The sequence below is a fragment of the Serratia sp. CY37869 genome, assembly GCF_052168895.1.
In the GTDB taxonomy this organism is placed as follows: Bacteria; Pseudomonadota; Gammaproteobacteria; order Enterobacterales; family Enterobacteriaceae; genus Serratia; species Serratia ureilytica.
Window position 1 is genome coordinate 227,939 of the sequence record NZ_JBJNLU010000005.1, and the last position, 56,666, is coordinate 284,604.

Here is a 56,666-nt window from a genome sequence, read left to right on the forward strand (position 1 = left end):
GCTTCCAGCTCCGGCGTCGCGCCGATGGCGATGCGCTGAGGCTGCAAGGCTTCCGGAACCTGACGCACCAGATCGATGTGCAACAGGCCATTTTCAAATTTGGCCTCGGACACCTGCAGGTGTTCCGCCAGAGTGAAGGTCAGCTGGAACTCTTTGCACACCAGCCCCTGATGCAGGTACTCGACCTGTTTTTCCGGCGGCGTGGGTTTACCGCTGACGGTCAGCCGCGGCCCTTCCACTTCGATATTCAGTTCGCTCTGCCGGAAACCGGCCAGCGCCAGAGAAATGCGGTAGTGATTGTCATCGCTTTTCTCGATGTTATACGGCGGGAACCCCTGGGGTTCCTGGCCCCCCATGGAACTGGCCAGTTTATCAAAACCAATCCATTGACGCAGAAGCGGGGATAGATCGTAATTACGCATAGGAACAACTCCTTTCATTAAGCGAGATGTGTTTATTCAGCCCCCTGACGGCAGGCGGATTATTACTGCATATTTGCCGACAGCGTTCCTGCCGGCGAAAACGGAATTATTTAATTTCGATACGGCGCGGTTTTAATGTTTCCGGCACGATGCGCTGCATATCGATATACAGCAGACCGTTTTCCAGTTTGGCGCCTTTAATTTGAATATGTTCGGCCAGCTGGAATTTACGCTCGAAATTACGCTCAGCGATGCCCTGATATAAATAGGTTTTTTCTGCCGGTTCGTTATTGTGCGCACCGCGCACGATCAGCAGATTATCTTGCGTGGTGATCTCCAGCTCCTGCTCGGCAAACCCGGCTACCGCAATGGCGATGCGATAATGATTTTCGTCCACCAGCTCGACATTATAAGGGGGATAACCGCCGTTGCCCTGGCTCTGGCCGGCCTCCAGCGCGTTGAACAGGCGATCGAAACCAATGGCGGAACGGTATAGCGGAGAAAGATCGAAATTACGCATAAAACAGCCTCCTAAGGCACTTCAGCGAGGTTGAAATAAATACGCCTTCCATTCTGGACAGGCTAATTAAGCCAGAATTCCCTTACGGCAAATTCTCAATCCGGCTCTGATGATAAAATGGGGGTTGATTTCATCAATTCAACGGGCGAGGATCAAAAAAAGCGCTTTTCGGTTAGGTGAAAGTTTTTTTACCACTTACACTAAAGTGAGAGAGCCGCCACAGAGCGGGATTTTGCTTCTTTTAAAGCAGCAACAGGATGTTATAAATCAGCTTAATTTAGGGGCACAGCAACCCTGCAGGATGGATTAATGACGACGATGAAAGCGATAGCGACGGGCTGCATGTTGTTGGCGACCAGCGGTTGCTCCAGCGTGATGAGCCATACCGGCCCGAATCAGGGTTACTATCCCGGCACCCGCGCCAGCGTGGACATGCTGAAGGACGACAACACCAGCTGGGCGATGATGCCGCTGGTGGCGCTGGATCTGCCGTTCTCCGCAGTGATGGATACCGTGCTGCTGCCTTACGACTATCTGCGTTCAGGCAATGACGCCACCGCAGACTCGCCAAAAGCGCGCATCCTGCGCAGCGAGCAGCAGAATCTGGCGGCAACCGGCAACCCCGGCGAGGGCAACGACAGCACCGCCACACACTAATCTCGCACGCAGCGGGCCATCAGGCCCGCCTTACGCCTCAACCACAAAGATCTGGTTGAATCCGGCAATCTCGCGCATAAATGCCACTTTCTTGCCATCCGGCGAAAACACCACGGCATCCCCCGACGGCGGCTGCACGCTGCGCTGCGTTAAACGCTGCAGGCGGCCGCTGGCGACCTCACACAGCATCACGCTGTTGTCACACACCAGGGCTATCGTCCCGCCCTGCGGGTGCCAGCTGAACGCCGACTGGATGTCATGCTCGCCGCGGCTGACCTGGCGCGGCTCACCGCCGTTCGGCGACACCGTCCACAGTTGCACCACGCCGCCGTCATCCTTCATCAGAAAAGCTATCTGGCTGCCGTCCGGCGAGCTGCGCAGCCAATGGCGCGGCGCACCGACCACGCCCGGAAAACGGCGTTCACCGGTAAAGGTCACCCGCCGCTGCCTGACGCCAAGCGGCGGCGCCGGCAGCTCGCTTTCCGTCCCCTGCAGCGGCACCGTGCCGGCCCTGGCGTAGTCGGCGTCGTTCTCCGGCAGATCGACGATAAACACCTCCGGCAGTTTCTCGCCGGCGGCGGACAGCGTATCGCCGATGAACGCCAGCGCCCAACGTTGCCGACTGCCGTCGGCCTTACGGTAGCCTTCGCGGCCAATCCAGCCTTCTTCGTAGGCGCGATTGATCTGATCGCTGCCCGGCTGCGGCTGCGGCACGGTCTCGCTAACCAGCACGCAATAGTGGCTGCCGTCATATTCACGGGGATGCTGTTTCGGCGGATTGACCCCGTGCAGCGGCACGGCCACGCCGACGTTGCGCAGATCGCGCGCCGGATCGCATTCATGCATCACGTGATCGTTGTAGGTAAAGCTGAGGCGGCTGCCGTCCGGGCTGAAAACGTGCACATGGCTGCCGCCGCGCAGCGCGCCGGGCGTGTAGGGCGCCGTGATATCCAGCGCGTCGAGGGTAATGGCCAACTCGCGATCCGGTTCGCTGACGATCACCCCGCGACGGTGATGAAAATCATACTGCCAGGCGCTGTCCGGGTGTTCCGGGCCGTGGATGAAGACGTAACGCGCCGGCGCATCGGGGCTGACCGTGACCACGCCGACGTGTGCGCCGTGCTGGGCGCGATAAACCACTTCCACCGCGCCGCTGGCGACGTTAACCCGCTCGATGCTCAGGCCGGTGAAAGAGGCGCCGCGCGGGCGCACGTCATAAGCCAGCCATTGGCTGTCCGGCGTCCAGACGTTGATATTGGTTAACTGATGCCCGCGTGGGTCGAAAGTCAGTTGTTTTTCCCGATGGCTCATGGCGGCTCTCCTGCGCATGCTGGCACTGAACGGCCATCTTACCGGATCGGCAGCCGCGTTTCATATGGCCGGCGAGGACGAGCCGGGGGCTTTCCCGCGTCGAAATTTCCATGAGACTTATCCGTTAAGCCTATCGACGACGCCGGCAGGAAATAAACGCCCGGCTAGCCGGCCCCATTCCTGATGGGGAAACTCAACGACGCCAAAACGGTATAAGTAAAGGAAGCGAGCATTATTTTATTGATTACCCTTTTCCTCATTAAATACGCCCGCAGCGACACCTTACTTAACGCAAATAAATAAAAAATTGTGCCGCTAAACGCCCGGTAATGTTTATTTTCACCGCATACGCGATGCGTACCCCCGGCCATTTCCGCTTTCTGGCCGGGTTGCCCGACGGGGTTTACAATCCATACAAAAAAGTACAAACTGGATTTTAAGTCTAAAAAATCCGGAGCCGGTATGAACCCCCTTTTCGATGCCATTGTTTCTGCCCATCAGCAACTGCGCCCTCAGGTGCGAGTCACGCCATTGGAGCGCAGCGTGCTGCTTTCTCAGCAATTGGGTTGCGAGCTGTATTTGAAATGCGATCACCTGCAGCACACCGGTTCCTTTAAATTTCGCGGCGCCAGCAACAAGCTGCGGCTGCTGGATAACGCGCAACGCCGGCGCGGCGTGATCGCCGCCTCTACCGGCAACCACGGTCAGGCCGTCGCTTTGGCGGGGCAACTGATGGGCGTTGGCGTCACGGTTTATGCGCCGGAGACGGCGGCGAGCATCAAGCTCGACACCATTCGCGCGTTGGGCGGCACCGTGGAATTGGTGCCGGGCGATGCGCTGAACGCCGAACTGGCGGGGGAACAGGCCGCACGCGAACAGGGGAAAACCTATATCTCGCCGTATAACGACGAGCAGGTGATCGCCGGCCAGGGCACCTGCGGCATGGAGCTGGTTGAACAGCTCACCGATCTGGACGCCGTGTTCGTGGCGGTCGGCGGCGGGGGTTATATCGCCGGCATCGGCACCGTTCTGCGGCAACTGTCGCCGAACACGCAGCTTATCGCCTGCTGGCCGGAAAACGCCACCAGCCTGTACAGCGCGCTGGAAGCGGGCCATATCTTCCCGGTGGAAGAGCAAGAAACCCTGTCCGACGGCACCGCCGGCGGCGTCGAGCCGGGCGCCGTGACCTTTCCGCTGTGCCAACAGCTGATCGACCGCAAAGTGCTGGTCAGCGAGGCGGAGATTAAACACGCGATGCGCCGGATAGCCGCCAGCGATCGCTGGATTATCGAAGGCGCGGCCGGCGTGGCGCTGGCGGCGGCGATCAAACTGGCGCCGGAATACCAGGGTAAAAAGGTGGCGGTGGTGCTGTGCGGCAAGAACATCGTGCTGGAGAAATACCTCAAGGCCATCGCCGATGCACATCCTTAATCGGCAGCAAATCCTCGCCGCGTTCGATGCCGAGACCATAACGCCGCTGCTGAAGCAGGGTTTTATCGCCTACTCGCAACAGCGGGTGCAACAGCCGCCGGTGCAGCATTTCCTGTTCGAGCGGGCCGACGGCGACTGCTGCATCAAGTCCGCCTGGTTGGAAGGCGACGAACTGTTCGTGGTCAAGATCTCTACCGGTTTCTATCGCAATGCCGAACACGGCCTGCCGAGCAATCAGGGGCTGATGATGGCGTTCTCCGCCCAAACCGGCGAGCCGCAGGCGCTGCTGCAAGATGAAGGTTGGCTGACCGCGCTGCGCACCGCCCTGGCCGGCCGCATCGTCGCCGAGCTGTGCGCGCCGCCGCATATTCAGGCGATCGGCATTGTCGGCACGGGCCTGCAGGCGCGGCTGCAGCTGCAATGCCTGAAACCGGTGACCGATTGCCGCGAGGTGTGGGTGTGGGGGCGAGACGAACAGGCGCTGGCGGCGTATCGGCGCGATACCGAAGCCGAGGGTTTTCGGGTGCGGGTTACGCAGAATGCGGCGGAACTGGCGGCGCACTGTCAGCTGATCGTGACCACCACGCCCAGCCGCGAACCGATATTGCAGGCGGCGGATATTCGGCCCGGTACGCACATCACCGCCGTGGGCGCCGACACGCCCGGCAAGCAGGAACTGGCGACCGAGCTGGTGGCCCGCGCAGACGCGCTGCTGGTCGATGCGCTGACGCAGTGTGCGGACTATGGCGAGATCGCGACGGCTTATCGGCAAAATAGGCTGATTTCAACGCCGATCGTCGAAATTGGCGCCGTCTTGGCGCAGGGAGGGCGGGTACGACGCGAGCCGCAGCACATCACCATCGCCGATCTCACCGGCTTGGCGATTCAGGATCTGCAGATCGCCAAAGGGGTGTTGGCGAAAGTATAAAGGGGCGCCGCAGCGCCCCGCGTTATCAGGCGTTGAGCACGAACTTCTCGATAGCGCGCGCCACGCCGTCTTCGGTATTGGCGCTGGTGACAAACTGCGCCACCGCTTTCAGCTCGGGAATGGCATTGCCCATCGCCACGCCGACGCCGGCATATTCGATCATCGCCGTATCATTGGCCTGATCCCCCAGCGTCATGATGTTCTCCCGCGCCACGCCGAGATGCTCGGCCAGCATTCTCACCCCGGCGCCTTTATCGACGTTTTTGTGCAGGATCTCGAGGAAATAAGGCGCGCTTTTCAGGATGGTGTAACGCGCGCGCGTTTCCGCCGGGATGCGCGCGATGGCGCGGTCCAGCAGCTCCGGCTCGTCGATCATCATCACTTTCGGGAAACGCATCTGGCGATCCATCTCTTCCACGCTGCGGTATTTCAGCGGAATACCGGTCATTTCCGCCTCGTGTATGGTGTACTTGCCGATGTCCTTGTTCGGGGTATACAGGGTATCGAAATCAAACGCCTGGAAGTGAACGCCGAACTCGCGCGCCATCTGCTCGAAATGCAGATAATCCTCAAAGCCCAGCGTTTCTTGCAGAATGCAGGCGCCGTCGACCGCACGCAGCACCAGCGCGCCGTTATAGGTGATACAGAAATCGCCGGGGCCCTGAATGTCCAACTGGCGCAGATAATCCTGCACGCCGACATAAGGCCGCCCGGTGGCCAGCACCACGTGTACCCCTTTGCGCCGCGCCGCCGCGATAGCCTGCTTTACCGCCGGCGTGATTTGGTGCTGCGGATCCAGCAACGTGCCGTCCATGTCGATCGCAATCAGTTCAATAGCCATTCAACGCTTCTCCCAGTGGTTTTTATTCATGCTAACGCGTTTCAGCCTCGGCTGTCAGCGCCAAAAAAGGCCAAAAAAAAATCCGCGCGGGTCGCCCGGCGCGGATTTTCACAGCCATTAACGCATCAGATATCGATGTTCGCCGCTTTCAGGGCGTTTTCTTCGATAAAGGCGCGACGCGGTTCAACCGCATCGCCCATCAGCGTGGTGAACAGCTGATCGGCAGCGATGGCGTCCTTGACGGTCACGCGCAGCATGCGGCGGCTTTCCGGATCCATGGTGGTTTCCCACAGCTGCTCCGGGTTCATCTCGCCCAGACCTTTATAACGCTGCACCGACAGGCCGCGGCGCGACTCTTTCACCAGCCACTCCAGCGCCTGTTCGAAGCTGTCTACCGGCTGACGGCGTTCGCCGCGCTCAATGAACGCGCCCTCTTCGATCAGCCCGCGCAGCTGCTCGCCCAGCTGGCAGATCTTGCGGTATTCACCGCCGTGGATGAAATCGAAGTCCAGCTTATAGTCGGTATCCACGCCGTGGGTACGGATGCGCAACGCCGGCTCGAACATCTGGCGCTCGCGGTTCTCGAAGATCACGAAGTCATAGCTGCTGCCGTGCTGCTCTTTGTCGTTCAGCGCCTGCACCAGCGACGCGATCCAGGTTTTCACCTTGGCTTCATCGCTGAGATCGCCTTCGTTCAGCGTCGGCTGGTAGATCAGGCTGTTCAGCAGCGCGCGCGGGTAGCGGCGCTCCATGCGGCCAATCAGCTTCTGCACGCCGTAGTGCTCGGCCACCAGTTTCTCCAACTGCTCGCCGCCGAGCGCCGGTGCGCTGGCATTGGTGTGCAGCGTAGCGCCATCCATCGCGATGGCGATCTGATACTGATCCATCGCCTCGTCATCTTTGATGTACTGCTCCTGCTTGCCTTTCTTCACCTTGTACAGCGGCGGCTGTGCGATGAACACGTGGCCACGCTCGATGATTTCCGGCATCTGGCGGTAGAAGAAGGTCAACAGCAGCGTACGGATGTGCGAACCGTCGACGTCGGCATCGGTCATGATGATGATGCTGTGGTAACGCAGCTTGTCCGGGCTGTACTCGTCGCGGCCGATGCCGCAACCCAGCGCGGTGATCAGCGTCGCCACTTCCTGCGAAGAGAGCATTTTGTCGAAACGCGCTTTCTCGACGTTGAGGATTTTCCCCTTCAGCGGCAAGATAGCCTGATTCTTGCGGTTGCGCCCCTGCTTGGCAGAGCCGCCCGCGGAGTCCCCTTCCACCAGGTACAGTTCGGACAGCGCCGGATCGCGTTCCTGGCAGTCCGCCAGTTTGCCCGGCAGGCCGGCCAGATCCAGCGCGCCTTTGCGGCGGGTCATCTCACGCGCTTTACGCGCCGCTTCGCGCGCGCGCGCCGCGTCGATGATTTTGCCGACCACGATTTTCGCGTCGCCCGGATTCTCCATCAGGTAATCCACCAGCTTCTCGTTCATCAGCGTTTCAACCGCGGTTTTCACCTCGGAAGAGACCAGCTTGTCCTTGGTCTGAGAAGAGAACTTCGGATCCGGCACCTTCACCGACACCACGGCGATCAGGCCTTCACGCGCGTCATCGCCGGTGGCGCTGACCTTGGCCTTCTTGCTGTAGCCTTCCTTCTCCATGTAGCTGTTCAGCGTACGGGTCATCGCGGTACGGAAACCGACCAGGTGCGTGCCGCCGTCGCGCTGCGGAATGTTGTTGGTGAAGCAGTAGATGTTTTCCTGGAAACCGTCGTTCCACTGCAGCGCCACTTCCACGCCGATGTCGTCTTTCACGGTGGAGAAGTAGAACACGTTCGGGTGAATCGGGGTTTTGTTCTTGTTCAGGTACTCGACAAACGCCTTGATGCCGCCTTCGTAATGGAAGTGGTCTTCACGGTCGGTGCGCTTGTCCTTCAGGCGAATAGACACGCCGGAGTTGAGGAAGGACAGCTCGCGCAGACGCTTGGCCAGAATGTCGTACTCGAATTCGGTCACATTGGTGAAGGTCTGGTGACTCGGCCAGAAGCGCACCATGGTGCCGGTCTGCTCGGTTTCGCCCACCACGTTCAGCGGCGCCTGCGGCTCGCCGTGGCTGTAAGTTTGTTCGTGCACTTTGCCTTCGCGGCGGATCACCAGCTCCAGTTTCTCCGACAGGGCGTTAACCACCGAGACGCCCACGCCGTGCAGGCCGCCGGAAACTTTATAGGAGTTGTCGTCGAATTTACCGCCGGCGTGCAGCACGGTCATGATGACCTCTGCGGCTGAAACCCCTTCTTCCGGGTGAATGCCGGTCGGAATGCCGCGGCCGTCATCCTGCACCGATACCGAGTTGTCGGCATGGATGGTGACCTGAATGTCACTACAGTGGCCCGCGAGCGCTTCGTCGATAGCGTTGTCCACAACCTCGAATACCATGTGGTGCAGACCGGTGCCGTCATCGGTATCGCCGATATACATGCCCGGGCGCTTGCGCACCGCATCCAGCCCTTTTAATACCTTGATACTTGAGGAGTCATAAGAATTCGACATCAACGTTTCTCGCTCATTTTAGTCCTGTGGTTGAACCTCTATTTTACCCTGTTCCACGCGGAACATCTTGCCCTTTTCACCGGCCATGTCGGTCACTTGTTCAGCGCTGACCGCGCTGACAAAAACCTGGGCCTGGGTGGCTTTCAGGCGATCGGCCAGCAACCGGCGACGGCCGGTGTCCAGCTCGGAGGCAAAATCATCAATCAGATACAGGCAACGCCGCCCGCTCTGCCGGGTGAGAAACTCACCCTGCGCCAAGCGCAACGCGCACATCAGCAGCTTAAGCTGACCGCGCGATAACAAATCCTCTACCGGCGTGCCGTCGGCACGAATGCGAAAGTCCGCTTTATGCGGCCCCACCGCGGTATAGGTCAACGCCCTGTCGCGCTCAAACTGGCGCTCCAGCAGCTCGCCGTAGTCGCTCTCTTTGTCCCAGCCGCGCTGGAAGGAGAAGCTCAGGGCGAATTCAGGCAGAAACTGCGCGCAGGTCGCGGTGATATCCGCGGCGATCGCGTCGCTGTATTCCGCCCGCCATTCACTGATGCGCTCCGCGAGCGGGATCAGTTCCTGATCCCAGGCGCGGATCTGCGCATAGCGACTCACCTGGCGCAGCGCGGCATTGCGCTGCTTCAGTAACCGTTTCAGGTTGCTCCAGGCGGTGAAAAAACCGGGTTCGTTATGAAAACAGCCCCAGTCCAGGAAAGCGCGCCGGAATTTCGGCCCGCCGTTCAGCAGGGTAAAACCTTCGGGGGTGATCAGCTGCATGGGCAGCAGCTGCGCCAGCTCGGCCACCTTGTGGCCGTCGCTGCCATCGATGCGTACTTTGCTGTCACCCTGACGGCTCTTGCTCAATCCTACCGATAGCTCGCGCTCCGCGCCTTCGATGCGGCCATGCAGCACGAACTCCGGTTGGTCGTGGCGGATCACCCGACCGGCCTGCAGACTGCGAAAGGCGCGGCCATGGCCGAGCGTATACACCGCCTCCAGCACGCTGGTCTTGCCGCTGCCGTTAGCGCCGACCAGGAAGTTGAATCCCGGCGCCAGCGCCAAATCCGCCGCCTCGATATTGCGGAAATCTTTAATCAATAAACGCGTCAGAGCCATGCAATCTCTTTACCGATGACGGTGCTGTAATTCAAGGTAACGAGACTACAACCGCATTGGCATGACAACGTAGGCCGCCGCCTGGCTGGCGCCGTCTTCGATCTGCACGCTGGAGACCGAGTCGGTCAACAGCAGGCGCACGTCTTCACACTTGAGCGCGTTCAACACGTCCAGCACGTAGCTGACGTTGAAGCCGATCTCCATCTCCGCGCCGTCGTAGCTGACGTCGAGGATCTCTTCCGCCTCTTCCTGTTCCGGGTTGTTGGCGGTGATCTTCAGCTGATTCTGGCTGACGTACAGCCGCACGCCGCGGAATTTCTCGTTCGAAAGAATGGCCGCGCGGGCGAACGCCTGCTTGAGCAGATCGCAGCCGGCTTCCAGCGTTTTGTCCGGGTTCTTCGGCAAGACGCGGCGATAGTCCGGGAAACGGCCGTCAACCAGCTTGGACGTGAAGATGAAATCGCCGACGTGGGCGCGAATGTTGTTGCTGCCGATCTGCAGCTGCAGCAGCGAATCGCCGCCGTCCAGCAAGCGCACCAGCTCCATCACCCCTTTACGCGGCACGATCACCGAATGCGACGGCAGCTGCTGGCCGATCGGCATCGAGCACACCGCCAGGCGGTGGCCGTCGGTCGCGACGGTGCGCAACTCTTCGCCCTCGGTTTCAAACAGCATGCCGTTCAGGTAGTAACGCACGTCCTGATGGGCCATCGAGAACTGGGTGGCTTCGATCAGGCGCTTCAGCGTCGCCTGCGGCAAGGTGAATTCCACCTCGCTCTGCCAGTCGTCCAGGTTCGGGAAGTCCGCCGCGGGCAGCGTGGACAGCGAGAAACGGCTGCGGCCGGATCGCACCAGCATGCGCTCGCTCTCCAGCGTGACGGCGATCTCCGCCCCTTCCGGCAGGCCACGGCAGATATCAAAGAATTTGCGCGCGGGCACGGTGGTCGCGCCCGGCTCATGCGGCTGGGACAGGGCGACGCGCGCCACCATCTCCATCTCCAGATCGGTGCCGGTCAGCAGCAGGGAGCCTTCCGTCACCTGCAACAGCAGGTTGCCCAGGATCGGCAAGGTCGGGCGGCCGCCCAGCGGGCTGCTCACCTGTTGCAGCGGTTTTAGCAGATGCTCACGTTCAACGATAAATTTCATAGCGCTATGAAGATAATGTTCTGATTAAATTGGAGAAATCTTCTTTGATGTCGTGACTTTCCTCACGCAGCTGCTCGATCTTCCGGCAGGCGTGCAACACCGTGGTATGGTCGCGGCCACCAAACGCATCGCCGATTTCCGGCAGGCTGTGGTTGGTGAGTTCCTTCGCCAGCGCCATCGCCATCTGGCGCGGGCGGGCAACGGATCGCGAACGCCGCTTGGACAGCAAATCCGCGACTTTAATCTTGTAATACTCCGCCACCGTCTTTTGGATATTGTCGATGGTGACCAGCTTTTCCTGCAGCGCCAACAGATCGCGCAGCGCTTCGCGCACGAAATCGATGGTGATGGCCCGGCCGGTAAAGTTGGCGTTGGCGATCACGCGGTTCAGCGCCCCTTCGAGCTCACGCACGTTGGAACGCAGGCGCTTGGCGATGAAGAACGCCACTTCGCCCGGCAGGCGAATGTCGTTTTCGTCGGCCTTTTTCATCAGGATCGCCACGCGGGTTTCCAGCTCCGGCGGCTCGATCGCCACCGTCAGCCCCCAGCCGAAGCGGGACTTCAGACGATCTTCCACCCCATTGATCTCTTTAGGGTAGCGATCCGAAGTCAGGATGATCTGCTGATTGCCTTCCAACAGGGCGTTAAAGGTATGGAAGAACTCTTCCTGCGAACGCTCCTTGTTGGCGAAGAATTGGATGTCATCGATCAGCAACGCGTCGACCGAACGGTAGTAGCGCTTAAACTCTTCGATGGCATTGTTCTGCAACGCTTTGACCATGTCTTGTACGAAGCGTTCCGAGTGCATGTAGACCACTTTGGCGTTGGCCTTGCGCGCCATGATGCCGTTGCCGACCGCGTGCAGCAGGTGAGTTTTACCCAGGCCGGTGCCGCCATACAGGAACAAAGGGTTGTAGGCGCCGCCCGGATTGTCCGCCACCTGGCGAGCCGCCGCGCGCGCCAGCTGGTTTGACTTACCCTCGACGAAGTTGTCGAAGGTGTGTTTGGGGTTGACGTTGGAGCGGTAAGAGAGCTCGGGCTGCGCCGCCGCGTTGTCCCAGCTCGGGCGCGAAGGCGCGGCCGTGCGCGCCGCCGGGGCCGCAGGGGCGCTGCTGACGCTGGCGGTCACGGTCTGGCTGATCACCTGCGTGATCGGCTTGCTGCCGACTTCAAAACGCAGCAAAGGCGCATCCGTGCCGCAGAAATCATTCAGCAGACCATTGATATTGTTTAAGTACTTATCGCGAACCCAATCCAGCACAAAACGGTTAGGCGCGTACAGCGCCAGGGTGTTGTCACTCAGTTCCGCCTGCAATGGGCGAATCCACATACTAAATTCTGTGGCAGGTAACTCATCCTGCAATCGGGCAAGACACTGCTGCCAAAGCGAAAGTGACACGGCGGACTCCACTCGAACAAGATCAATAAAGAAAAGAAACGGGCAACTTTTTTATAACTCATGATTTTTGACACATACCCGGCATCGGCTGTTTGCCTGTGGGGGATGCGAACCGCCTTTCACGGTTTGTGTCCCTCACGATCCCGGCATGAGGGATCGCGATCGGAATGACGGATCATAGCGCAATCCGCGCAAGAGATCCTCCCCTTCCTCACAGATTAGATCCATTTTATCCACAGGCCGCGGCCTGCGGCGATCTTTTCGCCGCCGGCGCCGCATGACCACGCAGATCCCGGCCTCTGCGCCGCGTTTTTTACATTGTCAACCGGTTATACCCTGTTATCCACGTCGGATCCTGGGATCGCGCGCAAAGGATCTCACGGGGATCCTTGCGATTTCACCCCGAGTCCGTATAATCTTCGCCCTACGTGTGATACCTGGTTCCTTATGGTGCGTCATTAGCCAGACAGGATTCTGCGGTGACCACGGGCCAAGACCGGATTTTGTGCCGTTATTGGCAGACAACCAGGTAGGCTGGCGCGATGCGAATTGACTCAGGACTGTACAATTATTACAATCCCGCTTCTTTATGTATTGCGATTGAGGCGTCGGTCATCTTCACGCCGAGTAGCCAAACGCGTTTACTGATCAGTAATTATTTTAAGTTTAGGTAGAAATCGCTATGAAACGCACTTTCCAACCGTCCGTATTGAAGCGCAACCGTAGCCACGGTTTCCGTGCTCGTATGGCCACCAAAAATGGTCGTCAAGTTCTGGCCCGCCGTCGTGCGAAAGGCCGTGCTCGTCTGACTGTTTCTAAGTAATAAAGCTAACCCGCTGAGTGGTTAAGCTCGCTTTTCCCAGGGAGTTACGTTTGTTAACTCCCACTCATTTCACTTTCGTCTTCCAGCAGCCACAACGGGCTGGCACGCCGCAAATCACCATCCTCGGCCGCCTGAACCAGCTGGGGCATCCCCGCATCGGTCTTACCGTCGCCAAAAAACACGTCAAACGCGCGCACGAGCGTAATCGGATCAAACGCCTAACCCGCGAAAGCTTCCGCCTGCGCCAGCACGAATTACCGGCGATGGATTTTGTCGTGGTGGCCAAAAAGGGGATAGCGGATTTGGATAACCGCGCGCTGACGGAAGCTTTGGATAAATTATGGCGTCGCCACTGTCGCCAGGCTCCCGCATCCTGATCGGGCTGGTGCGGGCCTACCAGCTCGTCATCAGTCCGCTGCTAGGGCCTCGTTGTCGCTTCCAGCCGACATGCTCTCATTACGCAATTGAGGCATTAAGCAGGTTTGGCATGATAAAAGGCAGTTGGTTAGCATTGAAACGCGTATTAAAATGCCACCCTTTGAACCCAGGTGGCGATGATCCGGTGCCGCCAAAAACCGACGATAACAGAGAACACTAACGATGGATTCGCAACGCAATCTTCTCCTCATCGCTCTGCTGTTCGTGTCTTTCATGATCTGGCAGGCATGGCAAACGGACAACGCTCCGCAGCCGGCCGCACAGACCACGCAACAGACTTCGAACGCAGTAGCCGGTGATGCCGCCAGCCAGGCCGTGCCAGCCAGTGGTCAGGGTAAGCTGATTACCGTGAACACCGACGTGCTGTCACTGACCATCAACACCCGTGGTGGCGATATCGAGCAGGCTAAACTGTTGGCCTACCCGGAAACTCTGGGTTCATCGACTCCGTTCCAACTGCTGGAAACCACTCCGTCGTTCGTCTATCAGGCGCAAAGCGGCCTGACCGGTAAAAACGGTCCGGACAACCCGGCCAACGGCGAACGCCCGCTGTACCAAGCGGCGCAGGACAGCTACACCCTGCCGGAAGGCCAGGACGAGCTGCGCATCCCGCTGACCTACACCGATAAAGACGGCGCGGTCTACACCAAGACCTTCGTGCTCAAACGCAACCACTATGCGGTCGGCGTGGATTACAGCATCGACAACAAAGGCGCGGCGCCGCTGGAGCTGACCCTGTTCGGCCAGCTGAAGCAGACCACCGAATTGCCTAAGCACCGCGATACCGGCAGCAGCAACTTCGCGTTGCACACCTTCCGCGGCGCGGCATACTCGTCCAGCGAGGACAAGTACCAGAAATACGCGTTCGACAAAGACGAAAACCTGAGCGTCACCACCAAAGACGGTTGGGTCGCCATGCTGCAGCAGTACTTCGCCACCGCGTGGGTACCGGCGACCAAGGGTGACAACACCTTCTACACCGCCAAACCGGGTGACAACCTGTCCACCATCGGCTTCAAATCTACCCCGGTCGTGGTGCAGCCGGGCGCTCAGCAGCAGCTGAACGCGACCCTGTGGGTCGGCCCGGAGCTGCAGGACCAGATGGCCCAGCTGGCGCCGCACCTGGACCTGACCGTGGATTACGGTTGGCTGTGGTTCATCTCCCAGCCGCTGTTCAAACTGCTGAAGTTCATCCACGGCTTTATCGGCAACTGGGGCTTCTCCATCATCATCATCACCTTCATCGTGCGCGGCATCATGTACCCGCTGACCAAGGCGCAGTACACCTCGATGGCGAAAATGCGCATGCTGCAGCCGAAGCTGCAGGCGATGCGCGAACGCATCGGCGATGACAAGCAGCGCATGAGCCAAGAGATGATGGCGCTGTACAAGGCGGAGAAAGTGAACCCGCTCGGCGGCTGCCTGCCGCTGATCATTCAGATGCCGATCTTCCTGGCGCTGTACTACATGCTGATGGGTTCGGTCGAGCTGCGCCACGCGCCGTTCGCCCTGTGGATCCATGACCTGTCGGCGCAAGACCCGTACTACATCCTGCCAATCCTGATGGGCGTGACGATGTTCTTCATCCAGAAGATGTCGCCGACCACCGTGACTGACCCGATGCAGCAGAAAATCATGACCTTCATGCCGGTGATCTTCACAGTGTTCTTCCTGTGGTTCCCGTCCGGTCTGGTGCTGTACTACATCGTCAGCAACCTGGTGACCATCCTGCAGCAGCAGCTGATTTACCGTGGTCTGGAAAAACGCGGTCTGCACAGCCGCGACAAGAAAAAAAGCTAAGCGTATTGTAGGGGTTCGGCGCACCGACCCTTGCAGTCACCCCAAAGGCGGTCATTAGACCGCCTTTTTGCATCTTAATCGTCAGAGAGAACCGTTATGAGCACCACCGATACCATCGTAGCCCAAGCCACCCCGCCGGGACGCGGCGGCGTCGGCATTCTGCGCATTTCCGGAAGCAAGGCCAAAGACGTCGCCCAGGCGTTGCTCGGCAAGCTGCCGAAGCCGCGCTACGCTGACTATCTGCCGTTCCGCGACGCCACGGGCGCTACCCTCGATCAGGGCATCGCGCTGTGGTTCCCGGGGCCGAACTCCTTTACCGGCGAAGACGTGCTGGAACTGCAGGGCCACGGCGGGCCGGTGATCCTCGATCTGCTGCTCAAGCGCGTGCTGGCGCTGCCCGACGTGCGCATCGCGCGGCCGGGCGAGTTCTCCGAGCGCGCGTTTCTCAACGACAAACTCGATCTGGCGCAGGCCGAAGCGATTGCCGATCTGATCGACGCCAGCTCCGAGCAGGCGGCGCGTTCGGCGATGAACTCGCTGCAGGGCGCGTTCTCCACCCGCATCCACCAGCTCGTGGAAGCGCTCACTCACCTGCGAATCTATGTGGAAGCGGCGATCGACTTCCCGGACGAGGAAATCGACTTCCTGTCCGACGGTAAAATCGAGGCGCAGCTCAACGACGTGATGGCGGATCTGGACAACGTGCGCGGTGAAGCGCGCCAGGGCAGCCTGCTGCGCGAAGGGATGAAGGTGGTGATCGCCGGGCGCCCCAATGCCGGCAAATCGAGCCTGCTCAATGCGCTGGCAGGACGCGAGGCGGCGATCGTCACCGATATCGCCGGCACCACCCGCGACGTTCTGCGCGAACACATCCATATCGACGGCATGCCGCTGCACATCATCGACACCGCCGGCCTGCGCGACGCCAGCGACGAAGTGGAACGCATCGGCATCGAACGTGCATGGAACGAGATCGAACAGGCCGACAGGGTGCTGTTTATGGTTGACGGCACCACCACCGCCGCCACCGAGCCGGCGGAGATCTGGCCGGAGTTTATGGCGCGCCTGCCTGGCACGCTACCTATCACCGTGGTGCGCAACAAAGCCGACATCACCGGTGAAACGCTGGGTCTGACGGAAGTGAATAACCACTCACTTATTCGCCTGTCGGCCCGCACCGGCGAAGGCGTCGATGTGCTGCGCGATCATCTTAAACAGAGCATGGGCTTCACCAGCAACATGGAAGGCGGCTTCCTGGCGCGCCGCCGCCACCTGCAGGCGCTGGAACTGGCGGCGCAGCACCTGGTGCAGGGCAAAGAACAGTTAGTGAGCGCTTACGCGGGGGAGCTGCTGGCCGAGGAACTGCGCCAGGCGCAGCTGGCCCTGAGCGAAATCACCGGCGAATTCACCTCCGACGATCTGCTGGGCCGCATCTTCTCCAGCTTCTGTATCGGCAAGTAACACCGCCAGACGCCTTCACGGCCGGGACAAGCCCTTGTTCCGGCCGTTTTTCTTTTCCGCTCTCGCTCTGCGCGCCGGCTCACAGAGCCGCCGCAGCGTCCCGCGCTATACTGGTCAGTCAGGAATCTCTCTCAGGAACGAGTCAACATGGCATTGACCCTCAGGGTACTGCTGGAAAACCGCCGCGCCGCCGGCGCCAACCCGCTATTGCAGGCCAAGGCCGGGTTAAGCCTGCTGATTGAGGATGATACGACCTCCATACTGTTCGATACCGGCCCCGACGACAGCTTTCTGCGCAATGCGGCGCTGATGGGTGTCGATCTCTCCCGTATCACCGCGACGGTGCTCTCCCACGGCCACTATGACCACTGCGGCGGCGTCGCCTGGCTGCCAGACAACAGCCGTATCATCTGCCACCCGCAGGTCGGCGATGAGCGCTATGCGGCGCTGAAGGTGCTGGGCCACACTCGGAAAATAAAAAAGCTCTCTTTGGATATCGACTACTCGCGCCACCGCATGCAATACAGCCGAGAGCCGCTGGCGATCGGCGATCGCTTTATGTGGTCAGGCGAAATCGCGGTGCCCGCACCCCGCGCCTACGGGGTGATCGCCGGGGAGAACGCAGCGGTAGATTACGTTATTGACGAAGGGGTGCTGATTTACAAATCGGATCGCGGTCTGGTGATCGTGACCGGCTGCGGGCACCGCGGGATCGTCAATATCGTGCGCCATTGCCAGCAAATCACCGGAATCGACAGGATCCACGCCTTGATCGGCGGTTTTCATCTGCGCTGCGCTTCCCCGCGCACGCTCTGGCGCGTCCGCCGTTTTTTGCGCCAGCATCAGCCGGAAAAGATTATGGGCTGCCACTGTACCGGCGCCTGGGGCCGGCTATGGCTGCCGGAAGGGATCGCGCCGGCCACCGGCGATAGGCTGGTGCTGGATTAAGCGTGCAGCTTTACACCAACAACGTTGCGATTACCGCGATCCCGCAGCCCAGCACGACGACGCCGATCCCCTTTTGCCTGCCGTCGCCCCGTAGCAAAAAATACAGTGATGGAATGAAAAAGACGGTCATCACGATAACGGGTATCGACCAGCCCGAGATGATCTTGATAATGCTCGGGTTGATCGCGCCAATAAACGTACAGACAACGATATTCCCTGCGATGATTCTCTTTTTGCCCGCCACGCCGAAGGACGTAATGCCATCGATCACGCCGGTCAACGTGCCGATATAGGCGCCGCCGGTCAGTAAACACAGCAACAGGGCAGCGCCTAACCACGCCGTGGCGTTGCCGGTCAAACCGGCGGTATAAAACAGCGCATCTACATTGCGGCTGTTAATGATTGAGATGTCATCCAGCGTCAGCAAACGGCTGATGGCGATAACGATCATGACGATAAACGCCATGATCAGTACCTTGCCAAACAGAATACTGCGCGCCTGCGGTCGTAAGGCGCTTTTCGCAAAGCGCTGGATGCACGGGGTAAAGTTAAATGTAAAAAGAAAAATCGGCAGCAGCAGCCACGTCTGCAATGAAATGCCAGGCGGTGCCTGCACCGCCTGCTGCCCCACCGCAGGTTGTAACAGGAAAAACACCGCCAGGATCGCCACCAGTACGAAAGAAACCAGTGCCATTCTGGAAATCAGGTGCTCGATTCGCTGACTAAACGCCAACCATGCCACCGACAGCGCGGCACTCAGCAACAGCGAAATGCCGCCCCTGACCCAGAATCCGTTGTGGAAAAAAGACGCGACGACGTTGACCAAGGTGATGAAATTTATCAGCACGATAATAATCATCGACAAAATAAACAGCACACAGACGATTGCCGCTGCCCGCTCGCCGATAAATGTCGATGATGCCGCCAGGAAATCTTTCTCCGGGTGCGAAATGATGAATTTGAAAAAAAGATAGTGCGCCATCATCGATACCGACATGGCGATAACGATAAACAGCATGAACACTTTCATTCCCAGCACGCCCGGCCCCACCGCCTGTGGCAAAAAGAAAATCCCGGCGCCGAATGCCGTGGAGAAGAAAGTGACAGGCCAATACAGGTGTGAGATTTTCATGATGATGCTCGACCATCATGGCTATGCGTGACGCATAGCCAGCTGGCACAAAAATGTCATTCGAAACAGGATTTGCCGAAGAAGACCAGTAAAGAAGGCAAAGCGAAGTTATCGTAAAAAGTCGCGGCCGCACGATAGCCGTTAAGCACGTTGACGCGTGAACACAGCGGAAAAACGCCAATATGCGACGTGTAATTATCAAAGATTTTATTGGAGGAAATGCGATACCGAATAGCCCTGAACGTCGCAGCATTTCCCGCCGCGCAGGTCGGTTTATTTTCCTTGATGATATCGAACGCGTGTTCACCCACCGTCATCTTCACATTTCCGTCTTGGCGCTGAAAATACGCCTCTTTATCCATACGGTTTTTAATGTGGCGTTTAAAGCGATCCGCCATGTTTTTCTCACTGACATAAAATGCATTGATATCAATGCCATGACGTTGATTCGACGCCAGAATGTAGGCGTTTATTTTTTCCGGAATAATGTACGGCGATGTCGCCATCTTCCTGAATTCGTTAGCGCCGTCTATCTCGCTGCCATCACTTTTTTCCATATAGAAATCATTTATTTCCATCAAGAAGTCAGGCTGAACACTGAGCCGTCTGATGGATTCGGCAATGTAGTCGATGCAGAAGCGCGCGGACTTTTCCACTTCACTGCTGACAGAAAAACGATCGTCCAAATTAACCACGGTATGCCCACCGGAAATCACCACCTTATCCGTCAAAAAAGACGATGCCAGCGCGATGAGGTCTTCAACGTTGTTATTTGAAACCTCATTGTTGATAACCTCAGCGATCCCATTCTGATCGGCTTTGTAGACAATAAAGCGATCTTCACCCTTCCAACCTTTTTTGCAGTTACATTTATATTCTTTAAAAACAACACGTTCAGCTGTCTTATAAAAATCGGCGCTTTGCAGCGGCATTAATTCGAGATCTGGCATACCCTTCTTCCCTATTCGTAGCCAATGACGCCAACTTTTTATAACAATAGCTAATGTAAATTTAGTGACCTGACTCTGATAATTAATAAACACCCACAATAAATAGGGTTTTTGTGGGTTTGCTCACATTTTCAAGTTCAGGTTATTTTAACCATTTTTATTATGTGGTTTTATATTTCCAACAAACGAATGCGGAGAGGTGGGCGAGTGGTTTAAGCCAGATTTAAGAAACTAACCGTTTCTTAAATCCACACGAGTCATCGTGTCGTAGGTTCGAATCCTGCTCTCTCCGCCAACTTTTTCTTATCAGGCGATATTTTATGGGTTCATTGGACGCCGTCGATTCGAAAGCGGCTGGCTTCGGAACTGATTAATTTTATGCACGACCCCGTTACGCAACGCGATTTGAGGTCTGAATAACCTTCGCCTTGCATGCCCCCATCCCCTCCTGCACAGCGCAAAAGCCAACAAATCGGATAATCCGCATAGTGTTTTTTGATGATAAATCCTCAACTTAGTCTTAATCTAACACCCCTGCGTTCTTAGCGACCCTCTGTCATGGAGTGAACAATGGCGTGTCATTTTGCCCGATGGACCCCGGCCTCCGCTGTCCTGGATACCCAGAGACTCTCCGACGAAGTGATAGCCGCCACCCGCACCTTTTCCGTTAAGCGCCGCACGCGTTACCTGCAAGGGCGCATTCTGCTCGCCGAAATGATGTTTTACCTGTACGGCCTGCCGACGCTTCCCCCTATAGCCACCACCCCGACCGGCCGCCCCTGCTTCGCCGATCATCAGCTGCCCGATTTTAGCCTCGCCTACGCCAGCAACACCGTGGGCGTGCTGCTCAGCGACGAAGGCAAAGTCGGACTGGATATCGAAGTGATGCGGGCGCGCGGCACCCGGCAAAGCGCGCTGCAACACGCGCATCAGACGCCGGCGGAAAGTGCCTGGATCGGCGCGCAGGACGATCGGCTGGAGGCGGAAACTCAGCTGTGGAGCATCCGGCAAAGCGTGCTGAAAATTTCCGGCCTGGGCAACAGCGGCCAGTCTACGCTGCGTCTGCATCCGTTCTCCGGGCACCTGCGCTCCAGCGCCACGCCGGACGTTCAGGTGATGAGCGACGCCGATGAATACCTGAGCTGGGCCTGCGCCGGCAGCCCCGGGCTGGATCGCCTGCTGTGCTGGCGCTACGAAGAGCGCCGCGGCCTGCACAAAGACGGGGAAATCTCGCCCCGCAGCCCGGCGGCGTCCTCGCGATTCGTCAAACTGACGGGCCTGAAGACGCCCGGTTAACGTGGCGCAAGGCGGATAAAGCCGTTTTTACCGCACGAATTTCTGCCGTAATTTGTAAAAACAGCTAAATGTTGAGCAATCGCCTATTCTCGACCCGAGCTTTAGCCTACTATTCGCCCATGTTGTCCGCTGAATCTGCTCATTCGAAAGGGAGAATCATCATGTCAGACCAAGCCTTAAAAATCGTCACTCTGCTCGGCAGCCTGCGCAAAGGCTCCTACAACGCCATGGTGGCCCGCGCTCTGCCAGGCCTGGCTCCGCAGGGCGTCACCATTGAAGCGCTGCCTTCCATCCGCGATATCCCGCTGTACGACGCCGACATGCAACAGGGTGAGGGTTTCCCTGCCGCGGTCGAAGCGATAGCAGAGCAGATCCGCCAGGCCGACGGCGTGATCATCGTCACCCCCGAATACAACTATTCCGTGCCCGGCGGGTTGAAAAACGCCATCGATTGGTTGTCTCGCTTGCCGAATCAACCGCTGGCCGGCAAGCCGGTGGCCATTCAAACCAGCTCGATGGGGCCCATCGGCGGCGCGCGCTGCCAGTACCACCTGCGCCAGATCCTGGTGTTCCTGGATGCGATGGTGATGAACAAGCCCGAGTTTATGGGCGGCGTGATCCAGAACAAGGTCGATGAACAGGCCGGTGAACTGAGCGATCAGGGAACGCTGGATTTCCTGACCGGCCAGCTGTCCGCGTTCAGCGATTTCATTCGCCGCGTGGAATGACGGTCTCGCGGCGCCCGCAGGGTGCCGCAACAGGACATGAAGTCCGCCAATTTATTGAAATTAAAGCCATAGCATCATGTATTTTTTCATTTTAGCGTTATTTTTCGTTTCCATCACCAGTCCCGCTTTCGCCGCAGACATGCGTTATCCCGCCGGTGAAGAGCCGCTGGAGCTGCCTGCGCACAGTGCGCTTAACGCCCAACTGTCGCGATCCGCGCAAAACCAGGAAGATAAAAAGCTGGGCGCCATGTCGCTGTACCTGACGCTGATGCGCGAAGACGGCCGCAACGTCTGGGCCCCCTACCAGTTGGCGGTATCGTCGGCGGAGAAAGGGCAAACCGAGCTGGCGGAGCGCTATCTGCAGCTGAGCGCCGATCGCGGCCTGTGGTACTACTACAATCTGCTGGAGGACGACGCCTTCAACAGCATCCAGCATTCCGCCACCTACCAATCCATTCTGGCCGCCACCAAAGCGCGCTATCTGCAGCACGCCCGCCGCTATGAAGGCAAAGCCAGCTACGCGATACCGGACGGCGAAGCGCCGCCCGAAGGTTGGCCAACGGTGATCTTCCTGCATACCTACGGCAAGGCCGCCGCCATCAGCCCCGAGGAACGGCTGCTGTTCGGCGAAATGGGCGTGGCCTATATCGAGATCAACGGCACGCAGATGTTGTCGGAAAACAGCTTCCGCTGGTCGAATTACAGCGACGAAAGCACCCAGGCCGCCCTTCAGCGTACGGTGCAACAGCTGGCTCCACAGTTAAAGCTGAACCCCCAGCGGATTTATCTCAGCGCTCGCGGCCAGGGTGCGCTGCACGCCGCCAATCTGATCGCGAAGTACCCGCAGTTTTACGCCGGCGCGCTATTGATCGCCCCCAACGGCGAGATCAAGCCGGCCCAGCAGTCGCTGGCGGCGAAAAAGAAAATCGTGATGGCGTATTACGATCGGCAGAACTTCAGCGAGCAGGCGCTGGCATTGCACTTCGCCAATCTGTTCGGAGAGGATAATCAGGTGCAGACGCTGCACTTCGCCCAAGGGGAGGATGCCGCCGGCAGTTGGCAGGCGCGCTTCAGGCGGCCATTGCAATGGGTGCTGGATCGGGCGCCGGATGCGACGCCGGGAGTCTAAGGTTTCAGGGCCGACGGACGTCGGCCCTTTGGCTGTCAATGGCCGTCGACGAAGACGATCTTCAGCACGAACAGCAGCGCCACGACCACCACGCACGGGCTGATTTCACGCCAGCGGCCGGTGCCGAGCTTCATCACGCAGTAGGAGATAAAGCCGAGCGCAATGCCTTCGGTGATCGAGAAGCTGAACGGCATCATCACCGCGGTGACAAACGCCGGTACCGCTTCGGTCAGATCGTCCCATTTCACCCGCGCCAGGCTGGAGGTCATCAGCACGCCGACGTAGATCAGCGCGCCGGCGGCGGCATACGCCGGCACCATACCCGCCAGCGGCGACAGGAAGATCACCAGCAGGAACAGCAGGCCGGTGACCACCGCCGTCAAACCGGTGCGGCCGCCCACGGCGACGCCGGATGAGCTTTCAATGTAAGCGGTTACGGAAGAAGTGCCCGCCAGCGAACCGGCCACCGAGCTGATGCTGTCAACATACAGCGCCTGCTTCATGCGCGGGAACTTGCCCTGGTTGTCGGTCAAACCGGCTTTATCGGTGACGCCGATCAGGGTGCCGGAGGAGTCGAACAGGTTCACCAGCATAAACGAGAAGATGACCCCGGCCAGCCCGATGTTCAGCGCGCCGGCCACGTCGACCTGGCCCACTACCGAGGTGATGCTCGGCGGCAAGGAGAACAGGCCGCCGTATTTCACGTCGCCCAGCATCCAGCCGATCAGGGTAGTGACCACGATCGATACCAGCACCGCCGCGTGGAAGTTGCGCGAAGAGAGCACGGCAATGATGAAGAAGCCGAGTGCCCCCAGCAGCACATTGTGCGAGGTCAGGCTGCCGATGGCCACCAGCGTGTCCGGGTTGGCCACCACGATGCCGGCGTTTTTCAGCCCCATCATGCCGATGAACAAACCGATGCCGCTGGTGATGCCGACCCGCAGGCTGACCGGAATGTTGGCGATCATCCAGTAGCGAATGCGGAAAATGGTCAGCAGCAGCAGGCCGACCGCGCCCCAGAAGATGGCGCCCATGCCCACCTGCCAGGAGATGCCCATCGCGCCGACCACCACGAAGGCGAAGAAGGCGTTCAGGCCCATCGCCGGCGCCAACGCCACCGGCAGGTTCGCCAGCAGGCCCATAAAGATGCTGCCGAAGGCGGCGATCAAACAGGTGGTGACAAATACCGCCTGGGTATCCATGCCCGCCGCGCCCAAAATTTGCGGGTTAACGAACACGATATACACCATGGTGAGGAAAGTGGTGATACCGGCAATCGTTTCCGTACGCGCCGTCGTGCCATGTTGCTTGAGTTTAAACACGCGCCCAAGCAAGCCTTGCTCAGCGTCAAGGCCAGATACTGGTTTGGTCATTATCAGAATTCCGAAAATGGGAATGGACAGTCGCCGGCTATCCTATAACAAAAAATGGGGCTTTTGACGCCGGTCACAGGTTTTTTTCGCCGTCTTTACGGCTAAACGCGTCAACGGCTTGTATTTACAGGCATTCATTCTCCATCACAGCCCGCCGCGTTGCCGTTTGCCGACACGGCCGATAAAATGGCCTATCGCATCTCTTACCCTACCCGCTAAAAAAACAGGAACCCGCATGTCTTCGACCTTTATCGATAAGCTCGCGTTGATCGCGCTGAAAGATGACAAAGTGGCGCTGGTGCGCTCGCACAACAAGACGCTGTTTTATGTACCGGGCGGAAAGCGCGAAGCGGGTGAAACCGATGAGCAGGCGCTGTGCCGCGAAATCGACGAAGAGCTGACCGTTGCGCTGCAGCCGCAATCCATCGCGTTTTACGGCGAGTTCACCGGCCCGGCGGACGGCAAGCAGGACGGCACTCAGGTGCGCATTCGTTGCTACCAGGCCGACTTTACCGGGCAGTTGCAGCCGGCCGCCGAAATCGCCGAGCTGAAGTGGTGCGACAGCCGCGATCTGCCGCAGTGTTCACACGTCGCCGCGCTGATTTTGCACGATCTCAAGGCGCGTAGCCTGATCAAGTGATCGCTGAGCGGCCTCAGCGGCGTTAACCCGAAGGAACCTGTCCCGCATGAATCAGATTGACTGCATTTTGTTCGACTGCGACGGCACGCTGGTGGACAGCGAAGTGCTGTGCAGCAAAGCCTATGTCCATATGTTCGCCCGCTACGGCATTCATCTGTCGCTGGAAGAGGTATTCAAGAAATACAAAGGGGTGAAGCTGTACGAGATCATCGATCGGGTCAACGCCGAGCAGGGCACGGACCTGGTAAAAGAGACGCTGGAGCCGCTGTATCGGCAGGAAGTGGCGCGGCTGTTCGACAGCGAACTGCAACAGATTGCCGGCGCCCGCGAGCTGCTGGCGCAGGTGACGGTGCCAGTCTGCACCGTCTCCAACGGGCCGGTCAGCAAGATGCAGCACTCGCTCGGCCTGACCGGCATGCTGCCTTATTTTGATGACCGGTTGTTCAGCGGCTATGACATTCAGCGCTGGAAGCCGGATCCGGCGATCGTGTTTCACGCCGCCGAACAGATGCAGGTGCCGGTGACGCGCTGCATCCTGGTGGACGATTCGCCCGCCGGCGCGCAGGCCGGCATCAATGCCGGCATCCCGGTCTTTTACTTCTGCGCCGATCCGCATAACCCGCCGATCGACCACCCGCTGGTGACGACGTTTGACGACCTGGCGCAATTGCCCGCGCTGTGGCGCGAACGCGGCTGGCGGCTGACGGCCGATTAACTGGCCGGCAACGGCGGCTTGTTGCGCCACCAGCGCCAGGAGCGCTTCAGGCCGCGGGTTTGCGCGCCGAAGCGGCGGTTGACCGCGTTGGCCAGCAGATCGAGCGCCAGGCAGAACACGAAATAGACCAGCGCCACGAACAGGAATACTTCCATCGGGTAGACCATGCTGCGGTTGTTGACCTGGGTCGCCAGGAAGGTCAGTTCGCCAACGCCGACGATATAAGCCAACGAGGTGTCTTTGATCAGAGAAATCCACTGGTTTATGAACGACGGCACCATCATGCGCAGCGCCTGCGGCAGCACGATCATGCGCAGCGTCTGCCAGCGGGTCAGCCCCAGAGAAAGCCCGGCCTGCCACTGGCCAGGGCCGATCGCGGCGATGCCGGCTTTCACCGCATGGGCCAGATAGGCCGAGGCGATCAGCGCCAGCGCGCACACGACGGTGGTGATTTCCGGGATCTCGACGCCAAACACCATCGGCAACAGGAAATAGGTCCAGAAGATCAGCATGATGACCGGAATGGCGCGGAAAAAGCCCAACACCGCCGCCAGCAGCCCGGCGGCGATGCCGCGCGACATCGCCAGCGCCACGCCGAGCAGGGTGCCGAGCACCGCCGAGGCGACCCCGGCCATCAGACTGATCGCCAACGTCAGCGCCGCGCCGCCCAGCGGCCCATCCGGCCAGGTGCCCCACAGCAGGTAGCCCAGGTTGTCGTGAATCACGCTGAAATCCATCTCAATGCCCTCCCAGCGGTTTACGCTGTTGTCGCCACATGCCCCAGCCTTCCAGCAGCGCGATGATGGCGATATACAGTACCGTCGCCACGCCGAACGCCTGGAAAGTGCGCAGGGTTTCGGTTTCGACCTGACGCGAGGCGTAAGAGAGTTCGGCCACGCCGATCGCCATGGTCAACGACGAGTTCTTGATCACGTTCATGTATTGGCCCAGCAGCGGCGGCAGCGCGATTTTCAGCGCCTGCGGCAGCACCACATAGCGCATCGCCTGCCAGCCGGTCAGCCCCAGCGCCTGAGCGGCATATTTCTGCCCGCCGGCGACGCCGCGAATGCCGGAGCGGATCTCTTCGGCGATAAAGGCGGTGGAGTACAGCGTCAGGCCGAAGAAACCGGCGAGAAACTCGAACGACGGCCACTCAAGCGGGCCAACCTGATGGGCGCTGTTCAGCCACTGCATGGCGGCGGACGGCAGGATCTGCCCGGCGGCGAAGTACCAGAAGAACAGCTGCACCAGCAGCGGCGTATTGCGAAACAGCGAACTGTACCCCATCGCCAGCCAGCGCAACGGCCGCAGGCTGCTGTCGCGCATCGCCGCCAGCACAAAGCCCAGCAGCGTAGCCGCCAGCCCCGCACAGGCGGAAAGCCACAGCGTCAGCAGAAAACCGTGCCACAGCCAGCTCAGGTATTGCGGCGCCAGCAGCCAGTCCAGGTTCATGTTCAATCCTTGTCTTGCAGAATGCATCAGGGGCGCAGCAAGCTGCGCCCCTCCGTGCCTATCTCACCGCAAGCGGTTAAGTCAGGCTTTTGGTTGCTGATCCAAAGGCGCGATTTTGAAATCGCCGCGCGGTTGAGCGGATTTGGTTTCCGGCCCGAACCAGCGATCGTAAATCTTAACCGCTTCGCCGTCTTTTTCCAGCTTGATCAGCGTCTCGTTCACCGCGGCGGTCAGGCGATCTTCACCCTTGGGAATGCCCACGCCCTGATACTCTTTGGTCAGGCTGAACGGCGAAATTTCAAACTCCGCCTTTTGCGCCGCCGGCAGGTTGCCGAGCAGGCCGACCAGCTTGGCGTCGTCCTGAGTGATCGCCTGCACGTTGCCGTTACGCAGCGCCACAAACGCCAGCGGGGTATCATCGTAGGAGATCACTTTCGCCGTTGGGAAACGCTCGCGCAGGGTGATTTCCTGCACCGTGCCCTTATCCGCGCCGATGCGCAGCTTCTTGATGTCTTCCGGCGTTTTCAACACGCCTTTGCGGGCGATGAATTTCTGGCCAGTGGCGAAGTACGGCACGCTGAAGTTCACTTCCTTGGCGCGCTCGTCGGTAATGGTGAAGTTGGCGGCAATCAGGTCAACCTTCTTCGACACCAGCAGCGGAATGCGGTTGGCCGGGTTGGTGGCGCGCAGCTCCACTTTCACCCCCAGCGCTTTGCCGATCGCGTCGGCGACATCCACATCGTAGCCCACCAGCTTCTTGCTCTGCGGATCGATGTAGCCGAACGGTGGGTTGCTGTCGAACACCGCGATGCGCACCACGCCGGCTTGCTTGATATCGTCAAGTTTGTCCGCGTGCGCGGCGCCGGCGGCGAAACCGGTCAGACTGGCTAACAACGTTAAGGCCAAAGCGCGATGTTTCATAGAAAGCTCCTAAGTGGTTGATGTCCTGCTGGCGGATAAGCTAGCAAGCGCCACATAGGTCAGGAAATAATATAAAAAGCTATATTTATAACATTTTTATCTTTACGCGCTTAAGATGGAATAAAGGCGCGGGAAACCGCGCCTTGGAAGGATATTACCCGGAAAGGGTTAGTCGTCTTTTTCGTCTTTACCGCCCGGAGACAGCAGCTTTTCCAGGGCGTCGCCGCCCAAATGACGGAAATCCTGTCCTTTGACGAAATAGAAGATAAATTCGCAGATGTTCTGGCAACGATCGCCGATACGCTCGATAGAACGGGCGCAGAACAGCGCGGTCAGCACGCTCGGAATGGTGCGCGAATCTTCCATCATGTAAGTCATCAGCTGACGTACGATGCCTTCGTATTCCTGGTCGACCTTTTTATCTTCACGGTAAATACGGATCGCTTCGTCCAGATCCATGCGCGCGAACGCGTCCAGCACGTCGTGCAGCATCTGCACGGTGTGGCGCCCCAGCGACTCCAGGCTGACCAGCAGCGGCTGGTGCTGGTGCGAGAACTTCTCCAGCGCGGTGCGGCAGATCTTGTCCGCCACGTCGCCGATGCGTTCCAGCTCGGAAATGGTTTTGATGATCGCCATCACCAGACGCAGATCGCTGGCGGTCGGCTGGCGCTTGGCGATAATGCGCACGCAGGCTTCGTCGATCGCCACTTCCATCATGTTGACCTTGGCGTCGCCTTCGATCACGCGCTTGGCCAGCTCGCCATCCTGATTGTGCATCGCGGTGATGGCGTCGGTCAGCTGCTGCTCCACCAGCCCGCCCATGGTCAGCACCTGGGTGCGGATATGCTCGAGCTCTGCGTTGAACTGGCCGGAAATGTGTTTGTTTAAATTCAGGTTATCCATGATGCTTCCTATCAACCATAACGGCCAGTGATGTAGTCTTCAGTCTGCTTTTTCTGCGGCGCAGTGAACAGGTTATCAGTATCACTGAACTCGATCAGCTCGCCCAGATACATAAATGCGGTAGAGTCGGAACAGCGCGCCGCCTGCTGCATGTTGTGCGTCACGATCACCACGGTGTAATCAGCCTTCAGCTCGCTGATCAGCTCTTCAATCTTGCCGGTGGAGATCGGATCCAGCGCTGAGCAAGGCTCATCCAGCAACAACACTTCCGGACGAATGGCGATGCCGCGGGCGATGCACAGACGCTGCTGCTGGCCGCCGGAGAGGCTGTAGCCGCTCTGGTGCAGCTTGTCCTTGGTTTCGTTCCACAGCGCCGCTTTGGTCAGCGCCCACTGCACGCGCTCGTCCATATCGGCGCGCGACAGCTTTTCAAACAGGCGAACGCCGAAGGCGATGTTGTCGTAAATCGACATCGGGAACGGCGTCGGCTTTTGGAACACCATGCCGACCTTGGCGCGCAGCAGCGCGATATCCGAGTTGTCGGTCAGGATGTTCTGGCCGTCCAGCAGGATGCCGCCTTCCGCACGCTGTTCCGGGTACAGCTGGTACATCTTGTTGAAGGTGCGCAGCAGGGTGGACTTGCCACAGCCGGATGGGCCGATAAACGCGGTGACCTTGTTCTTGGCGATATCCAGCGTGATGTTCTTCAGCGCATGGAATTTGCCGTAGTAGAAGTTCAGATCGCGTACCTGAATTTTGCTGCTGGAAGCGTCAGTAACCATACTCATCAAGACTTCTCTCTTTTCATCAGCGCCGCCAAAGCGGCGCTCAAAATTTTATGAATGCTTTTTCTTGGCGAAAATCACGCGCGCCAGGATATTCAGTAACAGTACGCACAGGGTGATCAACAGCACCCCGGCCCAGGCCAGCTGTTGCCATTCGGCGAACGGGCTCATGGCGAATTTGAAGATGGTCACCGGCAGGTTGGCTATCGGCTGCATCAGGTCGGTGCTCCAGAACTGGTTCGACAGCGAGGTGAACAGCAGCGGCGCCGTTTCCCCCGCAATGCGCGCAATCGCCAGCAGCACGCCGGTGATGATGCCGGACACCGACGCCTTCAGCGTGATGGCGGAAATCATGCGCCATTTCGGCGTGCCCAGCGCATAAGCGGCCTCGCGCAGCGTATCCGGCACCAGTTTCAGCATGTTCTCGGTGGTGCGAATGACGATCGGCACCTGCAGCAGCGCCAGCGCCACGATGCCGGCCCAACCGGAGAAGTGTTCCATCTTCGCCACCACAATGGTGTAAACGAACAGGCCCACCACGATCGACGGTGCGGACAACAGAATATCGTTGATAAAGCGGATCACTTCCGCCAACCAGGATTTACGTCCGTATTCCGCCAGATAAATACCGGCCATGATGCCCAGCGGCGTGCCGAAGATGGTCGCCCACAGGATCAACAGCCCGCTGCCGGCGATGGCGTTGGCCAAGCCGCCGCCCGCGGTGTTCGGCGGCGGGGTCATCTCGGTGAACAGCGCCAGCGACATACCGTCGAAGCCTTTGGTCACGGTGGCGATAAGGATCCAGATCAGCCAGAACAGCCCGAACGCCATGGTCGCCATCGACAGGAACAGCGCGAGGCGGTTTTTCTGGCGGCGCCAGGCCTGCATTTTGCGGCGGCTTTCCGCCAGAACGACTGCGTTTTGCATATCCATCGTCGCCATGTTAACGCCCCTCATTCTTGGCCAGACGCATGATCATCAGTTTCGACAGCGCCAGCACGATAAAGGTGATAACAAACAGAATCAGGCCCAGCTCCATCAGTGCGGCGGTGTGCACGCCGGACTCGGCTTCGGCGAATTCGTTGGCCAGCGCCGAGGTGATGCTGTTGCCCGGCATGTACAGCGAAGCGCTGTCGAGCTGGTAGGTGTTGCCGATGATAAAGGTTACCGCCATGGTCTCCCCCAGCGCTCGGCCCAGACCCAGCATCACGCCGCCGATGACGCCGTTTTTGGTGAACGGCAGCACGATGCGCCAGATGACTTCCCAGGTGGTGCAGCCGATGCCGTAGGCCGACTCTTTCATCATTACCGGCGTCTGCTCGAACACGTCGCGCATCACCGCGGCGATGTAAGGAATGATCATGATAGCCAGGATCACCCCGGCGGCCAGAATGCCGATGCCGAAGGCCGGGCCGGAGAACAGCTCGCCGACGATAGGAATGCCCGACAGCACGTCGCCCACCGGCGTCTGGAAATATTCGGCGAACAGCGGGGCGAACACGAACAGGCCCCACATGCCGTAGACGATGCTCGGGATGGCCGCCAGCAGCTCAATGGCGATGCCCAGCGGCCGCTTCAACCAGTTCGGCGCCAGTTCGGTCAGGAACAGCGCGATGCCGAAACTCACCGGCACGGCGATAATCAGCGCGATGAGCGAGGTGACCACGGTGCCGTAGATAGGCACCAGCGCGCCGAACTGCTCCGCCGGCGCATCCCACTCTTTGGTCCACAGGAAGGCGAAGCCGAATTTCTGCATGCTTGGCCAGGAGGCGAAGATCAGCGAAACGATGATGCCGCCCAGCAACAATAGGGTAATCAGCGCAGCCAGTCTCACCAGCGCGCTGAAAATGATGTCACCGTTTTTGCCCGGTGCTTTGATGGTCGGCTTGTACTCAGCCATAGATTACTCTCTGTTTGAACCCTGGCAGCCCCAACCGGGATCGGAGCCTGAAGAACTGTGTGGGGCGCGGCGAACCCGCGCCCCTGCGTTGTTAGTACAGCGCTTTACCTGAACTGTCTTTTACGTTGGTTTTCCAGGCCGCACGCACCTGCTCAACCACTTCTTTCGGCAGGGTGGCGTAATCCAGTTCGTTAGCCTGCTTGCCGCCGGTTTTGTAGGCCCAGTCGAAGAACTTCAGCACTTCGGCGCCCTGAGCAGGGTTTTTCTGCTCTTTATGCACCAGGATGAAGGTGGTGGAGGTGATTGGCCACACGTTGTCGCCTTTCTGGTCAGTCAGATCCTGAGCGAAGGTTTTGCTCCAATCCGCACCCTTGGCGGCGTTGCTGAAGCTCTCTTCGGTCGGGCTGACCGGTTTGCCGTCGGCGGACACCAGCTTGGTGTAAGCCAGGTTGTTCTGCTTGGCGTAAGCGTATTCTACGTAGCCGATAGAGCCAGGCAGACGCTGAACGAAGGCGGCGATGCCGTCGTTGCCTTTGCCGCCCAGACCGGTCGGCCAGTTAACGGTAGAACCGGCGCCGATCTTCTCTTTCCACTGCGCGTTCACCTTGGACAAGTAGCTGGTAAACACGAACGAGGTGCCGGAACCGTCGGCGCGGCGCACCACGGCAATGTTCTGGTCAGGCAGTTTCACGCCTGGGTTCAGCTTGGTGATAGCCGGATCGTTCCACTTTTTGACGTTGCCCAGGTAGATATCGCCCAGGGTTTTACCGTCCAGCGTCAGTTCGCCGGATTTGATGCCCGGGATATTCACAGCCAGCACCACGCCGCCGATCACGGTCGGGAACTGGAACAGGCCATCGGCCGCCAGTTTGTCGTCAGACAGCGGGGCGTCGGAAGCGCCAAAGTCAACGGTGTTGGCCACGATTTGCTTCACGCCGCCAGAGGAGCCGATGCCCTGATAGTTAACTTTGTTGCCGGTTTCTTTCTGATAAGAATCTGCCCACTTGGCGTAAACCGGAGCGGGGAATGTCGCACCTGCACCGGTCAGGCTGGCAGCAGCGAACGCGGACACGGCGGTCAGGGAGAAGGTCGCTGCCACAATACTGGCGACGGTGGTACGCATCAGTTTCATAATCCCTCCTAATGGGATACTTAAAATCGACGTCGAGTCGTTTTAATCAGAGTAAGTATTGCTGCAGGAGGGAAAATAGGACAGTTTGGTGACAGAAAAATGTACGCAATATGACAGTTATATTACAGTGCATTTGAATGGGGTTTGTTTATTTAAAAATCAATCAATTAAATCAAAAATAGCGCAATTGCCAAACAACAAAAAAACCGTTTGGGCACGGCCTATCCGCTTGAATATGACAATGTTTATCGCCGAATCGGTCGCGCTGTCATCTTTAAGGTCACTCATGAAAAAAGCCGGCGCGAAGGCCGGCTTTTGCAGTTTACCTGCGGCAAATTACTCTACGGTGACAGACTTCGCCAGGTTGCGCGGCTGGTCAACGTCGGTGCCCTTGATCAGCGCCACATGGTAAGACAGCAGCTGCAACGGCACGGTGTAGAAGATCGGCGCCACGATTTCCTCAACGTGCGGCAGAGGAATGATGGTCATGCCTTCGCTGCTGACGAAGCCGGCGTCCTGATCGGCGAACACGTACAGCTGACCGCCGCGCGCGCGCACTTCTTCAATGTTGGACTTCAGCTTTTCCAGCAGTTCGTTGTTCGGCGCCACCACGATCACCGGCATATCGGCGTCGATCAGCGCCAGCGGGCCGTGTTTCAACTCACCCGCCGCATAGGCTTCAGCGTGAATATAGGAGATCTCTTTCAGCTTCAGCGCCCCTTCCATGGCGATCGGGTACTGATCGCCGCGGCCGAGGAACAGCGCATGATGTTTGTCCGAGAAACCTTCCGCCAGCGCTTCGATCTCTTTATCCATCGACAGCATCTGCTCAATACGCGCCGGCAGCGCCTGCAGGCCGTGCACAATCTCCTGCTCCACGCTTTCCGCCATGCCTTTCAGACGGCCCAGGCGCGCCACCAGCATCAACAGGACGGTGAGCTGCGTGGTAAAGGCTTTGGTCGAAGCAACGCCGATTTCCGTGCCCGCTTTGGTCATCAACGCCAGATCGGATTCGCGCACCAGCGAAGACCCCGCAACGTTACAAACGGCCAGCGAACCGAGATAACCCAGCTCTTTGGACAGACGCAGCGCCGCTAACGTGTCGGCGGTTTCGCCGGACTGCGACAGGGTGATGATCAGGCTGCCCGGACGCACCGCCGATTTGCGGTAACGGAATTCGGACGCGATCTCGACATCGCACGGCACGCCGGCCAGCGCTTCGAACCAGTAACGCGCCACCATCCCGGAGTGGTAAGAAGTCCCACAGGCGATGATCTGCACGTGCTGCACCTTGGCCAGCAGCTCGTCGGCGTGCGGGCCCAGCTCGCTCAGGTTGATTTGGCCATGACTGAAACGCCCTTCCAGGGTGTTTTTCAGCGCCAGCGGCTGTTCGTAAATCTCTTTTTGCATGTAGTGGCGGTAAGCGCCCTTGTCGCCGGCGTCATACTGCACCTGGGATTCGATCTCAGGGCGCTCGATGGCGTTACCCTGTTTGTCGAAGATGTTGACGGTGCGGCGAGTCACCTCCACCACATCGCCTTCTTCCAGGAAGATGAAGCGGCGGGTGACCGGCAGCAACGCCAGCTGATCGGAAGCGATGAAGTTTTCCCCGACGCCGCGGCCGATAACCAGCGGGCTGCCGGAGCGCGCCGCGACCAATACGCTCGGATCGCGGCTGTCCATCACCACGGTGCCGTAAGCGCCGCGCAGCTGTGGGATCACGCGCTGAACCACTTCGAGCAGCGTACCGCCCTGCAGCTGTTCCCAGTGCACCAGATGCGCGATCACTTCGGTGTCGGTTTCGGAGCTGAAGCGGTAACCGCGTTCGATCAGCAGTTCGCGCAGCGGCTCGTGGTTTTCGATGATGCCGTTATGCACCACGGTAATGTAGTCGGAAACATGCGGGTGCGCGTTCGCTTCGGTCGGTTCACCGTGCGTTGCCCAACGGGTGTGAGCGATGCCGGTGCCGCCGTGCAGATCGGTCTGCTCCGCCGCTTCGGCCAGTTTTTGCACCTTGCCTACGCGACGCAGGCGACTGACGTTGCCTTGATCGTCGACCACCGCCAGACCGGCGGAGTCGTAACCGCGGTACTCAAGACGACGTAAACCTTCCAGCAGAATTTCTGCGATATCACGTTGCGCTACTGCGCCTACAATTCCACACATTCGGTTATATTCCTAATGAACGCCTTTTATGGGCGTTTTCGATGCCTTGACCTGATTTTTGCCGGTTTTACCGTGCGTCCCCCGAGCCTGTAGATGGTGGGGGTTATTATGTTTTGTATTGGGCTCGTGAATGGAGCCCAACGCAAAACACACTATGACTTCTTCTTCACCGGGCGCTGCCAGCCCTGAATGTGCACCTGCTTGACGCGGCTCAGCACCAGTTCGTTTTCGGCGATATCTCGCGTCACCGTGGTGCCGGCGGCAATGGTGGCCCCTTTGCCGACCGACACCGGCGCCACCAGCTGAGTATCGGAACCGACGAACACGCCATCGCCGATCAGCGTCTTGTGCTTGTTGGCGCCATCGTAATTGCAGGTGATGGTGCCGGCGCCGATATTCACGTCATCTCCAATGTCGGCATCGCCCAGGTAGCTAAGGTGACCGGCCTTGGAGCCTTTGCCCAATCGCGCCTTTTTCATTTCCACGAAGTTGCCGACGTGGGCCCCTGTTGCCAGCTCCGCGCCAGGGCGCAGGCGGGCGAACGGCCCAACGGAGCAGGCGGCTTCCAGCACGCTGTCTTCCAGGACGCTGTAAGGGCTGATCTCGCAGTCATCACCGATCACGCAGTTTTTCAGCACGCAGCCGGCGCCGATTTTCACCCGGTCGCCCAGCTTGACGTGACCTTCGATAATCACATTCGCATCAATAGTGATGTCGCGGCCGTGAGCAAGTTCACCGCGCAGGTCGAAACGCGCCGGATCCAACAGCATTACGCCGGCCAGCAGCAGTTTTTCAGACTGTTCCGACTGGAACACGCGCTCCAGGGTCGCCAGCTGCTGTCGGTTGTTCACGCCTTCCACTTCGCTCAAACGCGATGGGTGCACGGCTTCGATTTTCTTGCCGTCGGCATGCGCCAACGCAATGATATCGGTGATGTAAAACTCGCCCTGAGCGTTGTCGTTGTTCAACATCCCCAGCCAGCGCTTCAGATCGCGCCCATTCGCCACCAGGATGCCGGTATTGATCTCATTGATCTGACGCTGCGCTTCGCTGGCGTCCTTGTGTTCGACGATGCCCACCACGTCACCCTGCTCGCGCACGATGCGGCCATAGCCACTCGGATCGTCCAGCTTGACCGTCAGCAGGCCGATGCCGCCCTGCGGCTTGGCCGCCAACAGGCGCGTGAGCGTATCGACGGAGATCAACGGCACGTCGCCATACAGCATCAACACGTCTTCATCGTCGGCAAAATGCGGCGCCGCCTGCTGCATCGCATGGCCAGTGCCCAGTTGCTCGGCCTGCAGCACCCAGTTCAGCGCGCCTTCGGTCAACGTGCTTTTCAGCAGATCGCCGCCATGGCCGTATACCAGGTGTACATGTTGCGCGCCCAGTTTCATCGCGGCATCAATGACGTGTTGCACCATCGGCTTGCCGGCCAACGGATGCAACACTTTGGGAAGATCGGAATACATGCGCGTACCCTTGCCTGCGGCGAGGATAACCACGCTCATTGCGCTGTTCGACATAAGCAACCTGATAACTCCATTTTGATAGACGAAAGTAAAACCGTTTAGCGACGATATTACTACATATTTCTCATCACGAAACCGTCGCAGGCCGCGCAGCGCTTGGCCTGCCACCATCATGTCCAATTAGGCTTCAGGACGAAAAAACTGTCGGTGATTGGCGACGACTCCACCCTGGATATCAGGGTTACATACCACTTTCTACGCCGGGCTGAAATACTTATTTTAAAGTAAAAAAAAAGCGACCCTATAGGCCGCTTTCTTAAAGTTGGGTGCTCTGCACCCAAACATTACATCGCTTTTCTGGTGAGCTCGATAACGCGCAGTTTTGCGATCGCTTTCGCCAGTTCAGCGGATGCCTGAGCATAGTCGACATCGCCATGAGAGCTGCGAATGTGTTCTTCAGCTTTACGCTTAGCTTCCAACGCTCTCGCTTCGTCGAGGTCAGTACCACGGATAGCAGTGTCCGCCAGCACGGTAACCACGCTCGGCTGCACCTCGAGGATGCCGCCGGACAGGTAGATGAACTCTTCTTCACCGTGCTGCTTAACAATACGCACCATGCCAGGCTTGATGGCAGTCAGCAGCGGCGCATGGCCAGGGAAGATCCCCAGTTCACCTTCGCTGCCTGTCACCTGGATCTTCTGCACCAGGCCGGAAAACATCTGTTTTTCCGCGCTGACTACATCCAGATGGTAAGTCATAGCCATATCACCCTCCTCTCAAGGCGTTACAGTTTCTTGGCTTTTTCCACTGCTTCTTCAATGGTGCCAACCATGTAGAACGCCTGCTCCGGCAGGTGGTCATAGTCGCCGTCCATAATGCCTTTGAAACCACGGATGGTGTCTTTCAGCGATACGAACTTGCCCGGAGAACCGGTGAAGACTTCTGCCACGAAGAACGGCTGAGACAGGAAGCGTTGGATCTTACGCGCACGGGATACGACCAGTTTGTCTTCTTCAGACAGCTCGTCCATACCCAGGATCGCGATGATATCTTTCAGTTCCTGGTAGCGTTGCAGAATGGACTGCACGCCACGCGCTACGTCGTAGTGCTCCTGGCCAACAACCAGCGGATCCAGCTGACGGCTGGTGGAATCCAGCGGGTCAACGGCCGGGTAGATACCCAGAGAAGCGATGTTACGGCTCAGTACCACGGTTGCGTCCAAGTGCGCAAAGGTGGTGGCTGGAGACGGGTCAGTCAAGTCATCCGCAGGAACGTAAACGGCCTGTACGGAAGTGATGGAACCGGTCTTGGTCGAGGTGATACGTTCTTGCAGAACGCCCATCTCTTCCGCCAGCGTCGGCTGATAACCTACCGCGGATGGCATACGGCCCAGAAGTGCGGACACTTCGGTACCGGCCAGGGTATAACGGTAGATGTTGTCAACGAACAGCAGAACGTCACGGCCTTCGTCACGGAATTTCTCCGCCATGGTCAGACCGGTCAGCGCAACGCGCAGACGGTTACCTGGTGGCTCGTTCATCTGGCCGTAAACCAGGGATACTTTGTCCAGAACGTTGGAGTCGGTCATTTCGTGGTAGAAGTCGTTACCCTCACGAGTACGCTCGCCCACGCCCGCAAACACGGAATAACCGGAGTGCTCGATCGCGATGTTACGGATCAGCTCCATCATGTTTACGGTTTTACCTACGCCCGCACCGCCGAACAGACCGACTTTACCGCCCTTGGCGAATGGACAAATCAGGTCCATTACCTTGATACCGGTTTCCAGCAGTTCCTGGGAGCTGGACAGCTCTTCGTAGCTTGGCGCCGCGCGGTGAATCGCCCAACGCTCTTCTTCGCCGATGTCGCCTTTCATGTCGATGGGTTGACCCAATACGTTCATGATACGGCCCAGGGTAGCTTTACCCACCGGCACTTCAATCGGGTGGTCCAGGTTGTTCACTTTCAGACCGCGACGCAGACCGTCGGAGGTCCCCATTGCGATACAGCGAACCACGCCACCGCCCAGCTGTTGCTGAACTTCCAACACCAGTTTTTCGGTGCCGTTTTCTACCTCAAGGGCGTCGTACACTTTTGGTACGGCATCCTGAGGGAACTCGACGTCCACCACGGCGCCGATTACCTGGATAATCTTTCCAGTAGCCATCTTGAATCCTCTACGTAATTCGTAAACCTAGCTTAAACCGCGGAGGCTCCCGAAACGATCTCGGTGAGTTCCTGAGTGATGCTGGCCTGACGCGCCTTGTTGTATACCAACTGCAGCTCTTTGATCAGGCTACCGCCGTTATCGGTTGCGGCTTTCATCGCGACCATTCGTGCGGCCTGCTCGCTGGCCAGGTTTTCCACGACGCCCTGATAAACCTGCGACTCCACATAGCGGCGCAGCAAGGTATCAAGCAGCACTTTTGGATCCGGTTCATACAGGTAATCCCAAGGCGTTTTCTTCAGCTCTTCGTCATCGGCTGGCGGTAACGGCAGCAGCTGAAGCACCTGCGGCTCTTGGGACATCGTATTAACAAATTTGTTGCTGACAATGTACAGCTTGTCCAAACGACCTTCGTCGTAGGCCTGCAGCATCACTTTCACCGGCCCGATCAGATCCGACAGGGAAGGTTTATCCCCCATGCCGGTCACCTGGGCAACCACGTTGCCGCCCACGGAACCAAAGAAAGAGGCCGCTTTAGAGCCAATCAGCGCCAAATCGGTTTCGACGCCTTTTTCGGACCAGGCTTTCATCTCCGCCAGCAGCTTTTTGAACAGGTTGATGTTCAAGCCGCCGCAGAGACCACGGTCAGTAGACACCACCAGATACCCGACGCGCTTAACGTCACGCTCATCCAGGTACGGGTGCTTGTACTCCAGATTCCCTAACGCAAGGTGACCAATCACTTTGCGCATGGTCTCTGCATAAGGACGGCTGGCCGCCATGCGATCCTGCGATTTACGCATTTTGGAGGCGGCGACCATTTCCATCGCTTTAGTGATCTTTTGCGTGTTTTGCACGCTAGCGATCTTACTACGTATCTCTTTTGCGCCGGCCATCTCTGCTTCTCCTCAGTGCCAGACGGCCTGCTGTCTTTCAACAGCAGGACCGTTCGGCGTTACCAGGACTGGGTTTTCTTGAAGGTCTCGAGGACGTCTTTCAACTTGCCCTCGATCTCATCATTGAAGTTGCCAGTTTGGTTGATGTGGTTCAGCAGTTCGGCGTGCTCGCGGTCCGCATAGGCCACCAGCGCGGCTTCGAAGCTCACCACTTTGGCGACTTCGACGTCGTTCAGGTAACCGCGTTCTGCGGCAAACAGCACCAGAGACTGTTGTGCAACCGACATCGGCGCATACTGTTTCTGTTTCAGCAGCTCGGTCACTTTCTGACCGTGGCTCAGCTGTTTGCGGGTCGCGTCGTCCAGATCGGAGGCGAACTGGGAGAACGCAGCCAGTTCACGATACTGCGCCAGCGCGGTACGGATACCACCGGACAGTTTCTTCATGATCTTGGTCTGCGCGGCGCCACCAACACGGGATACGGAGATACCCGGGTTAACTGCCGGACGAATACCGGAGTTGAACAGGTTGGATTCCAGGAAGATCTGACCATCGGTAATCGAGATTACGTTGGTCGGAACGAACGCGGAAACGTCACCCGCCTGGGTTTCAATGATCGGCAGAGCGGTCAGTGAACCGGTTTGGCCTTTAACTTCACCTTTGGTGAAGGCTTCAACGTACTCGGCGTTAACGCGCGCTGCACGCTCCAGCAAGCGGGAGTGCAGGTAGAATACGTCGCCTGGGTAAGCTTCACGACCTGGCGGACGACGAAGCAGCAGGGAAATCTGGCGGTAAGCAACGGCCTGTTTGGACAGGTCATCGTACACGATCAGCGCATCTTCGCCGCGGTCACGGAAGTATTCGCCCATTGCGCAACCGGCGTATGGCGCCAGGTATTGCAGTGCAGCGGATTCGGAAGCGGTCGCCACCACCACGATGGTGTTGGCCAGTGCGCCGTGCTCTTCCAGTTTGCGCACCACGTTAGCGATGGTGGACGCTTTCTGGCCGATAGCCACGTAAACGCATTTGATGCCGGAGTCGCGTTGGTTGATGATCGCATCGATCGCCAGCGCGGTTTTACCGGTCTGACGGTCACCGATCACCAGCTCACGCTGGCCGCGGCCGATTGGAATCATGGCGTCAACGGATTTGTAGCCAGTCTGAACCGGCTGATCAACGGACTGACGCTCGATAACGCCTGGGGCGATAGCTTCTACCGGAGAGAAACCGTCGTTTTCAATCGGGCCTTTGCCGTCGATTGGCGCGCCCAGGGTGTTAACGACGCGGCCCAGCAGACCACGACCGACTGGAACTTCCAGGATACGGCCGGTGCATTTAACCTTCATGCCTTCGGCCAGATCCGCGTACGGACCCATGACCACGGCACCAACGGAGTCGCGCTCCAGGTTCAATGCGATTGCGTAACGGTTGCCAGGCAGCGCGATCATTTCGCCCTGCATAACTTCGGCCAGGCCGTGTACGCGGATGATCCCGTCGCTGACGGAAACGATAGTACCTTCATTGTGAGCTTCGCTCACTACATTGAACTGAGCAATGCGCTGCTTGATCAGTTCGCTGATTTCGGTGGAATTCAGTTGCATGCTCCAGTCCCCTTAAGACTGCAAGACGTCTGTCAGGCGTTCAAGACGACCGCGAACGCTGCCATCAATCACCATATCGCCGGCGCGAACAACGATGCCGGCCAGTACAGACTTGTCAATTTTGCAATTCAGCTTAACTTTGCGTGACAGACGTTTTTCCATCGCAGCGGCGATTTTCGCCTGCTGTTCGTCGCTCAGCGCGCTCGCAGAGAGCACTTCGACTTCGACGGTGGATTCCAGCGAGGCGCGCAGTTCGATGAACTGCTGCAGCACGGCAGGAAGAACCAGTAAACGTCCATTTTCGGCCATTACACGGATAAAGTTCTGGCCATGTTCGTCGAGCCGATCGCCACAAACCGCGATGAACGTCTTGGACAGCGTTTCTGGCGCAACCGCGCCAGACAGCAGTTCAGAAATCTGTTCATTGCGAGTGACTTCAGCCGCAAACGCCAGCATATCCTGCCAGCGCTCTACGCTTTGGTGCTCAACGGCAAAGTCAAAAGCTGCTTTGGCGTAGGGGCGAGCTACAGTTACAAATTCAGACATCAGCCCCTCCCTCCTTACAGTTCAGCGACCAGTTTATCAACGATGTCGCTGTTAGCAGCTTCATCCACGGAACGTTCGATGATCTTCTCGGCGCCGGCAATTGCCAGCATCGCGACTTGCTTACGCAACTCTTCACGAGCGCGCTTACGTTCGGCTTCGATCTCAGCCTGAGCCTGCGCCACGATTTTGTTACGTTCCTGCTCGGCTTCGGCTTTCGCTTCATCCATGATCTGAGCTTTGCGTTTGTTCGCTTGCTCGATGATCACCTGAGCTTCTGCTTTGGCAGTTTTCAGCTGGTCGGTCGCATTGGCTTGCGCTAAGTCCAGATCTTTTTTGGCACGCTCTGCAGAAGCGAGGCCGTCAGCGATTTCTTTCTGACGTTTCTCGATGGCAGCCATGATCGGCGGCCATACGTACTTCATGCAGAACCAGACAAACAGAACGAACGCGATGGCCTGGCCGAGGATTGTTGCGTTAAGATTCACAGCACAATGCCTCTTTAAAAGTTAATAGTTTGGTTACGTCGTAGAGGGTTGCTCTACTTACGCGACGGCGAACATCACGTACAGACCCAGACCTACAGCGATCATCGGGATGGCGTCGACCAGACCCATAACGATAAAGAACTGTGTACGCAGCAGAGGAATCAGGTCAGGCTGACGAGCAGCGCCTTCCAAGAATTTACCACCCAGGATGCCGATACCGATCGCAGCACCGATTGCCGCTAACCCCATCATCACAGCGGCAGCCATGTACAGCAGATCCATACTCAGGTTTTCCATGACAGTCTCCAGTTTGTTTCAGTTTAAAAGTGCAAGTGTTTTAAGAAAATCAGTGCTCTTCAGATGCCATCGACAGATAGACGATCGTCAGAACCATGAAAATAAAGGCTTGAAGCGTAATGATCAGGATGTGGAAGATAGCCCAAGGCAAGCTCAGGACCCACTGTGACCACCACGGCAACAGGCCGGCAATCAGGATGAAGATCAACTCACCCGCATACATGTTGCCGAACAGTCGCAGACCCAGTGAAACAGGTTTGGACAGCAGGCTGACACCTTCAAGAATCAGGTTGATAGGAATGAATACAGGGTGGTTGAACGGCTGCATGGTCAACTCTTTAACGAACCCGCCAACGCCTTTCATTTTGATGCTATAGAACAGAATCAGGATAAACACGCCCAGCGCCATCGACAGCGTGACGTTCACATCGGCGGTAGGCACTACGCGCAGCGCAGGCAGGCCGAGGATGTGTTCGCCAACGTAAGGCAGGAAGTCGATGGGCAGCAAGTCCATCAGGTTCATCAGGAACACCCAGACGAACACGGTCAGCGCCAGCGGCGCAATCACCTTGCTCTTGCCGTGGTACATGTCGCGCACGCTGCTGTCGACGAAACCGACTACCAGCTCCACGGCGGTTTGCAGTTTACCCGGCACGCCGCTGGTGGCGTTTTTGGCCACTTTGCGGAAGATCACCAGGAAAAGCGCCCCGAGGACGACGGAGAAAAACATCGAGTCGATGTTGATCGACCAGAACCCAGTCCCGACCTGAAGCTGCGTCAGGTGGTGACCGATATACTCCTGTGGAGTCAAGACTTCTCCTGCAGACATGATGCCTCTTACCCTTATTTAGTTAAGTTCGGTAACTGTTAATCACGGCCGGTGCCACTATCTGCACCACTAACACCGCTAAATAGGTCAGGCCAAGCGGTATAAACTCCGCCTTGAACACCCCCAGCGCCACGATCAGCAAAACGATGGTGATCACGACCTTTAGCCCCTCGCCGATGGCGAACGACCAGGCAACCCTACCGGGCGCCGGCGTTTGCGCCTGATGGCGCAAGGCAAACAGCATAAACATTGCACTCGGCAACCAGGCGGCGAGACCGCCTGCCAACGCCGAAGCGCTCCATTCCGGGCTTTTCAGCCAGAAAGCAACGCTGATCAGAACAAAAGTCATTAACTGCAAAAACAGCAGTTTGCGTGCGACTTTCCCGCTGTATAGGGACACAGACATGACGTTTGTTCTCTCCGTACCCCAGAGGGGGTATGCTGAGTGACGTATACAACTGTTTTTGCTGTCCTGAGTCAAGCAGCAAAAAACGAGCAAATTATACGGGGCATACCAACGAATTCAATCGATAAGTAGCGAAAAGGTGAACAATTATTTAAATTTCCCTATTCCAGCCTATTTTCACAAGAAAACGGTCGGAATAATAGGGCGCATTTAATTGTCTGATTATTCCAGCGTTGCGTTTAGAAACGCGAAGCCGATCACAATAATGCCCTTCACTGATTTATAGCCGATGGACAATCAAACCGTCTTTAGCAATTTGAGCGATCAAAAGATTATATAAATCAAAACATTATCAGTTAACTGTTCAAAAACAATCCGTATACCCGATGAAAACCTTTTATTGACAAGCAACGGGGCAATATTCCAACAGCCAATTAACATTAGCAGCAAAGGCCAATCTTTCGCACATGATTGCTAACGTGACTATTTCTAATTGCAATTACTCTATTGTCGCTAATTAGCCGCGTTTTTTGTGTTAATAGAAAGTAAATTAACTAAAAAAAGCGACCAACTAATTAGCCTGCTTACCTTTACACGCCGTACTACCGTTAATTCACGCTTGTTTGATCAAAAACAAACTCAGTTTGCCTTAAGCACCACCAGATGGCGTTCGCCTTCCAGTTCAGGCACCTGCAACCGCACGATAGACTCCAGGCTAACGCCCTCCGGCAGGTGCGCCAATTCTTCATCCGGGCGCACGCCTTTCAATGCGTAAAAACGCCCCTGCCCTTTCGCCGGCAGGTGATGGCACCAGGACAGCATATCCTGCAGCGAAGCGAACGCCCGGCTGATCACGCCGTCGAACGGCGGCTCGGCCGGAAACGCTTCAACGCGGCTCTGAACCGGCTCGATATTGTTCAGGCCCAGTTCATGCTGCACCTGGCGCAGGAAACGCACGCGCTTGCCCAGGCTGTCGAGCAGCGTGAAATGCGCATCCGGACGCACGATCGCCAGCGGAATGCCCGGTAAACCGGGGCCGGTGCCGACATCGATAAAACGCGATCCCTGCAGATGCGGGTTGACCACGATGCTGTCGAGGATGTGGCGCACCAGCATTTGCTGCGGATCGCGCACCGACGTGAGGTTATAAGCCTTGTTCCACTTATCCAGCATGCCGACATAGCCCAGCAGCTGCTGTTTCTGCTGATCGGGCAGCTCAATGCCTGCTGCCGCGAGCAGCGAGTCTAATTTTTTTTGCACAACGGATCCTCTGGCAGGCGCTGAACGACCAGCGGATGGTTAGCTGGCGCAATGAGGCGCCTATGATAATTCAGCGCGCAGGTGATGTCAGCGGCCGTTTGGCTACGGGTTGAGCAAACGGCCGCCTGGATGCGGGATTTATGCGCTGCGGCGCAGCAGCCCCTGCTTTTTCAGCCAAATCAGCAAAATCGAGATCGCCGCCGGCGTAATGCCGGAGATGCGTGAAGCCTGGCCGATGGAGTTCGGTTTGTGATCGTTCAGTTTGGCGATCACTTCGTTCGACAACCCCGAAACCTGACGGTAGTCGAGATCCAACGGCAACACGGTGTTCTCGTTGCGCTGCTGTTTTTCGATCTCTTCCTGCTGGCGAGCGATGTAGCCTTCGTATTTGACCTGGATCTCAACCTGCTCGGCGGCTTGTACATCGTCCAACGGCGGCGCGAAGGCCTCGGTGGCGGTCAATTGCGCGTAGTCCATTTCCGGACGGCGCAGCAGCTCTTCGCCGTTTGCTTCGCGTGACAGCGGCGCTTTCAGCAACGCATTGACCTGTTCGACGTTCTCGGCGTGCGGGTGCATCCAGATGTCGCGCAGGCGCTGACGTTCACGTTCGATCCGCTCCAGCTTCTCGCTGTAGCGCGCCCAACGCACGTCGTCCACCAGGCCGAGTTCACGGCCTTTTTCTGTCAGGCGGAGATCGGCGTTGTCTTCGCGCAGCATCAGACGATACTCGGCGCGTGAAGTAAACATGCGGTACGGTTCTTTGGTGCCGAGGGTGCTGAGGTCGTCCACCAGCACGCCGAGATAAGCCTGATCGCGACGTGGCGCCCAGCCTTCTTGCTCGGCGGCGAAGCGACCGGCGTTCAGACCGGCCAGCAGCCCCTGTGCGGCGGCTTCTTCATACCCGGTGGTGCCGTTGATTTGACCGGCAAAGAACAGCCCCTGAATGAATTTGCTTTCCAGCGTCGGTTTCAGGTCGCGCGGATCGAAGAAATCGTACTCGATAGCATAACCAGGGCGAATAATACGCGCGTTTTGCATTCCTTCCATCGAACGGACGATCTGCATCTGCACATCGAACGGCAGGCTGGTGGAGATCCCGTTAGGGTAAATCTCATTGCTGGTCAGGCCTTCCGGCTCGAGGAAGATCTGGTGCGCGTTGCGATCGGCAAAGCGCATGACCTTGTCTTCGATCGACGGGCAGTAACGTGGGCCGATCCCTTCGATGATCCCGGCATACATCGGGCTGCGATCGAGGTTATTGCGGATCACGTCATGGGTTTTTTCATTGGTATGGGTGATATAGCACGCCATTTGTTCCGGATGCTGGCTGGCATCGCCCAGGAACGAGAATACCGGCACCGGCGTATCGCCGTGTTGCGGCGCCAGTACGCTGAAATCGATAGTGCGGGCGTCGATGCGCGGCGGTGTCCCGGTTTTCAAGCGGTTGACGCGCAGCGGCAGTTCACGCAAACGCTGAGACAGCGAGATCGAAGGCGGATCCCCGGCGCGGCCGCCGCTGTAATTTTCCAGGCCGATATGGATCTTGCCGTCCAGGAAGGTGCCTACGGTCAATACCACCGCTTTGGCGCGGAATTTCAGGCCCATTTGGGTGACGGCGCCCACGACGCGATCGTTTTCGACGATCAGATCCTCAACCGGCTGTTGGAAGATCATCAGATTGGGCTGGTTCTCCAACGCGGTACGGATAGCCTGGCGATACAACACGCGATCCGCCTGAGCGCGTGTGGCGCGAACGGCTGGGCCTTTGCTGGCGTTTAGTATCCTAAACTGTATGCCGGCATGGTCGATCGCTGTCGCCATCAGGCCGCCGAGTGCATCAATTTCCTTAACCAGATGCCCTTTACCAATACCGCCAATCGCCGGGTTACAGGACATCTGTCCCAGCGTGTCGATATTGTGTGTCAATAATAAAGTCTGACGTCCCATGCGCGCCGCGGCCATGGCGGCCTCGGTACCTGCATGGCCACCACCGATGATGATGACGTCAAATTGATCTGGATAAAACATGGAACTGCACCTCGCCGTATTGCGAACGATCGTATTTGCCCTGGGGTCGGGGATTCTACTCAAGTTTAGACGATCGACCAAGTGGTCAGGATCGTCGGTAATTAAAAGAAGATCTTTTTTATTTAAAGATCTCTTTATTAGATCTCTTATTAGGATCGCGATCCTCTGTGGATAAGTGACTATTCACGATGAAGATCAGCAGATTAAGGAGGATCGTTTGCTGTGAATGATCGGTGATCCCGACGCAGATAAGCTGGGATCTAAAAGGCTTGTTATACACAGGACAAAAAGCGCACTACGGTTGTTATTGGGATAACTACGGCTTTTACCCTGCTTTTAAGCTTAGTTATCCACAATCGTTCGCACGATCTTTAGACGAATTAGAGTAAATTAATCCAGTTTTTTACCCATTCCTCGGCTGGATCCTCGGGAATTTCATGCTCGGTCACGTCGATCTCGAGACGATCGCCGATCCTTTTAGCGCCTCTGGCGATCAATAGATCGTCGATCTGTTTGATCGCACCGCAGAAGGTGTCGTATTCCGAACTGCCTAAACCGACGGCGCCGAACTGCACCTCGGAAAGATCCGGCTGCTGCTCAGCGATCTGTTCCAACAGCGGCTGAAGGTTATCCGGCAGTTCGCCGGCACCGTGCGTGGAAGAGACCACCAGCCAGCGGCCGTTCAACGGCAGTTCATCCAGTTCAGGGCCGTGCAGCATCTCGGTAGAGAAGCCGGCGTCTTCCAGCTTTTCAGCCAAATGTTCAGCCACGTATTCGGCGCTGCCAAGCGTACTGCCACTGATCAGAGTAATGTCTGCCATGAACCAACGATCCCAACCTTCTCACTCAAAGTGGCTGCATTGTACGCTGTGAATCGGCTGGGATCTACCTGTGGATAATGTGGGTATGCAATTTGGCGGGTTACGGCACGATGGTGCGCATAATGGGGTTCTGCAGCGAGATCAGCGTTTCGGTGGACTGGATCTCGTCGATGGTCTGGATCTTGTTGATAAGTACCTGTTGCAACGCGTCGATCGAGCGGCACATCACTTTAATAAAGACGCTGTAATGGCCGGTGGTGTAATAGGCTTCCACCACTTCCTCCAGGCTTTCCAGCTTCTTCAGTGCCGAAGGGTAGTCCTTGGCGCTCTTTAATATGATGCCGATAAAGCAGCACACGTCGTAGCCCAGCTGTTTGGGACTGACGTCGATACGCGCGCCGGTGATGATCCCGGCCTGTTTCATCTTCTCCACCCGCACGTGAATGGTGCCGGGGCTGACGGCGAAGTTTTTCGCCAGTTCGGCGTACGGTGTGCGCGCATTGTCCATCAGGGCGTTGAGGATGCCGCGATCGAGATTATCGATCTGATAAATTTCCGCCATTTAATCCCCCATTAATTAACGATTGTTGAATTCAGTCCGGGTAAAAATGAACGATTAAAAGTGAAAAGGCAATATTGATTAACGGATATTGAATTGGCGTATCGTTTTGTTGCTTAATCGATGGCAACAGAGACAGGTTTACAAGAGATACGGCAATGAAAAAACAGTTTATCCAAAAACAACAACAAATCAGCCAGGTCAAATCCTTCTTCTCCCGCCAGCTGGAACAGCAGCTCGGTCTGATCGAAGTGCAGGCCCCGATCCTTAGCCGCCTGGGCGACGGCACGCAGGATAACCTCTCCGGCAGCGAGAAAGCGGTGCAGGTCAAAGTCAAAACTTTGCCGGACGCCACCTTCGAAGTGGTGCACTCACTGGCGAAATGGAAACGCAAAACCCTGGGCAGCTACGATTTCGGTGCCGGCGAAGGCCTGTATACCCATATGAAGGCGCTGCGCCCGGATGAAGACCGCCTGACGCCAATCCACTCGGTGTACGTCGATCAGTGGGACTGGGAGCGGGTGATGGGCGACGGTGAGCGCGGTCTGGACTATCTGAAAAGTACCGTGCGCAGCATTTACGCCGCGATCAAGGCGACGGAAGCGGAAGTCAGCCGTGAGCATGGCCTGACCCCGTTCCTGCCGGAACAGATCCACTTCGTGCACAGCGAAACCCTGCTGCAGCGCTATCCGGATCTGGATGCCAAAGGGCGTGAGCGGGCGATCGCCAAAGAATTGGGCGCGGTGTTCCTGATCGGCATCGGCGGCAAGCTGTCGCACGGCAAATCGCACGATGTGCGTGCGCCGGATTATGATGACTGGACCACGCCGACGGCGGATGGCCTGGCGGGCCTGAACGGCGATATAGTGGTGTGGAACCCGGTGCTGCAGGACGCTTTCGAGCTTTCTTCCATGGGCATCCGCGTCGACGCCGCGGCGCTGAAACATCAGCTGGCGCTGACCGGCGATGAAGATCGCATGAAGCTGGAATGGCATCAGTCGTTGCTGCGCGGCGATATGCCGCAGACCATCGGCGGCGGCATCGGTCAGTCGCGTTTGGTGATGTTGCTGTTGCAGCTGTCGCATATCGGCCAGGTGCAGTGCGGCGTGTGGTCACCGGAAGTGCGCGGCGCGGTTGAAGGCCTGCTCTGATTCTGCCTAGCGCCGCCAGCGGCGCATCAACCGGCTTTTCAACCCGGTATCGAAGCGCCAGATGTGATCGAAGATGCGCATGATGCCGGGTTTGCCGTAGGCGGACATCGCCACCGCGTGGAAACGCTGCTGGTGGCTTTGCTGCTGCTGTTTCACCTTCTTTATTACCTCCTCCGGCAACCGCTGGGCGATAAAATCAGAAATGATCACCGCATCGGCATCGAACCAGCCGCTCTCCGCCATTTTGGTGACGGTGGCGTTCAGGCAGGCCGCCAGATCGGTGCCGCCGCGAAACTGCTGGCCGAGAAAACGCACTGCCTGCTCAATGCCGCTGGCGGCGGTGAGTTCGTAATGTACGATCTGGTTGGCGAACAGCATGATGTAGCAGCGGCGGTTGTCCGCCAGCGCAATGCGCAGCAGCGCCAGACAGAACGCCTTGGCGCACTGTTCGTTGAAGCCGCCCATCGATCCTGAGGTGTCCACGCAGACGATAAACGGCCCGCGCGGCTGCTGATCCTGCTGCTGGTGGGTGACCTGACGGATCAGGATCTGTTCCTGCCAGACGTCGCCCTGCAGGCGGTAGCTCAGCAGTCGCTTTTCCAGCAGGCGGCGATAAAACTCGAATTCCAGCTCTTCAATCCCCAGCGTCGCCAGCTCCGGCGGCAGCAGGCGCAGAATGTCGTCGCTTTGATGAATGCCGCTCACTTCTTCCGGCAGCGTGGCCGGCACCTGCACCATAACCCTGAACGGCTCCGGCTGCGCGTCCTGTTGCTGCACCGCTTTGGCCTGATAGCTGCGGCCCAGCTGTTGCGCCAGCTTTTTCAGCTCCGGCTGCTGCTGCAAAAAGTTGCCGTACTCCACCAGCCGCTGGTAATCGCCGCGCTGCAGCTGGCCTTTGCTCATGTCCCACAGCCTGCCGGCGGCGGTGTCGTTTTCCGACAGCAGCGGTTCCAGCGCGCCGCTCAGCGCCAGGCGTTCCTGCAGTTCCGCCATCAGCTGCTCACGCTCTTGTTCCAGCAACTGGTGGTGCAGCATGGTGGCCTGCAGCGTCAGGCTGATGCGCCAGCGCTGCAGAAACAGCGTTTGAAAACTGTCGTCCAACGGATGATTGGGCAGATCGGCGGCGTCCACCAGCGCGCGCGCCTGTTCATAAAACGGGGAAACCAGCTGGCGCAGCAGCTCCATCGTGTCGTTGAGGTTGTGATAGAACTGGGTATTGTTCTCCAGCTGGCACTGTTGGTAGCGGTAAAATTCCTGCGCCAACGCCGGCGGCACCATGGCCTCCTGCAAACGCTCCTTTAGCTGCAGCTTCCAGCGCGGCAGATCGCGATCCAGCGCCCGCCGTAGGGCCGGAAACTTTTTAAAGAATACCGACAGCTGCGGCGCGGCCAGCATGCCGACGATCATCTCCTCGATCATCTCGCCTTCGGTGATCGCCAGCAGCAGATCGAGCGTCTCCAGACTGAGCATGGTTACTGGCCGCGCATTTGCTGCTGTTGCTGTTTAACCTGTTCCGCGACCTGCAGCAAACTGGCTTCGATCTTGGCCAGACCGGCGGCGGACGTGAACAGGCAGGGCTGATGTTGGCTGAAGGCGCGGCGCTGTTCCGCCAGGCGCTGGGCCAATGCGTCCATTTCATCCAGCAGCGCCTGCGGCGTAGCGGTAGCCTGTTTGCCCGGCAGCGCCAGCAGCGACGGCTGGCGGCTGACGTCCAACACCGTGAGGTGCAGTTGATCGTCCACTTCCAGGTCGATCGGCTGCGCAAAGCCGATGCCGTTCAGCTTGGCGCGCACGTCGCCGCCTTTTTGCAGCCAGTTGTCCAGCGCGCTGCTTTCGATGCTCAGATGATTGACCTGAATGTCATGCAGCTGCAGCGGTTTTTGCAGCAGCAGGGTGAGGGTGCCGCCGGCGAACGGCGTGGCCGGCGCGTATTGCGGTTTGCGGCTGAACATCCCGCCTTTTTTCACCAGGCTGATGGCCTGTCGGTCGCTTTGTTGCTGCTGGTCCTGCATCCAGCGGGTATGGATCTGTTGCAGTTGGATCAACATCGACTGCTGCTGATAGGCCGATTCGGTCAGCAGTTGATCGATCTGCTGTTGCAGCAGCTTCAGCGAGGTGAGATCGTGCCACAGGCAGTCTTTCAACAGCATCAGATCGAGCGGGGCGATGGCGTCGCGCCCGCTGAAGAAGGCGCAGGCCTGCAGCAGGCGCAGGGCTTTCTTCCAGCGCCGATCGGAGACGTACGGCGCCTGTTCCAGCGCGTCCAGCCGCTGGCGCAGTTGGAAAATCAGCTCAAAGCAGGCTTCCGGCAGCGCCACCTTATCGATCTGCGGCTGCCACTGCAGAAACTCTTCGTCGCTGACGCTCAGCGCCGCCGGCACCGGGTTTTGGCTTTCGCTCTGGCGGTTGACCAGCAGCGAGCGGAAATTCTGTTTATCCTGCACCTTGTCCAGCCACAGGCGAATCAGCATGCGGTCATACAGGGCTTCGAGGCTGTTGTCCGCTTCGGGCAGTTCGTTGGAAGCGGTGACCAGCAGGCGCAGCGGGATCGGTTCTTCGCTGTTGCCGTTGCGAAAACGCCGTTCATTGATCGCCGTCAGCAGGGTGTTGAGGATCGCCGGGCCGGCCTTCCAGATCTCGTCCAGAAACACGATCTCCGCTTCTGGCAGATAGCCGGCGGTCAGGCGTTGATAGCGCCCTTCATCTTTCAGCGCCTGAATCGAGAGCGGGCCGAAGACCTCTTCCGGCGTGGAAAAGCGCGTCATCAGGTATTCAAAAGAGCGGGCGTTGCGGAAGGCAAACTTCAGCCGGCGCGCGATCAGGCTCTTGGCGATGCCGGGCGGGCCGAGCAAGAATACGCTTTCGCCGCTCAGCGCCGCCAGCAGGCACAGGCGGATCGCCTCTTGCCGCTCATAAAGGCCGCTCTCCAGCGCGCTGCTGAGGCGGGAAATTCGTTCTGCCAGAAGGGATGATGGCGTCATATAATCGTCGTATTGTCCGAGAGTTAGCCAATCTTGGTCGATAATTCGATGATAAACCACCATTATTTTTAATGGTATAGCTTATTGATTAGTAAAAATTTTCTCAGTTGAGTCGGATATCCGGTTCACATTTTGTTTATTTTTCGGCTCTGATATAAGGGTAGGCAAGCCGTATAAATGGTGCATACTGTGCGGCTTTCTGGTGGGCGTGACGGATCTTTGAGCCCGTATTTTGCCTGATGCGGATGCATCGCTAACGGATGTTCTGATAAAGAAACGAATTATGAGCGCAGAGCATAAGCAGTCCCTATCGGCGGTAACCCTGGCTGCCATCGGCGTGGTCTACGGTGATATCGGCACCAGTCCTCTCTATACGTTGAGAGAGTGTTTCTCCGGCCATTACGGCTTCGATGTTCGTCCAGACGTGGTTTTCGGCTTCCTGTCGCTGATTTTCTGGATGCTGATCGTGATAGTTTCCCTCAAATATCTCACCTACGTGATGCGGGCGGACAACGCCGGCGAAGGCGGCATTTTGACGCTGATGTCGCTGGCCGGGCGCAATACCTCGGCGCGCACCACCGCAGTGCTGGTGATACTGGGCCTGATTGGCGGCAGCTTCTTCTATGGCGAGGTGGTGATCACCCCGGCGATCTCGGTGATGTCGGCGATAGAGGGGTTGGAAATCGCCGCGCCTGCGCTCGACGCCTATATCGTGCCGCTCTCGATTCTGGTGCTGACCCTGCTGTTCGTTATCCAAAAACACGGCACCGGCAGCGTCGGCAAGTTGTTCGCCCCGGTAATGCTGTTGTGGTTCATCGTGTTGGCGGTGCTGGGCGCGCGCAGCATCATTTCGAACCCGGAAGTGCTGCAGGCGCTGAATCCCAAATGGGCGCTCAACTTCTTTATGGAATATAAGAAGGTGTCGTTCTTCGCGCTGGGGGCGGTGGTGCTGTCGATCACCGGCGTTGAGGCGCTGTATGCCGACATGGGGCACTTCGGCAAGTTCCCGATCCGCCTGGCCTGGTTCACCGTGGTGCTGCCTTCGCTGGTGCTCAACTACTTCGGCCAGGGGGCGTTGCTGCTGAAAAACCCTGAAGCGATCAAAAACCCATTCTTCCTGCTGGCGCCCGACTGGGCGCTGATCCCGCTGCTGATTCTGGCAACCCTGGCAACTGTCATCGCCTCGCAGGCGGTGATTTCCGGCGTCTTCTCGCTAACTCGCCAGGCGGTGCGCCTGGGGTATTTGTCGCCGATGCGCATCATTCACACCTCGGAAATGGAATCCGGCCAGATCTACATTCCGGTGATCAACTGGACGCTGTATATCTCGGTGGTGCTGGTGATCATCGGCTTCGAACACTCCAGCAACCTGGCGGCGGCGTACGGCATCGCCGTCACCGGCACCATGGTGCTGACCAGCATACTGGTCACTTCGGTGGCGATTAATAACTGGCACTGGAACCGCCTCCTGGCGATCGGCATCGTAACCATCTTGCTGATCATCGACGTGCCGATGTTCTCCGCCAACGCCCTGAAGCTGTTCTCCGGCGGTTGGCTGCCGCTGACGTTGGCGCTAGTGATGTTCATCATTATGACCACCTGGAAGAGCGAGCGTTTCCGCCTGTTGCGCCGTCTGCATGAGCACGGCAACTCGCTGGAGGCGATGATCGCCTCGCTGGAGAAATCGCCGCCGGTGCGGGTGCCGGGTACCGCGGTCTTCATGTCGCGCGCCACCAACGTCATTCCTTTTGCGCTGTTGCACAACCTGAAGCACAACAAGGTGCTGCACGAGCGCGTGGTGCTGCTGACGCTGCGCACCGAGGATGCGCCTTACGTGCACAACGTGCGCCGGGTGACCATCGAACAGCTGTCGCCGACCTTCTGGCGGGTGGTGGCCAGCTACGGCTGGCGCGAAACGCCGAATGTGGAGGAAGTGTTCCACCGCTGCGGGCTGGAAGGGTTGCCGTGCCGCATGTCGGAGACGTCGTTCTTCATGTCCCATGAATCGCTGATCCTCACCAAGCGGCCATGGTACCTCTACCTGCGCGGCAAACTGTTCGTTGCTCTGAGCCGCAATGCGCTGCGCGCGCCGGATCAGTTCGAAATCCCGCCGAACCGGGTCATCGAGCTCGGCACGCAGGTCGAGATCTAACCCGCCTGACAGGGGCTCAGCTAGGCTGAGCCCCTTTTGTTTGCGCTTTCTCCGTGCGCGAACGAAACGTTTCGATGACGATCACACTTCTGCATTGTCCGGGTTGCCTTCCCCTGCCGTTTTTTTACACTCCTCCAGAGAGCGAAACGTTTCGCTAGCGGAGTGAGAAGATGAAAAAAGGCGTATTACTGAATTCCGACGTGTCTGCCGTGATTGCCCGGCTGGGGCATACCGATCAGCTCACCCTGTGCGACGCGGGCCTGCCGATACCGGCGGCGACGCAGCGCATCGATCTGGCGCTGACGCAGGGCGTGCCGACCTTCATGCAGGTGTTCGCGGCGGTCACGCAAGAGATGCAGGTAGAAAGCGCCATCCTGGCGGAAGAAATCGTGAAACAAAATCCGTCGCTCCACGAGGCATTGTTGGCTGAACTGACCGCACTGGGCCAACGCCAGGGCAATACCATCGGCGTGCGTTATATCAGCCATCAGGCGTTTAAAGCGCAAACCGAGCACAGCCGGGCGGTGATCCGCAGCGGGGAGTGTTCGCCTTACGCGAACGTGATCCTGTGCGCCGGCGTAACTTTCTGAGGCGTTTATGCAACCTTTACTGCAACTGAAAGGGATTGATAAAGCCTTTCCCGGCGTGAAGGCGCTTTCCGGCGCCGCCCTCAGCGTCTATCCCGGCAAGGTGATGGCGCTGGTGGGGGAAAACGGCGCCGGGAAGTCCACCATGATGAAAGTGCTGACCGGCATCTACCAGAAAGACGCCGGCAGTCAGCATTTTCTCGGTAAAGAGGTGGCGTTCAGCGGGCCTAAATATTCGCAGGAAGCGGGCATCGGCATTATTCATCAGGAGCTGAACCTGATCCCGCAGCTGACGATTGCGGAAAACATCTTCCTCGGCCGCGAGTTCGTCAACCGTTTCGGCCGCATTGACTGGAAGCGCATGTACGCCGAGGCCGATCGCTTGCTGGCGCGCCTCAACCTGCGCTACAGCAGCCACCGGCTGGTGGGCGAGCTGTCGATTGGCGATCAGCAGATGGTGGAGATTGCCAAGGTACTGAGCTTCGAATCGAAAGTGATCATCATGGACGAACCGACCGATGCGCTGACCGACACCGAAACCGCCTCGCTGTTCAAGGTGATCAACGAGCTGAAGGCCGAAGGGCGCGGCATCGTCTATATCTCGCACCGTCTGAAAGAGATCTTTGAAATCTGCGACGACGTGACGGTATTTCGTGACGGGCAGTTCATCGCCGAGCGGCCGGTGAGCGAGCTGCAGGAAGATTCGCTGATTGAAATGATGGTCGGTCGCAAGTTGGAAGAACAATACCCGCGCCTTGATTTACCGCGCGGGGAAAAGCGGCTGGAAGTCAGTCATCTTTCCGGACCCGGCGTTGAAGACGTCAGCTTTACGCTGTATCGCGGTGAGATCCTCGGCGTGGCCGGCTTGATGGGCGCCGGGCGCACCGAATTGATGAAGATTCTGTACGGCGCCGCGCCGCGCAAGGCCGGCACCGTCAACCTCGACGGCCGCGAGGTAGTCACCCATTCGCCGCAGGATGGATTGGCGAACGGCATCGTCTATATCTCGGAAGACCGTAAGCGCGACGGCCTGGTGCTGGGCATGTCGGTAAAGGAAAACATGTCTCTGACCGCGCTGCGCTACTTCAGCCGCGCCGACGGCAGCCTGAAACAGGCCGACGAGCGGCAGGCGGTGGGGGACTTCATCCGCCTGTTCAATATCAAAACGCCGTCGATGGAGCAGCCGATAGGTCTGCTTTCCGGCGGCAATCAACAGAAAGTGGCGATCGCCCGCGGCCTGATGACCCGGCCGAAGGTGCTGATCCTCGATGAGCCGACGCGCGGCGTCGACGTCGGCGCCAAAAAAGAGATCTATCAGTTAATCAACCAGTTCAAGCAGGAAGGGCTGAGCATCATTCTGGTGTCTTCGGAAATGCCGGAGGTGATGGGCATGAGCGATCGCATTCTGGTGATGCACGAAGGGCATCTCAGCGGCGA

At 58.1% G+C, this 56,666-nt stretch carries 54 protein-coding genes and 1 pseudogene (2 of these 55 running past the window's edge); 19 read left to right on the forward strand and 36 right to left on the reverse strand.

The genetic code is table 11. The features are described from left to right. Together ibpB and ibpA are read right to left on the reverse strand one after the other, a co-directional pair. Positions 1-422 carry the 5' portion of a small heat shock chaperone IbpB gene (ibpB, locus tag ACJ8J1_RS22555; RefSeq protein WP_004933922.1) on the reverse strand. 7 nt of this gene lie to the left of the window's left edge, so the window shows 422 of its 429 coding nt (coding positions 1-422); its start codon is at positions 420-422; its stop codon lies beyond the left edge, outside the window. Positions 423-528: 106 nt separating this feature from the next. Continuing rightward, the gene (gene ibpA / locus ACJ8J1_RS22560; protein WP_004933919.1) at positions 529-942 is read right to left on the reverse strand and encodes a small heat shock chaperone IbpA; all 414 of its coding nucleotides are present in this window, start codon (positions 940-942) and stop codon (positions 529-531) included. Between the two features lie 309 nt (positions 943-1,251). Between ibpA and ACJ8J1_RS22565 the strand changes: the two genes are divergently transcribed. Beyond that, positions 1,252-1,599, forward strand: coding sequence for a YceK/YidQ family lipoprotein (locus ACJ8J1_RS22565; RefSeq protein ID WP_016929593.1), 348 nt, complete (start codon positions 1,252-1,254; stop codon positions 1,597-1,599). Positions 1,600-1,629: 30 nt separating this feature from the next. Here ACJ8J1_RS22565 and ACJ8J1_RS22570 read toward each other — a convergent pair whose 3' ends face one another. Beyond that, positions 1,630-2,910, reverse strand: coding sequence for a DUF3748 domain-containing protein (locus ACJ8J1_RS22570; RefSeq protein ID WP_033645140.1), 1,281 nt, complete (start codon positions 2,908-2,910; stop codon positions 1,630-1,632). A 462-nt stretch (positions 2,911-3,372) separates the two neighbouring features. Between ACJ8J1_RS22570 and ACJ8J1_RS22575 the strand changes: the two genes are divergently transcribed. Next, on the forward strand, positions 3,373-4,341 hold the full coding sequence (locus tag ACJ8J1_RS22575; protein ID WP_033645141.1) for a threonine/serine dehydratase: 969 nt from the start codon (positions 3,373-3,375) through the stop codon (positions 4,339-4,341). After that, complete coding sequence (locus ACJ8J1_RS22580; protein ID WP_033645142.1) at positions 4,328-5,269, forward strand: ornithine cyclodeaminase family protein; 942 nt, start codon at positions 4,328-4,330, stop codon at positions 5,267-5,269. The genes ACJ8J1_RS22575 and ACJ8J1_RS22580 overlap by 14 nt, the downstream gene beginning before the upstream one ends. Positions 5,270-5,294: 25 nt before the next feature. Here the strand turns inward: ACJ8J1_RS22580 and yidA are convergent, their stop codons facing one another. The 5 genes from yidA to dnaA form a co-directional block, all read right to left on the reverse strand. Then, positions 5,295-6,110, reverse strand: coding sequence for a sugar-phosphatase (yidA, locus tag ACJ8J1_RS22585; RefSeq protein WP_033645143.1), 816 nt, complete (start codon positions 6,108-6,110; stop codon positions 5,295-5,297). A 125-nt stretch (positions 6,111-6,235) separates the two neighbouring features. Beyond that, positions 6,236-8,650: a DNA topoisomerase (ATP-hydrolyzing) subunit B gene (gene gyrB, locus ACJ8J1_RS22590; RefSeq protein WP_004933898.1), complete on the reverse strand. Its 2,415-nt coding sequence runs from the start codon at positions 8,648-8,650 to the stop codon at positions 6,236-6,238. Positions 8,651-8,668: 18 nt separating this feature from the next. Next, positions 8,669-9,754, reverse strand: coding sequence for a DNA replication/repair protein RecF (recF, locus tag ACJ8J1_RS22595; RefSeq protein WP_004933895.1), 1,086 nt, complete (start codon positions 9,752-9,754; stop codon positions 8,669-8,671). Positions 9,755-9,799: 45 nt separating this feature from the next. Next, positions 9,800-10,900 (reverse strand): DNA polymerase III subunit beta, encoded by a 1,101-nt coding sequence (gene dnaN, locus ACJ8J1_RS22600; protein ID WP_004933892.1) that lies wholly within the window; start codon positions 10,898-10,900, stop codon positions 9,800-9,802. Between the two features lie 4 nt (positions 10,901-10,904). Then, complete coding sequence (gene dnaA, locus ACJ8J1_RS22605) at positions 10,905-12,299, reverse strand: chromosomal replication initiator protein DnaA (RefSeq protein WP_004933889.1); 1,395 nt, start codon at positions 12,297-12,299, stop codon at positions 10,905-10,907. A 682-nt stretch (positions 12,300-12,981) separates the two neighbouring features. Between dnaA and rpmH the strand changes: the two genes are divergently transcribed. From rpmH to ACJ8J1_RS22635, 6 genes are all read left to right on the forward strand, one after another. Beyond that, positions 12,982-13,122 carry a 50S ribosomal protein L34 gene (rpmH, locus tag ACJ8J1_RS22610; RefSeq protein ID WP_000831330.1) on the forward strand — a complete coding sequence of 47 codons (141 nt, stop codon included), beginning with the start codon at positions 12,982-12,984 and terminating at the stop codon, positions 13,120-13,122. A gap of 17 nt (positions 13,123-13,139) precedes the next feature. Further along, positions 13,140-13,499, forward strand: coding sequence for a ribonuclease P protein component (gene rnpA, locus ACJ8J1_RS22615; protein WP_004933883.1), 360 nt, complete (start codon positions 13,140-13,142; stop codon positions 13,497-13,499). Continuing rightward, the gene (gene yidD, locus ACJ8J1_RS22620; RefSeq protein WP_004933881.1) at positions 13,463-13,720 is read left to right on the forward strand and encodes a membrane protein insertion efficiency factor YidD; all 258 of its coding nucleotides are present in this window, start codon (positions 13,463-13,465) and stop codon (positions 13,718-13,720) included. The genes rnpA and yidD overlap by 37 nt, the downstream gene beginning before the upstream one ends. 2 nt (positions 13,721-13,722) lie before the next feature. Next, entirely contained in the window at positions 13,723-15,360 is a 1,638-nt protein-coding gene (gene yidC, locus ACJ8J1_RS22625) for a membrane protein insertase YidC (protein ID WP_033645144.1), read from the forward strand. Positions 15,361-15,456: 96 nt separating this feature from the next. After that, a complete protein-coding gene (mnmE, locus tag ACJ8J1_RS22630) occupies positions 15,457-16,821 on the forward strand; it encodes a tRNA uridine-5-carboxymethylaminomethyl(34) synthesis GTPase MnmE (RefSeq protein WP_004933873.1) in 1,365 nt (454 codons plus the stop codon). A 147-nt stretch (positions 16,822-16,968) separates the two neighbouring features. Then, positions 16,969-17,769 (forward strand): MBL fold metallo-hydrolase, encoded by an 801-nt coding sequence (locus tag ACJ8J1_RS22635; RefSeq protein ID WP_016929603.1) that lies wholly within the window; start codon positions 16,969-16,971, stop codon positions 17,767-17,769. Between the two features lie 10 nt (positions 17,770-17,779). Here ACJ8J1_RS22635 and ACJ8J1_RS22640 read toward each other — a convergent pair whose 3' ends face one another. Then, on the reverse strand, positions 17,780-18,901 hold the full coding sequence (locus tag ACJ8J1_RS22640) for a threonine/serine transporter (RefSeq protein WP_442520430.1): 1,122 nt from the start codon (positions 18,899-18,901) through the stop codon (positions 17,780-17,782). Between the two features lie 56 nt (positions 18,902-18,957). After that, positions 18,958-19,851 (reverse strand): hypothetical protein, encoded by an 894-nt coding sequence (locus ACJ8J1_RS22645; protein WP_033645146.1) that lies wholly within the window; start codon positions 19,849-19,851, stop codon positions 18,958-18,960. A 193-nt stretch (positions 19,852-20,044) separates the two neighbouring features. On the opposite strand from ACJ8J1_RS22645, the pseudogene ACJ8J1_RS22650 reads away from it, so the two are divergent. The 4 genes and pseudogenes from ACJ8J1_RS22650 to ACJ8J1_RS22665 all read left to right on the forward strand — a co-directional run bounded on the left by ACJ8J1_RS22650 (position 20,045) and on the right by ACJ8J1_RS22665 (position 23,004). Continuing rightward, a pseudogene (locus ACJ8J1_RS22650) lies at positions 20,045-20,146 on the forward strand. 275 nt (positions 20,147-20,421) lie between these two features. Further along, positions 20,422-21,147, forward strand: a complete 726-nt coding sequence (locus ACJ8J1_RS22655) for a 4'-phosphopantetheinyl transferase family protein (RefSeq protein WP_033645147.1) — start codon at positions 20,422-20,424, stop codon at positions 21,145-21,147. Between the two features lie 161 nt (positions 21,148-21,308). Continuing rightward, positions 21,309-21,875 carry an NADPH-dependent FMN reductase gene (locus ACJ8J1_RS22660; protein ID WP_033645148.1) on the forward strand — a complete coding sequence of 189 codons (567 nt, stop codon included), beginning with the start codon at positions 21,309-21,311 and terminating at the stop codon, positions 21,873-21,875. A gap of 76 nt (positions 21,876-21,951) precedes the next feature. Continuing rightward, positions 21,952-23,004, forward strand: a complete 1,053-nt coding sequence (locus ACJ8J1_RS22665) for a hypothetical protein (protein ID WP_033645149.1) — start codon at positions 21,952-21,954, stop codon at positions 23,002-23,004. 35 nt (positions 23,005-23,039) lie between these two features. Here the strand turns inward: ACJ8J1_RS22665 and ACJ8J1_RS22670 are convergent, their stop codons facing one another. Further along, positions 23,040-24,377: an NCS2 family permease gene (locus tag ACJ8J1_RS22670; protein WP_033645150.1), complete on the reverse strand. Its 1,338-nt coding sequence runs from the start codon at positions 24,375-24,377 to the stop codon at positions 23,040-23,042. Positions 24,378-24,612: 235 nt separating this feature from the next. Here ACJ8J1_RS22670 and ACJ8J1_RS22675 point away from each other — a divergent pair, with 235 nt between their 5' ends. Together ACJ8J1_RS22675 and yieH are read left to right on the forward strand one after the other, a co-directional pair. After that, positions 24,613-25,017, forward strand: a complete 405-nt coding sequence (locus ACJ8J1_RS22675) for an NUDIX hydrolase (protein ID WP_033645151.1) — start codon at positions 24,613-24,615, stop codon at positions 25,015-25,017. Between the two features lie 46 nt (positions 25,018-25,063). Next, complete coding sequence (gene yieH, locus ACJ8J1_RS22680) at positions 25,064-25,732, forward strand: 6-phosphogluconate phosphatase (RefSeq protein ID WP_033645152.1); 669 nt, start codon at positions 25,064-25,066, stop codon at positions 25,730-25,732. Here yieH and ACJ8J1_RS22685 read toward each other — a convergent pair. From ACJ8J1_RS22685 to asnC, 23 genes are all read right to left on the reverse strand, one after another. Then, positions 25,729-26,469: an amino acid ABC transporter permease gene (locus ACJ8J1_RS22685; protein WP_033645153.1), complete on the reverse strand. Its 741-nt coding sequence runs from the start codon at positions 26,467-26,469 to the stop codon at positions 25,729-25,731. The two genes, yieH and ACJ8J1_RS22685, sit on opposite strands and share 4 nt — an antisense overlap. 1 nt (position 26,470) lies before the next feature. Further along, the gene (locus ACJ8J1_RS22690) at positions 26,471-27,184 is read right to left on the reverse strand and encodes an amino acid ABC transporter permease (protein WP_033645154.1); all 714 of its coding nucleotides are present in this window, start codon (positions 27,182-27,184) and stop codon (positions 26,471-26,473) included. 81 nt (positions 27,185-27,265) lie between these two features. Continuing rightward, positions 27,266-28,105 carry an ABC transporter substrate-binding protein gene (locus ACJ8J1_RS22695; RefSeq protein ID WP_025304747.1) on the reverse strand — a complete coding sequence of 280 codons (840 nt, stop codon included), beginning with the start codon at positions 28,103-28,105 and terminating at the stop codon, positions 27,266-27,268. Positions 28,106-28,273: 168 nt separating this feature from the next. Then, positions 28,274-29,008 (reverse strand): phosphate signaling complex protein PhoU, encoded by a 735-nt coding sequence (gene phoU / locus ACJ8J1_RS22700; RefSeq protein ID WP_004933833.1) that lies wholly within the window; start codon positions 29,006-29,008, stop codon positions 28,274-28,276. Positions 29,009-29,019: 11 nt separating this feature from the next. Next, entirely contained in the window at positions 29,020-29,790 is a 771-nt protein-coding gene (pstB, locus tag ACJ8J1_RS22705) for a phosphate ABC transporter ATP-binding protein PstB (protein WP_016929614.1), read from the reverse strand. Positions 29,791-29,844: 54 nt separating this feature from the next. Then, positions 29,845-30,735 carry a phosphate ABC transporter permease PstA gene (gene pstA / locus ACJ8J1_RS22710; protein ID WP_019455481.1) on the reverse strand — a complete coding sequence of 297 codons (891 nt, stop codon included), beginning with the start codon at positions 30,733-30,735 and terminating at the stop codon, positions 29,845-29,847. Between the two features lies 1 nt (position 30,736). Continuing rightward, positions 30,737-31,693: a phosphate ABC transporter permease PstC gene (pstC, locus tag ACJ8J1_RS22715; RefSeq protein WP_016929615.1), complete on the reverse strand. Its 957-nt coding sequence runs from the start codon at positions 31,691-31,693 to the stop codon at positions 30,737-30,739. A gap of 91 nt (positions 31,694-31,784) precedes the next feature. After that, positions 31,785-32,825 (reverse strand): phosphate ABC transporter substrate-binding protein PstS, encoded by a 1,041-nt coding sequence (gene pstS / locus ACJ8J1_RS22720; protein ID WP_033645155.1) that lies wholly within the window; start codon positions 32,823-32,825, stop codon positions 31,785-31,787. 336 nt (positions 32,826-33,161) lie between these two features. After that, positions 33,162-34,991, reverse strand: coding sequence for a glutamine--fructose-6-phosphate transaminase (isomerizing) (gene glmS / locus ACJ8J1_RS22725; protein WP_033645156.1), 1,830 nt, complete (start codon positions 34,989-34,991; stop codon positions 33,162-33,164). 152 nt (positions 34,992-35,143) lie between these two features. Next, complete coding sequence (gene glmU / locus ACJ8J1_RS22730; RefSeq protein WP_033645157.1) at positions 35,144-36,517, reverse strand: bifunctional UDP-N-acetylglucosamine diphosphorylase/glucosamine-1-phosphate N-acetyltransferase GlmU; 1,374 nt, start codon at positions 36,515-36,517, stop codon at positions 35,144-35,146. 290 nt (positions 36,518-36,807) lie between these two features. Continuing rightward, positions 36,808-37,227 (reverse strand): F0F1 ATP synthase subunit epsilon, encoded by a 420-nt coding sequence (locus tag ACJ8J1_RS22735; protein WP_004933814.1) that lies wholly within the window; start codon positions 37,225-37,227, stop codon positions 36,808-36,810. Between the two features lie 20 nt (positions 37,228-37,247). Then, complete coding sequence (atpD, locus tag ACJ8J1_RS22740) at positions 37,248-38,630, reverse strand: F0F1 ATP synthase subunit beta (RefSeq protein ID WP_004933813.1); 1,383 nt, start codon at positions 38,628-38,630, stop codon at positions 37,248-37,250. Positions 38,631-38,662: 32 nt separating this feature from the next. After that, positions 38,663-39,526 (reverse strand): F0F1 ATP synthase subunit gamma, encoded by an 864-nt coding sequence (gene atpG, locus ACJ8J1_RS22745; protein WP_004933811.1) that lies wholly within the window; start codon positions 39,524-39,526, stop codon positions 38,663-38,665. Between the two features lie 59 nt (positions 39,527-39,585). Continuing rightward, positions 39,586-41,127, reverse strand: coding sequence for a F0F1 ATP synthase subunit alpha (gene atpA, locus ACJ8J1_RS22750; protein ID WP_016929618.1), 1,542 nt, complete (start codon positions 41,125-41,127; stop codon positions 39,586-39,588). Positions 41,128-41,139: 12 nt separating this feature from the next. Next, positions 41,140-41,673 (reverse strand): F0F1 ATP synthase subunit delta, encoded by a 534-nt coding sequence (gene atpH, locus ACJ8J1_RS22755; RefSeq protein WP_025160298.1) that lies wholly within the window; start codon positions 41,671-41,673, stop codon positions 41,140-41,142. Between the two features lie 14 nt (positions 41,674-41,687). Further along, the gene (gene atpF, locus ACJ8J1_RS22760; RefSeq protein ID WP_004933804.1) at positions 41,688-42,158 is read right to left on the reverse strand and encodes a F0F1 ATP synthase subunit B; all 471 of its coding nucleotides are present in this window, start codon (positions 42,156-42,158) and stop codon (positions 41,688-41,690) included. A 57-nt stretch (positions 42,159-42,215) separates the two neighbouring features. Beyond that, positions 42,216-42,455, reverse strand: a complete 240-nt coding sequence (gene atpE, locus ACJ8J1_RS22765; protein WP_004093904.1) for a F0F1 ATP synthase subunit C — start codon at positions 42,453-42,455, stop codon at positions 42,216-42,218. 49 nt (positions 42,456-42,504) lie between these two features. Next, positions 42,505-43,284 carry a F0F1 ATP synthase subunit A gene (atpB, locus tag ACJ8J1_RS22770; protein ID WP_015376132.1) on the reverse strand — a complete coding sequence of 260 codons (780 nt, stop codon included), beginning with the start codon at positions 43,282-43,284 and terminating at the stop codon, positions 42,505-42,507. A 22-nt stretch (positions 43,285-43,306) separates the two neighbouring features. After that, positions 43,307-43,690, reverse strand: coding sequence for a F0F1 ATP synthase subunit I (gene atpI, locus ACJ8J1_RS22775; protein WP_004933796.1), 384 nt, complete (start codon positions 43,688-43,690; stop codon positions 43,307-43,309). A 639-nt stretch (positions 43,691-44,329) separates the two neighbouring features. After that, positions 44,330-44,950 (reverse strand): 16S rRNA (guanine(527)-N(7))-methyltransferase RsmG, encoded by a 621-nt coding sequence (gene rsmG / locus ACJ8J1_RS22780; protein WP_025304738.1) that lies wholly within the window; start codon positions 44,948-44,950, stop codon positions 44,330-44,332. Between the two features lie 138 nt (positions 44,951-45,088). Further along, complete coding sequence (gene mnmG, locus ACJ8J1_RS22785) at positions 45,089-46,978, reverse strand: tRNA uridine-5-carboxymethylaminomethyl(34) synthesis enzyme MnmG (protein ID WP_033645158.1); 1,890 nt, start codon at positions 46,976-46,978, stop codon at positions 45,089-45,091. Positions 46,979-47,358: 380 nt separating this feature from the next. Then, entirely contained in the window at positions 47,359-47,799 is a 441-nt protein-coding gene (mioC, locus tag ACJ8J1_RS22790; protein ID WP_015379470.1) for an FMN-binding protein MioC, read from the reverse strand. A gap of 100 nt (positions 47,800-47,899) precedes the next feature. Then, positions 47,900-48,361, reverse strand: a complete 462-nt coding sequence (gene asnC / locus ACJ8J1_RS22795; RefSeq protein WP_004933786.1) for a transcriptional regulator AsnC — start codon at positions 48,359-48,361, stop codon at positions 47,900-47,902. Between the two features lie 155 nt (positions 48,362-48,516). Here asnC and asnA point away from each other — a divergent pair, with 155 nt between their 5' ends. Beyond that, positions 48,517-49,509: an aspartate--ammonia ligase gene (gene asnA / locus ACJ8J1_RS22800; protein WP_033645159.1), complete on the forward strand. Its 993-nt coding sequence runs from the start codon at positions 48,517-48,519 to the stop codon at positions 49,507-49,509. 6 nt (positions 49,510-49,515) lie between these two features. On the opposite strand, the gene viaA is transcribed toward asnA, so the two are convergent. Beyond that, the gene (gene viaA, locus ACJ8J1_RS22805; protein ID WP_004933781.1) at positions 49,516-50,979 is read right to left on the reverse strand and encodes an ATPase RavA stimulator ViaA; all 1,464 of its coding nucleotides are present in this window, start codon (positions 50,977-50,979) and stop codon (positions 49,516-49,518) included. A 2-nt stretch (positions 50,980-50,981) separates the two neighbouring features. Further along, on the reverse strand, positions 50,982-52,490 hold the full coding sequence (ravA, locus tag ACJ8J1_RS22810; protein ID WP_089197564.1) for an ATPase RavA: 1,509 nt from the start codon (positions 52,488-52,490) through the stop codon (positions 50,982-50,984). A gap of 283 nt (positions 52,491-52,773) precedes the next feature. Between ravA and kup the strand changes: the two genes are divergently transcribed. The 3 genes from kup to rbsA form a co-directional block, all read left to right on the forward strand. After that, positions 52,774-54,642 carry a low affinity potassium transporter Kup gene (kup, locus tag ACJ8J1_RS22815; protein ID WP_033645161.1) on the forward strand — a complete coding sequence of 623 codons (1,869 nt, stop codon included), beginning with the start codon at positions 52,774-52,776 and terminating at the stop codon, positions 54,640-54,642. Positions 54,643-54,812: 170 nt separating this feature from the next. Further along, entirely contained in the window at positions 54,813-55,232 is a 420-nt protein-coding gene (gene rbsD, locus ACJ8J1_RS22820; RefSeq protein ID WP_033645162.1) for a D-ribose pyranase, read from the forward strand. A 7-nt stretch (positions 55,233-55,239) separates the two neighbouring features. Beyond that, positions 55,240-56,666: the 5' portion of a ribose ABC transporter ATP-binding protein RbsA gene (rbsA, locus tag ACJ8J1_RS22825; protein ID WP_033645163.1), read on the forward strand. The gene runs 79 nt beyond the window's last position; the window shows 1,427 of its 1,506 coding nt (coding positions 1-1,427); the start codon lies at positions 55,240-55,242; its stop codon lies off the right edge, out of view.

Excerpts from the sequence above, each read along its gene's own strand:
- ACJ8J1_RS22570 (WP_033645140.1), bottom strand. The coding sequence starts at position 2,910 with ATGAGCCATCGGGAAAAACAACTGACTTTCGACCCACGCGGGCATCAG.
- ACJ8J1_RS22635 (WP_016929603.1), top strand. The coding sequence starts at position 16,969 with ATGGCATTGACCCTCAGGGTACTGCTGGAAAACCGCCGCGCCGCCGGC.
- glmU (WP_033645157.1), bottom strand. The coding sequence starts at position 36,517 with ATGTCGAACAGCGCAATGAGCGTGGTTATCCTCGCCGCAGGCAAGGGT.
- yidD (WP_004933881.1), top strand. The coding sequence starts at position 13,463 with ATGGCGTCGCCACTGTCGCCAGGCTCCCGCATCCTGATCGGGCTGGTG.
- mnmG (WP_033645158.1), bottom strand. The coding sequence starts at position 46,978 with ATGTTTTATCCAGATCAATTTGACGTCATCATCATCGGTGGTGGCCAT.
- atpG (WP_004933811.1), bottom strand. The coding sequence starts at position 39,526 with ATGGCCGGCGCAAAAGAGATACGTAGTAAGATCGCTAGCGTGCAAAAC.
- yidC (WP_033645144.1), top strand. The coding sequence starts at position 13,723 with ATGGATTCGCAACGCAATCTTCTCCTCATCGCTCTGCTGTTCGTGTCT.
- ACJ8J1_RS22735 (WP_004933814.1), bottom strand. The coding sequence starts at position 37,227 with ATGGCTATGACTTACCATCTGGATGTAGTCAGCGCGGAAAAACAGATG.
- ravA (WP_089197564.1), bottom strand. The coding sequence starts at position 52,490 with ATGACGCCATCATCCCTTCTGGCAGAACGAATTTCCCGCCTCAGCAGC.
- kup (WP_033645161.1), top strand. The coding sequence starts at position 52,774 with ATGAGCGCAGAGCATAAGCAGTCCCTATCGGCGGTAACCCTGGCTGCC.
- viaA (WP_004933781.1), bottom strand. The coding sequence starts at position 50,979 with ATGCTCAGTCTGGAGACGCTCGATCTGCTGCTGGCGATCACCGAAGGC.
- ACJ8J1_RS22655 (WP_033645147.1), top strand. The coding sequence starts at position 20,422 with ATGGCGTGTCATTTTGCCCGATGGACCCCGGCCTCCGCTGTCCTGGAT.
- gyrB (WP_004933898.1), bottom strand. The coding sequence starts at position 8,650 with ATGTCGAATTCTTATGACTCCTCAAGTATCAAGGTATTAAAAGGGCTG.
- asnC (WP_004933786.1), bottom strand. The coding sequence starts at position 48,361 with ATGGCGGAAATTTATCAGATCGATAATCTCGATCGCGGCATCCTCAAC.
- mioC (WP_015379470.1), bottom strand. The coding sequence starts at position 47,799 with ATGGCAGACATTACTCTGATCAGTGGCAGTACGCTTGGCAGCGCCGAA.
- ACJ8J1_RS22660 (WP_033645148.1), top strand. The coding sequence starts at position 21,309 with ATGTCAGACCAAGCCTTAAAAATCGTCACTCTGCTCGGCAGCCTGCGC.
- atpI (WP_004933796.1), bottom strand. The coding sequence starts at position 43,690 with ATGTCTGTGTCCCTATACAGCGGGAAAGTCGCACGCAAACTGCTGTTT.
- mnmE (WP_004933873.1), top strand. The coding sequence starts at position 15,457 with ATGAGCACCACCGATACCATCGTAGCCCAAGCCACCCCGCCGGGACGC.
- asnA (WP_033645159.1), top strand. The coding sequence starts at position 48,517 with ATGAAAAAACAGTTTATCCAAAAACAACAACAAATCAGCCAGGTCAAA.
- glmS (WP_033645156.1), bottom strand. The coding sequence starts at position 34,991 with ATGTGTGGAATTGTAGGCGCAGTAGCGCAACGTGATATCGCAGAAATT.
- dnaN (WP_004933892.1), bottom strand. The coding sequence starts at position 10,900 with ATGAAATTTATCGTTGAACGTGAGCATCTGCTAAAACCGCTGCAACAG.
- recF (WP_004933895.1), bottom strand. The coding sequence starts at position 9,754 with ATGGCTCTGACGCGTTTATTGATTAAAGATTTCCGCAATATCGAGGCG.
- ACJ8J1_RS22685 (WP_033645153.1), bottom strand. The coding sequence starts at position 26,469 with ATGGATTTCAGCGTGATTCACGACAACCTGGGCTACCTGCTGTGGGGC.
- ACJ8J1_RS22565 (WP_016929593.1), top strand. The coding sequence starts at position 1,252 with ATGACGACGATGAAAGCGATAGCGACGGGCTGCATGTTGTTGGCGACC.
- ACJ8J1_RS22665 (WP_033645149.1), top strand. The coding sequence starts at position 21,952 with ATGTATTTTTTCATTTTAGCGTTATTTTTCGTTTCCATCACCAGTCCC.
- ACJ8J1_RS22695 (WP_025304747.1), bottom strand. The coding sequence starts at position 28,105 with ATGAAACATCGCGCTTTGGCCTTAACGTTGTTAGCCAGTCTGACCGGT.
- yidA (WP_033645143.1), bottom strand. The coding sequence starts at position 6,110 with ATGGCTATTGAACTGATTGCGATCGACATGGACGGCACGTTGCTGGAT.
- ACJ8J1_RS22640 (WP_442520430.1), bottom strand. The coding sequence starts at position 18,901 with ATGAAAATCTCACACCTGTATTGGCCTGTCACTTTCTTCTCCACGGCA.
- ACJ8J1_RS22575 (WP_033645141.1), top strand. The coding sequence starts at position 3,373 with ATGAACCCCCTTTTCGATGCCATTGTTTCTGCCCATCAGCAACTGCGC.
- atpH (WP_025160298.1), bottom strand. The coding sequence starts at position 41,673 with ATGTCTGAATTTGTAACTGTAGCTCGCCCCTACGCCAAAGCAGCTTTT.
- atpE (WP_004093904.1), bottom strand. The coding sequence starts at position 42,455 with ATGGAAAACCTGAGTATGGATCTGCTGTACATGGCTGCCGCTGTGATG.
- phoU (WP_004933833.1), bottom strand. The coding sequence starts at position 29,008 with ATGGATAACCTGAATTTAAACAAACACATTTCCGGCCAGTTCAACGCA.
- pstS (WP_033645155.1), bottom strand. The coding sequence starts at position 32,825 with ATGAAACTGATGCGTACCACCGTCGCCAGTATTGTGGCAGCGACCTTC.
- ACJ8J1_RS22670 (WP_033645150.1), bottom strand. The coding sequence starts at position 24,377 with ATGACCAAACCAGTATCTGGCCTTGACGCTGAGCAAGGCTTGCTTGGG.
- ACJ8J1_RS22580 (WP_033645142.1), top strand. The coding sequence starts at position 4,328 with ATGCACATCCTTAATCGGCAGCAAATCCTCGCCGCGTTCGATGCCGAG.
- atpD (WP_004933813.1), bottom strand. The coding sequence starts at position 38,630 with ATGGCTACTGGAAAGATTATCCAGGTAATCGGCGCCGTGGTGGACGTC.
- ACJ8J1_RS22675 (WP_033645151.1), top strand. The coding sequence starts at position 24,613 with ATGTCTTCGACCTTTATCGATAAGCTCGCGTTGATCGCGCTGAAAGAT.
- ACJ8J1_RS22645 (WP_033645146.1), bottom strand. The coding sequence starts at position 19,851 with ATGCCAGATCTCGAATTAATGCCGCTGCAAAGCGCCGATTTTTATAAG.
- pstC (WP_016929615.1), bottom strand. The coding sequence starts at position 31,693 with ATGGCTGAGTACAAGCCGACCATCAAAGCACCGGGCAAAAACGGTGAC.
- rbsD (WP_033645162.1), top strand. The coding sequence starts at position 54,813 with ATGAAAAAAGGCGTATTACTGAATTCCGACGTGTCTGCCGTGATTGCC.
- ibpA (WP_004933919.1), bottom strand. The coding sequence starts at position 942 with ATGCGTAATTTCGATCTTTCTCCGCTATACCGTTCCGCCATTGGTTTC.
- rpmH (WP_000831330.1), top strand. The coding sequence starts at position 12,982 with ATGAAACGCACTTTCCAACCGTCCGTATTGAAGCGCAACCGTAGCCAC.
- pstA (WP_019455481.1), bottom strand. The coding sequence starts at position 30,735 with ATGGCGACGATGGATATGCAAAACGCAGTCGTTCTGGCGGAAAGCCGC.
- atpB (WP_015376132.1), bottom strand. The coding sequence starts at position 43,284 with ATGTCTGCAGGAGAAGTCTTGACTCCACAGGAGTATATCGGTCACCAC.
- atpA (WP_016929618.1), bottom strand. The coding sequence starts at position 41,127 with ATGCAACTGAATTCCACCGAAATCAGCGAACTGATCAAGCAGCGCATT.
- ACJ8J1_RS22690 (WP_033645154.1), bottom strand. The coding sequence starts at position 27,184 with ATGAACCTGGACTGGCTGCTGGCGCCGCAATACCTGAGCTGGCTGTGG.
- pstB (WP_016929614.1), bottom strand. The coding sequence starts at position 29,790 with ATGGTTACTGACGCTTCCAGCAGCAAAATTCAGGTACGCGATCTGAAC.
- yieH (WP_033645152.1), top strand. The coding sequence starts at position 25,064 with ATGAATCAGATTGACTGCATTTTGTTCGACTGCGACGGCACGCTGGTG.